Source organism: Ferrovibrio sp. GW821-FHT12F09 (assembly GCF_058806775.1).
Genome location: NZ_JBXAPZ010000001.1, coordinates 284,838 through 339,773, shown reverse-complemented (window position 1 = coordinate 339,773; position 54,936 = coordinate 284,838). Strand labels below are relative to the sequence as shown.

Below are 54,936 nucleotides of genomic sequence, written 5' to 3'. Positions count from 1 at the left end.
GCGCCACCTTCCGCGGGGCGCAGCTGGTCGGCGTGGAGATTTTCAACGCGCTGAACCAGCGCACCGGCAAGACCATCTTCCCGCGCTTCGACAATGCCGATCTCACCGGCGCCGACCTGCGTGGCGCGGTGGTCGAGGGCGTGGACTTTGCCAGCACCGTTTTTGAAAAGGTTAATATTTCAGGGACTGATCTGCGTCAGTGCACGGGTATGCGACCCGGGAAACGGGCATAAACTTTATCGATAAGTCTTGGAAAACCGCTAAAAACTGTAAAGACGAATAGTAAGAATTCGTCACAATTACAGTTAGTGGTTGCGGCTCAAATCTCTGCACGTTAGCGTTTAGTAACTATCCCGTTCGGGGATAGCCATAGATGCTGAGATTATGACCGAACGCATTATTCCATCGCACGACGTGCAGGTCGTCCTGTCCCGCCATGCCGCCTTCCTGGCCGGCCGGCAGGGTGGCACGCGCCTGCAGCAGAGCGGTGCCCATTACGAAAACCTGCGGCTGGATGGTGCCAAGCTCGACGATGCGATCCTGTCGCGCGCCGGCTTTGGGAATTCCTCGCTGGCCGGCGCCGAATTCCGCCGTGCCGATCTTTTCTGCGCTGATTTCCAGAATGCCGATCTGACCCGCGGCGTGCTGGATCGCGCCGATCTGCGCGGCGCCAATATGGGCCGCGCCATCCTGCGCAATGCTTCGCTCAGCCAGGTCGATCTGCGGCCGGGCCAGATCATGGTGGCCGAGACCAACGAGAGCAAACAGGTCAATGCCAATCTGGACGGCGCCAAGCTCGACGGTGCCGATTTCAAGAATTCGCAGCTCGACCAGGCCAGCATGGCCGTGGCCTCGGCGGCCGGCGCCAATTTCGCCAATGCCAGCCTGTTTGCGGTCAATCTGGCCGGTGCCGATCTGACCGGCGCCAATCTGGCTGGATCCAAGCTGAAGGACGCCAATCTGATCGGCGCCAATCTGGCCGGCGCCAAGCTGAAGGGTGTGGATCTGCGCGGCGCCAACCTGCGCAACATCGATCTTAGCAGCGTCAATCTCGATGGCGTGTCGCTGCAGGGTGCGATCTATCGCAAGGGCGACCAGCTGCCCGATGATATCGAAGCGGCGCTGAAGGCGCACAGCCTGTGGATCGCCACCAACGGCGCCGAGGGCGAACGCGCCGTGCTCAGCGGCCGCAACATGGATGGCTGCAATTTCTCGGGCTGCGACCTGCGCGGCGCAGAGCTGCACAATGCCTCGCTCGAAGGCGCCGATTTCTCGAACGCCCAGATGATGTTCGCCAGCTTCGCCGATGCCAACCTGGCCAAGGCCACCTTCGACATGGCCGATCTGAGCGGCACCAACTTCCTGCGCGCCACCTTGGGCGGCAGCCGCTGGCGCGGCGCCCGCGTTGTCGGCGTCGATATTTTCAATGCCCGCAACCAGCGCACCGGCAAGGTCGTCTATCCGCGCTTCGAGCAGGCCGATCTGTCCAATGCCGATCTGCGCGGCGCCACTTTCGAGGGCATCGACTTCACCGGCGCTTCGATGACCGGCGCCAATATGCAGGGTACTGATCTTCGCCAGTGTGTCGGCATCAACAGCCGCCGCTGATCGGGCCGATTGCGACCATGCTGCCCTGGGCCGCAGCAGGCGGTGCCAGTGAATACGCTTGCAGGGCGAAACAAGGCCTGCGTTAATCTACTGACCTAACAGGCGCCTGCCGCACGAGACCCTGTAACATGGCCGAGCTCAGATTTCCCCCGCAGCAAATTACCAACGCCCTGTCCCGTCATGCCGCCTGGGCCGGCGGGCGCAGTGAAGGTGAACGCCTGCAGCGCCGGGGCGAGGATTTTTCCTTTCTGCGGCTCGACAATGCCAAGCTGAACGATGCGGTGCTGTCGCGCTGCATGTTCACCGGCGGCTCGATGGTGAAGTCCGAATTGCGGCGCGCCGATCTGTTCGCTGCCGATTTCATGCGCGCCGATCTCTCGGGTGCCATCCTCGACCGCAGCGACCTGCGCGGCGCCAACATGATGAAGACGGTGCTGCGCGGCGCATCGCTGAACCAGGCCGATCTGCGGCCGGGCCAGATCGTGCTGGATGGCGGCGAGTCGAAAACCCAGAAGGCCAATCTTTCGGAAGCCAAGCTGGATGGCGCCGACCTGCGTTCGGCCCAGCTTGATGAAGCCAATCTCTCGGTCTCGTCGGCCACCGGCGCCAATTTCGCCAATGCCAGCATGTTCGCCGTCAATCTGGCCGGCGCCGATCTGTCCGGTGCCAATCTCACCTCCGCGCGCCTGCGCGATGTCAACCTGATCGGCGCGAAAATGGAAGGCGCCCTGCTGCAGGGGGCCGATCTGCGCGGCGCCAACCTGCGCAATGTCGATCTCAGCAAGGTCAATCTCAAAGGCGTCGACCTTTCCAATTCGGTCTATCGCAAGACGGCCAGCCTGCCCACCGAGATCGAGGTGATCCTGCATGCGCATAGCCGCTGGATCGCCACCGGCGGCGCCGAGGGCGCACGGGCGATTTTCAACGGCAAGAAACTGGCGGGCTCCGATTTCTCCAGCTGCGATCTGCGCGGCGCCGAGATGCATGGCTGCGATCTCAAGGGCGCCGATTTCAGTTCTGCGCAGCTGCTGTTCGCCAGCTTCCTCGGAGCCGAACTCAACAAGGCGAATTTCGATCAGGCCGATCTCGGCGGGGTCAATTTCACCAGCGCGCAACTGGCCGAAGCGACCTTCCGCGGCGCCAAGCTGGTCGGCGCGCCGCTGTTCAGCGCCAGCCAGCAGGCCACCGGCCGCACGCTCTATCCCATCCTGATCGATGCCGATCTGACCGGCGCCGATCTGCGCGGCGCGGTGCTGGATCATGTGGATCTCAGCCGGTCCAAGCTCGGACGCGCCAATTTCACCGGCGCCGACCTGCGTCACTGCATCGGCCTGAGCGGCGCGGCCTGAAGACGCCTTGCATCACCCGTTATTAAAAAGCCGGCGCAGTCTCCTGCGCCGGCTTTTCTGTCGCTGCGAAGCCGAGGGGCTTTACTCCGCGGCGGCCTTGTCGTCCTGCAGGCCCAGACGCTGGGCCACGCCGGCGCCATAGCCCGGGTCGGCCTTGGCGAAATGCGCGATCTGACGGCGCTGGATGAACTCCGGCACCGGCTTCATCGCGCCGGCGATGGCATCCATCAGGCGGGCCTGCGCGGCCGTATCCATCAGGCGGAACAGCTGGCCCGCCTGGCCGTAATCGTCATTGCCATCACGATGGCTGTAGCGATCCGCATCGCCGCTGATCTTCAGCGGCGGTTCGGCGGCGTAGGAAGACTGCACCGGCCCGCTGAAGCTGTTCGGTTCATAATTCGGACGCGAACCGCCATTGCCATCTACCCGCATCTGCCCGTCGCGCTGATAGTTGTGATACGGGCATTTCGGCTGGTTCACCGGAATCTGGCCGTGGTTGGCGCCCAGGCGATAGCGTTGCGCATCGGCATAGGCGAACAGCCGCGCCTGCAGCATCTTGTCGGGCGAGGCGCCGATGCCCGGCACCAGGTTGCCCGGCGCAAACGCCGCCTGCTCGATTTCGGCGAAGTAGTTGTCCGGATTCCGGTTCAGCTCCACCACGCCCACTTCGATCAGCGGATAGTCGCTATGCGGCCACACCTTGGTCAGGTCGAAGGGGTTATACGGCGTCTTGTCCGCATCCAGCTCCGGCATGATCTGCACCGACATGGTCCATTTCGGGTGCTCTCCACGCTCGATCGCATCGTAGAGATCGGCCTGGGCGCTCTCGCGGTCGACGCCGATAATCTTCTCGGCTTCCGCGCCGCTGATGCTTTTCACGCCCTGATGGCTGTGGAAGTGGAACTTCACCCAGAAGCGCTCATTGGCATCGTTGATGAAGCTCAGCGTATGGCTGCCATAGCCGTTCACATGGCGATAGCTCAGCGGCAGGCCGCGATCGCCGAACAGATAGGTCACCTGGTGCAGGCTTTCGGGGCTCAAGGACCAGAAGTCCCACATGGCGGTGGGGTTGCGCAGGTTGGTGCGCGGATCGCGCTTCTGCGTATGGATGAAGTCGGGGAATTTCAGCGGGTCGCGCACGAAGAAGACCGGTGTGTTGTTGCCGACCAGGTCGAAGTTCCCTTCCGAGGTATAGAACTTCAAGGCAAAACCGCGCACGTCGCGTTCGGCATCGGCCGCACCGCGTTCGCCGGCCACGGTGGAAAAGCGCAGCAGCAGATCGGTCTTGCTGCCCGGCTTGAACAGCGCCGCTTTCGTGTATCGGGTGATGTCCCTGGTCACGGTGAGCGTGCCATAGGCGCCCGAGCCTTTCGCATGCACCACGCGCTCGGGGATGCGCTCGCGGTTGAAGGCGGCCAGCTTCTCGATCAGGTGCACGTCCTGCAGCAACAGCGGTCCGCGCGCGCCGGCGCTCAGCGAATTCTGGTTGTCGGCGACTGGCGCGCCCGCGCTGGTCGTCAGGGTGGCAGCAGTCGTCGGGGTCGGGGTGGACTTGGTCATGGCTGGCTCCTCATACCGGTCGTAATGGCCGTGACAGAAGGGTAGCCAATCGCATAAAATCGGGGAAATTGATTGTTTTTGATACTATGATCGATTGAGACGATTAAAATGACGGTAACTGGCCTTGCAGCCCCCGGGTGAGAGATTAAGGTGCTGTATCCGTTGTGGTTGGAGACCCCATGCGTTTTGCCGACAAAATCGAGGATGAGGATCTGCGTCGGCTGTATTTCTACTGGCTGGCCAAGAAAACGGGGCGTTTTCCGCCGCCGCGCCAGGCCATCGACCCCGCCGAGATCCGCAGCCTGCTACCGATGATTTTCGTCATCGAGGTCGATCATGACGAAGAGCGTTTCCGCTATCGCCTGGCTGGCGCCGATGTCGAGCAGCTGGTGCAGGCCAAGCTGCATGGCCGCTGGCTCGACGAGGCGCTACGCTCGCCGCTGCGCGAATTTTTCGATGAAGCCTTCTGCGCCGCCACCTTCGGGCGCAAGGTGCAGTATCGCAAGAACACCCTGCATCTGACCGGACGGCCCTATATCCGCTACGCCCGGCTGCTGCTGCCGCTGTCGGGCAACGGCGAGCGGATCGATCATTTGCTGGGTTGTATCAAGGTGGATGATGCGCTGAAGCTGCGCCACGCCAGTGCCGTCGAAGAGCACGAAATCACGGTCACCGATGTCGAAAGTTATGAGCTCGACGCCTATGAGCTGTCGCCCGACGGCCCCTTGCAGTAGCGATGATGCACGGGCCGGAGCCCGGGCGTCACATCTCCACCTGGCCCCAGGGAATGCTGTGCAGCGGGATGTCTTTCAGCTTCTCGATATAGGGCTTGGCGCCGATATAGGTGGGGGCGAGGCTCACGCCCTTGGCGACCAGCACGATGTCGTCTTTTTTCAGCCGCGCCTTGAAAGCCGACATGGATTTCTGCGCGACTTCCGGGGTCGAGACGCCCGCTTCCGACACCATGATCAGGGTCACAACCTTGCCGTCGATCTGGTAATTCACGAACGGATATCGCTGGCCCATTTGTCTTCTCCCCCGCCGCCGATATGCACCATCAGCGATGCATTAAGGTTAAGATATATTAGAAAGAATGCCTAACGGATTATGATCAAAGGATAATTACTAAGGGCGCTTGTATTGAGCGGTGTGATGATCGCTGCAAAGTGGCGTATTCCCGAAGACGCCAGCTTGGCATACGGCGGAACAGCACCATTTTCGACCAGGCGCCGCCAATCGCGTTGCAGTGCAGAAAAATGTCCGGCGGCAAGGAGCCTCCCCATGCAGTCCTCTATCCGCACCATGATCGTCGCGTCCGCCTTGATGATCGCCGCATCTTCCGCCTTCGCCGGCAGCATCGACGTTGCGCCTGGCGTCACCGCCCAGATCGATGTTGGCAGCCGCGACAGCTACACCTCGATTGTCGTCAGCAACCGCGACGGCAATGCCGGCCGGCTTGAGATTGCCGGCACCGCCGTTGCGGTACCGGCCAATGGCCAGGTCGAGCTGTACGATCGCTACGGCCGCAACACGCGCGGTCCCAGTTATGTGACCGTGACGAACAGTGGCACGGTGCCGTTGCGCCTGCTGAGTCGCTACCAGCTCAGCAATCCGACGCCGAGCCCTTGATCGCGGCGTAACGGGGCGGCCTGTTACTCGGCGTCGCGCAGCGGCGTGAAGCTGTCACGCTGCAGCGCCAGGAAAAATCCGTCCTTGAATCCGCCACTGCGGCTGAGTTCCGTGATTGAGCGCGGCTGGATCGGCATGGCGCTGGGCCAGACCTGCACGCTGAACACCATCGCCGCCGCATCTTCGGTGCCGAGGCTGAGCGGCAGCATCAGCCGGCGCGTCATGGCAAAGCCCTGCGCATCCCAGCGGAACACGCTCTCGGAATAAACCGGCGCCGCATCGCGCAGCGTCGTGTTGTAAATCCGCTCCATGTAGTCGCGATAGCTGCCCTGCATCACTTCGGCCGTGGTCTTGCCGGTGAAGTCGAAGGTGTAGCGCTCGACATGGGCCGAACCGACGAGGCGATAGCGCCAGGCCGTGCTGTCAGACACCGGCTCCGACAGCAGCAGGTTGGGCCAGACGGCGGGCGAGAGATGCAGCGGATCGATATCAGCCCGGTCGGGCATCAGCCGGCCGCGGCGCTGCCGGGTCCAGTAGGACGCTACTTCATCCAGCAGCGGATCGTCGGCGAAAAGCGGCGGAGCGACAGCCATGGCGTCAGTTTAGGACAGAATGACGCGAAAATGGCAGGACAACATGCAGCCGGGGATGGGTGTCAGGCGCTGTCCCGGGCCGTCATGGCGGCTGGGGATGGTGCTGCTGGACAGGATTGAACTGTCGACCTCCTCATTACCAATGAGGTGCTCTACCACTGAGCTACAGCAGCCCGGAATCCGGCGGGCCGAAAACAACAAGCCGGCGCTTGGGCCCTTGCGGACCCGGCCGGCGTCGGGCGCGGAAACTGCCACAGCCTGCGGGCGGGCGCAAGCCGGACATGCGGGCTTTTGCAAAGGCCGGAAATCGCGGGTTTTTCCATTCCCCCCAACGGGCTTATGCGGCCGCGCTTGACGGCGGCAGGGCCGGTTGGCTATCGCTGGGGCCCCCAGGCCCGGAGTCACCCATGATCGGCGCAGATGCCCCCACGATGGGAACCGAGATCGAGCGCAAATTCCTGCTGCGCCAGCCCGACCGCGGGCCTGCCCTGGTCGCCGGACTGACCGGCACGCCGCTCCTGCAGGGCTATTTCCGCGATATCGACGGCTGGTCGGTGCGCCTGCGCCTCGCGCCGGGCAAGGCCTGGCTGACCCTGAAAAGCCGGGATGCCGCCGCCACGCGCTGGGAGATCGAAAGCCCGGTTCCGGTCGATCTCGCCGCCCGCCTGCTGGCGGCTTTGCCGCCGGACCAGCGCATCGGCAAGACGCGCTATCGTCTCGCGGTGGAAGGCGAACCCGGCCTGGCCTGGGAGATCGACCGTTTTGAGGGCCGTCATGAAGGCCTGTGGCTCGCCGAGATTGAGCTGCCAGGTGCCGATCATCCGCTCGACTTGCCGCCATGGCTGGGCGAGGAGGTGACGGCCGATCCGCGCTATCGCAATGCCGCGCTGGCGACGGTGCCGGGCGGTGAGAGCCAGAGTCTGCCGGCCGAGCTGGATGCCATGGCGCGCCGCCTGCTGCAGACGGCACCGGACACCGGGCCTGCGGCAAAAACCACCGTGCTGCCGGTGCCGTCGCCGCTGCGGGATCGTTCGGCCGGCCGCCGCGCCGAACGTGCCCTGCGCAAGATCCGGCTGGAGCGCGAGCTGCGTGCCAATCTGGGTCGTCGCAAGCAGCAGGGCCGCGGCCGCGACGAGGCGGCGTCCGAGCCGGCACCGGGTCTTGACCGCGAAGACCCGTCTAGTTAAGCCCGACAGCAGGCATTTCCGAAGGGGCCATCCAATGAGCGTCATGTCCGATATCTGGATTCGCGAACAGGCGAAGGCCAAAGGCATGATCGAGCCCTTCGTCGAGGCGCAGAAGCGCGAAGGCACGATTTCCTACGGCCTGTCCTCCTATGGCTACGACGCCCGCGTGGCGCGCGAGTTCAAGATCTTCACCAACGTGAACAGCGCCGTCGTCGATCCCAAGCAGTTCTCGCCGGAGTCCTTCGTCGACCGCGACACCGATGTCTGCATCATCCCGCCGAATTCCTTCGCGCTGGCGCGCACGGTGGAATATTTCCGCATCCCGCGCGACGTGCTGGTGATCTGCTTGGGGAAAAGCACCTATGCCCGCTGCGGCATCATCGTGAATGTCACGCCGCTGGAACCCGAATGGGAAGGCCATGTGACGCTGGAATTTTCCAACACCACGCCGCTGCCCGCCAAGATTTATGCGAACGAGGGCGCCTGCCAGTTCCTCTTCCTGCAGGGCGACCAGCCCTGCGAGGTGAGCTATGCGGATCGCGCCGGCAAATACATGGGCCAGCGCGGCGTCACGCTGCCGAAACTGTAACCGCGCTCAAGGCCGGCGCCGCGATATAGCGGCGGCGCAGGGCGATCCACCATCCGATGAAATAGCCCGCGCTGGCGCCGGACACGGCAATGTCGGCCTGCAGCAATGCGGCGGCCCATGCGCCCAGGATGGCGGCGGCCACCTGCAGCGCATAATGCGAAAAGAAGACGATGAGGTTGCGCGCCAGCGGCCAGATGCTGCCCGGCAACTGCAGCCGGCCGGTGGCGTGATCGGCTGCCGTGACGCGCGGCCCCGTCGCCAGCCCGAGCAGCAGTCCGGCCGCGAAGCCGCCCAGCCACAGGACCGCAAGGCTGGTGGCCGGGAAGGGCTTTCCCAGCAGGCCGCTCAGGCCCCAGACCAGGAAGACCAAGGGTATCACCGCCATGCGGTTCAGCCCGACCAGCCGGTTTTTCAGCCCCTGGCTGCCGAGCCAGACCAGCAGGGCCAGCAGGCCCCAGACCCAGAGCGGCGTCCCGCTCAGAATTCCCATCGCCATCCGGTCCGTCATGATCGAAAGTCCCCGCCGCTGCCCTGCCTGTCGCAGTGTCCCGACGCCCAGGCCGGCCGCAAGCGCCATCCGCCCGGACTGTGATCGCCATCGGGTCGCGATCCGCCCGCCTGACGCCCCTTAAATCCGCCACACTGGCGATTTACTGCACATTGCGTTAGACAATCGGGACCCTATCTCATGCCTGCCGGCCATTTTTCCCGGTAGTCTTTTGGAATCAATGCGTTATGGATCGAATTCGATTGCGCGGCGGCAAGCCGCTGGACGGCAGCATCGCGATCGGCGGTGCCAAGAATGCGGCCCTGCCGCTGATGGCGGCCAGCCTGCTGACCGCGGATACGCTGTCGCTGGCCAATGTGCCGCATCTGGCCGATATCGCCACCATGGCGCATCTGCTGCAGCAGCATGGCGTCGATGTCTCGATGGATGGCGGCAACGGCACGCCCGAGGGCCGCACCATTCATCTGAATGCCGGCAAGATCACGTCCACGCTCGCGCCCTACGATCTGGTGCGCAAGATGCGCGCCAGCGTCCTCGTGCTCGGGCCTTTGCTCGCGCGTTTCGGTGAAGCCGAAGTGTCGCTGCCCGGCGGCTGCGCCATCGGCACGCGCCCGGTCGATCTGCACATCATGGGTCTGAAGGCGCTGGGCGCCGAGATCAATGTCGAGAACGGCTATATCAAGGCGACGGCCAAGAAGGGCCTGAAGGGCGGCACCGTGCGCTTCCCGCAGGTGAGCGTCGGCGCCACCGAGAATCTGCTGATGGCGGCGACGCTGGCCGAGGGCACCACCGTGCTTGAGAATGCCGCGCGCGAGCCCGAGATCAGCGATCTCGCCTATTGTCTGGTGGCGATGGGCGCGATGATCGATGGCATCGGCACCGAGCATCTCACCATCCATGGCAAGACCGCGCTGCATGGCGGCACCCACAAGATCGTGCCCGACCGTATTGAAATTGGCACGTATCTCGCCGCAGTGGCGATCTGCGGCGGCAAGGTCGAGCTGACCGGCGCGCGCATGGACCTGATCGATGCGGTGGCCGAGAAGCTGCGCGAGGCCGGCTGCGTCATCGAGGAAACCACGCGCGGCCTGTCGATCGCGCGCAACGGTTCGCGTCTGAAGGGTGTGGATTTCCAGACCCAGCCCTATCCCGGTTTCCCGACCGACATGCAGGCCCAGGTGATGTCGATCATGTCGGTCGCTGAAGGCGCCGCCATGATTACCGAGACGATCTTCGAGAACCGCTTCATGCATGTGCCGGAACTGGCGCGCATGGGCGCCAATATCACCGTGCATGGCTCGTCGGCGCTGGTGCGCGGCGTGCCCAAGCTGACCGGCGCGCCGGTGATGGCCACCGATCTGCGTGCATCCGTGTCGCTGGTGCTGGCCGGTCTGGCGGCCGAAGGCGAAACCATCGTCAACCGCGTCTATCATCTGGACCGCGGCTACGAACGGCTGGAAGAAAAGCTCGCCGCCTGCGGCGCCGTGATCGAAAGGCTGAAGGACTGAAGCATGGCCGACCGCCGCTTCCAGCCGTTGCGTCTGCGCGCCGAGGATGTCGAGGACATCACGGTGCTGGCGGCCTGCCTGCAGGATGCGACGCTGCGGATCGGCGACATGGTCTGGCAGCCCAGGCAGCGGCGGTTCGTGCTGGTGCTGAACCGTTTCCGCTGGGAAGATGAGCGGCTCGCCGATGCGCGGCGTCCGCTGATCCGCGCCACGCCCCATGCGCGCGTGCAGGCCGGCCTGCATTTCGACGGCGTGTTGAATGTGCAGTCGACCGGCATCGACCGCAGCGACGCCAAGGCGGCGCTGGAACTGCTCTCCATTCTGGCCGATGGCGGTGCGGAGGGCACGGCGACGCTGACGCTGGTTTTTGCCGGCGGCGGCGCGGTGCGGCTGGATGTCGAATGCGTGGACGCGCAGATGCAGGATATCGGCCAGCCCTGGCCGGTGCGGCGCGCCCCGCAACACAAGGATCTGTCATGAGTCCCGCTATTGATAACGCGAAACTGGTGATGGCGCTGCCCAAGGGCCGCATCCTCAAGGAAGTGCTGCCGCTGCTGAAAGCGGCCGGCATCGAGCCCGAGCCGGAATTCTCCGACGAGAACAGCCGCAAGCTGCGCTTTGCCACCAGCCAGCCCGATATCGAACTGATCCGCGTGCGCAGTTTCGATGTCGCCACCTTCGTGGCCTTCGGCGCGGCCCAGCTCGGCGTCGCCGGCAATGACGTGCTGATGGAATTCGATTTCCCGGAAATCTACGCGCCGCTCGATCTCGATATCGGCCATTGCCGTCTCTCGGTGGCCGAGCCGGTCGAGCTGTCGGCGTCCGATGATCCCAAGCGCTGGAGCCATGTCCGCGTCGCCACCAAATACCCGCATGTGACGCAGAAGTATTTCGCCGCCCGCGGCGTGCAGGCCGAATGCATCAAGCTGAACGGCGCCATGGAACTGGCGCCGACGTTGGGCCTGTGCCGCCGCATCGTTGACCTGGTGTCCACCGGCGCGACCTTGAAGGCCAACGGGCTCGTCGAGGTCGAAGTGATCGCCCAGGTCACCTCGCGGCTGGTGGTCAACCGCGCGGCGCTGAAGACGCGGCCGATCCAGGTCGGCGGCTGGCTGGAGAAATTCACCGCCGCCGTGAATGCCGCCGCACAGAAGACCAAGAAAGTCGCCGTCTGATGCCCGTTTCGCTCAATGCATCCGACAAGGATTTCACCGCCCGCTTCCAGGCGATGGTGAAGGCCAAACGCGATGCCGAAGGCGATGTCTCGGCGCAGGTGGCGCAGATCATCGCCGATGTGCGCAAGCGCGGCGATGCGGTGCTGCATGAACTGAACCTGAAATTCGATAAGGTCGATTCCGCGAAACTCGGCCTGCGTATTTCCCAGGCCGAGATCGATACCGCAGCCGCCCAGGTGGACAAGGCGACGATGGCGGCGCTCGAAACCGCCGCCGAGCGCATCCGCCTGTTCCATGCGCGCCAGAAGCCGTCCGACGATTTCTATACTGACGCCCAGGGCGTGAAGCTCGGCCATCGCTGGACCGCGCTGGACGCGGTCGGCCTGTATGTGCCGGGCGGCAAGGCGGCCTATCCCTCTTCGGTTCTGATGAACGCCATCCCGGCCGTGGTGGCCGGCGTGCGCCGCGTCGTCGTCGTTGTGCCGACACCGGGCGGCGAACTGAACCCGCTGGTGATGGCGGCGCTGAAGCTTGCCGGCGTCACCGAGGCCTATCGCACCGGCGGCGCCCAGGCGGTGGCGGCTCTGGCCTATGGCACCGAAAGCATCGCAGCGGTCGACAAGATCACCGGCCCGGGCAACAGCTTCGTGGTCACGGCGAAACGCATGGTCTTCGGCCAGGTCGGGATCGACAATCCGGCCGGTCCTTCGGAAATCCTCGTCGTCGCGGATAACAGGAACGATCCGGCCTGGATCGCCGCCGATCTGCTCAGCCAGGCTGAGCATGACGAGGTGGCGCAGTCGGTGCTGATCACCGACGATGCCGGCTTTGCCGAACAGGTCAATGCCGCCGTGCGCCAGCAGCTCTCCACCATGCCGCGCAGCGCGATCGCCACGCCCAGCTGGGAGAAATTCGGCGCCCTGATTACCGTGGCGGATCTCAACGACGCCGTGCCGCTCATCGATGCCATCGCGCCCGAGCATCTGGAACTCGCCATCGACGATCCGCAAGCCCTGGCCGCCAAGGTCCGCCATGCCGGCGCGATCTTCCTCGGCCGCCACACGCCGGAAGCCGTTGGCGATTATGTCGCCGGCCCCAACCATGTGCTGCCCACGGCGGGTGCTGCGCGTTTTGCCTCGGGGCTGAATCTCCTCGATTTCATGAAGCGCACCACGCTGGTGCAATGCGACGCGGCCTCGCTGGCCAGGATCGGCCCGGCCGCCGTCACGCTGGCTGAGGCCGAAGGCCTGCAGGGCCATGCTTTATCCGTGTCTATCCGGTTGAACAGGAGCTAGCCGGGGCATGACCGAGAAGGCGCCGCCGGCCAATCACCGACTCATCGGGATCGATCTCGACGAGCGCAGCGTGGTGCGCCGCAACGCCGATATCGAGCATGAGCAGCGCGTCGCCATTTTCGATCTGCTGGAACAGAACGTCTTTTCCCCGGTCGGCTGCCATAACGACCAGGGCCCGTTCCATCTGGTGCTGGCCATCGAAGATAACCGCCTGGTCTTCGATATCCGCGACGAGGGCGTGGCGCCGTTCGGCAAGATCATCTTGGCGCTGTCGCCGTTCCGACGCATCGTCAAAGACTATTTCGAAATCTGCGACAGCTATTTCCAGGCGATCAAACGCTCCTCGCCGGCGCAGATCGAAACCATCGACATGGCCCGGCGCGGCATCCACAACGAGGGCTCGGAACTGCTGCGCGAACGCCTCAAGGGCAAGATCGACTGCGATTTCGACACCGCCCGCCGGCTTTTCACCCTCATCTGCGTCCTGCATATCCGGTAGGCCGCATGAACGAGCGGCTCCCCGGCAGCGTGCTGTTCTGTTGCACCATGAACAGCGTGCGATCCCCGATGGCCGAGGGCATCCTCAAGGCGCTGTATCCCAAACAGGTCTTCGTCGACTCGGCCGGCGTGCGCAAGGACAAGGTCGATCCACTCGCCGTCGAGGTGATGGACGAGATCGGCCTGGATATCAGCAAGCATCGCTCGAAAAGCTTCGACGACCTGGAAGACAGCTCGTTCGACCTGATTATCTCGCTGTCGCCTGAGGCCCAGCACACCGCCGTCGACATGACCCGCACCATGGCCTGCGAGGTGGAGTTCTGGAACACCTTCGATCCCACCATCGTCGAGGGCACGCGCGAACAGCGGCTGGCCGCCTATCGCGAGGTGCGCGACACCCTGCAGAAGCGCATCCGCGAACGGTTCGTCGCGCGTTGATGTGGCCTTGCCGCAAATCTGCCACGGTTGGGCCTTAAGGCTGGCCGCAACCAGAAACCACCGGAGTCCGCCGCCATGATCCGCCGCCTCGCTTCCGCACTTGCCGTCACCGCCCTGCTGATCGGCCTTGCCGCCTGCGACAATGCCAAGGCACAGACCGTGCAGCGTACGCTGCCCGACGACGCCACCGTGGTGAACCTGAATGAAAGCGCCGAGCGCGAAGTGACGCCCGATACCATGCGGTCGCGGCTGATGGCGCAGGCCAGTTCTGAATCGGCGGCCACCGCCCAGGCCAGCGTCAATGCGGCGATGGCCAAGGCGCTGGCGCGCGCCAGGTCGCTCGGCCTCGATGCCGAGACCGGCGGCTACAACACCTTTCAGGAAGCGCAGCCGCGCCCGGCCAGCCTGCCGCCCGGCGCCAAGCCGCCGGCGCCGCTGTGGCGCGCGCAGCAGAGCCTGATCCTGACCGCGAAGGACGATGCCAAGCTCCTCGAAGCCGTCGGCGCCTTGCAGAATGAGGGCCTGCTGCTGCAGGAACTCGGCTACACCGTGTCGCGGGCGCAGGAACGCGCCCTGCAGGACGAACTCTTTGCCGAGGCGCTGCAGCGCCTCACCGCCCGCGCCGAGAAGGCCGCCGCCGCGCTCGGCATGCGCTTCGAGGGCTGGGCCCGCGTCGGTCTCAACGGCGGCACGGTGCAGCGCCCGGTGATGATGAAAGCCATGGGCATGGCCACGCGCCAGGATGCCGCGCCGCCGGTGGCGGCCGCCGGCGAGCAGACGCTCAGCGTCAGCGTCGATGGCGAGGCCATTCTCCGGCGCCGTTGAGCTTTTTGGGCTAAGTCAGTTCCTTCAGGCCGCCCGGCGTCCGGATCAGCGCGCGATAGCGCAGGCGCTCGCCCTGTTTCACTTCGGGCGGCGCATCGATGCCCAGCGTTCCATACAGCGCCCTGACCTGTGCGGGATCGGGATGCTCGATGATGAAAGACTGCAGGCGGGCGCCAAGATCGGCCATCCGGGCCACCGGAGGGGGGCGGTTGCCGCGGTCGATCACCGATGGTGCGACGCCGCCCGATGGCAATGCGCCATCCTCGGGGATGGCGAAATGGAAGGCGATGTCGCCGGACATCATCCGCACCTTCTTGCCCAGCATGGCTTCATGCTGCGACAGCACGCCATCGATGTCATCGGTGCGCGTCACCCAGCCGCGCAGACGCAGGCCGCTGTCCCAGGCCGCGCGCACCGCCCTCTGGTCGTCGAGGCCGAACCAGCGCGGCCGGGCCGGGCGCGGGGCTTCGGGATTGACGGCGATGATCTCCAGATAGACGGCCTCGCCCGGTTTATCGCGATTCAGGCGCAGCAGGTGATTGTGGGTATCCATATCCTCATGGCGCCGGCCGAAGGGCACATCGAGATCGAGGCAGGCCCGCACATGCGCCACGCCCTCGGCCAGCGAGGGCGCGATGACGGTGATGTGGTCGAGCTGCAGCATGCGGCTTTCATCCCTTGAGCGTCTGTCGTGCCGTCCTGTCATAAGGGCCAACCGGCGGACGGGTCCAGACTCTGGCGGCGGCCACCGGTCATTCCGGTTGCAGGGTTTGTCAGCATGGGTTGCAGAAGTCGGGCGGCAAATCGCCGCAGCAATCGCGCTGATGGCAAATTAAGCATAATTCATGGTCACTTGCATGCCGTCACAGTGACGAAACGGGGCTTGCTCCGAGGGCGCAATCGCCCTTAATACAGGGCGTGTTTCACGAGACCTCCCGCGTGCTGACTGCACCTCTGCCCCCCGACGAAGCCGAGCGCCTGGCCGACCTGCGCAGCTTTGCCATTCTGGATACGCCCTACGATCCGCGCTTCGATCGTCTGGTGCAGATGACCGCGCGCGTCTTTTCCACCGGCGGCGCCATGGTCACGCTGCTGGATTCCGATCGGCTGTGGTTCAAGGCGCATATCGGCATCGGCGTGCGCGAAGTGCCGCGCGAGCATGGCCTCTGCGCCTGGGCGATCCTGGATGACGAGGTCTGCGTCATCGAGGATGCGTTGCAGGATCCGCGCTTCGCCGACAATCCTTTCGTCACCGGCGAGGGCGGCCTGCGCTTCTATGCCGCTGCGCCGCTGGTCAGTCGCGACGGCCATCGCATCGGCACGCTGGCGGTGTTCGATTCCTCGCCGCGTCATTTCGATGCCGCACAGCAGCACCAGCTGCAGGATTTCGCCGCCCTGGTCATCGATGCGCTCGAGCTGCATCGCGCGCTGACGCAGACCGCCGCCGCCCATGAGGAAGCCCAGCTCGCCTCCCGCGCCAAGGGCGAGTTCCTGGCCTTCATGAGCCACGAGCTGCGCACGCCGCTCAATGCGGTGATCGGCTTTGCCGAGATGATGGAATCCGAAGCCTTCGGCCCGCTCGGCGACAGCCATTACAAGGATTACGCCGGCCTGATCCGCCAGGCGGGTTCGCATCTGCTGGAAGTCATCACCAGCATTCTCGATCTCAGCCGCATCGAAGCCGGCAAGATGACGCTGACGCTGGATGCGCTGACCGTGGTGGATGAGGCCGATGCGATCATCTCGCTGCTGATCGGCCAGGCGCGCCAGAAGGACCAGGCGCTGGTGATGGACGCCTCGCTGCATGGTCTGCCGGTGTTGCAGGCCGATCGCAGCGCCTTCCGCCAGGTGCTGCTCAACCTGATCTCGAATGCCATCAAGTTCACGCCGGCCGAGGGCCGCATCGTGGTTACCGGCGCCGCCGATGCCGACAGCATCCGCATCAGCGTGCGCGATGACGGGCCCGGCATCGGGCCGGCCGATCTGCAGCGCCTGGGCGAGGCCTTCTACCAGGCTGGCCCGAAGAACCAGCGCCAGCAGGGCACCGGCCTTGGCCTCACCATCAGCCACCGCCTGATGGCGCTGCATGGCGGCCGCATCAGCATCGCCAGCGCGCTGGGCGAGGGCACCATGGCCACCATGATCTTCCCGGTGCGCCGGGACTGATCCGCGCCTGACGGCGTATGCACGCGCCGGCGCGACCCTAAAATCCCTGGACAGATCGACAGGCCGGCGCGTAACCAGAACGGAGCGTTTTGCTTCGGGAGGAAAACGATGCTGCGTTCCCTGCTGGCCGCGCTCTGCGGCCTCTGCCTCGCGCTCTCTGTCCAGGCCGCCGAACTGGCGAAACCGGCCGGGCCGGTGGTGCTCACCGTGCATGGCAAGATCGCCAATACCAACCGCGGCGCGCTCAACGAGTTCGACGATGCCTTTTTCAAATTCGGCAATGTCGGCTTCGACCGGGCGGCGCAGTTCGATATCGCCATGCTGGAAAAGCTCGGCCAGAAGAAGCTGACGGTGAAATACGACACCTGGCCGAAGGCCTATGCCTTCCAGGGTCCGCTGCTGCGCGATGTGCTCAAGGCCGTCGGCGCCACCGGCAGCCGCATCACCGTCTATGCCATCGACGGCTACGGCGCCGAGATCCCGGTCGCCGAGACCCAGGCCTTCGATGTGCTGCTGGCGCTCAGGGCCGATGGCAAATATCTGGGGCTGGGCGGTCGCGGCCCCACCTGGGTGGTCTATCCGCGTAACGACAAGCATCCGGCGCTCAAAAGCCATGACGACGCCAAATGGGTCTGGTCGGCGATCCGCATCGAGGTCGAATAACCTTTTAAGTGTATAAGTATTTTCACTAAACCCGTTTAACTAGAAACGAAGCTGAACGAAGCAAAATGAAGGCGGATTGCCGGTCCCGGGCGGCGGTTGCCCGGGCCCGGGTATCCCCCTGCTTGATTTTCCATGGGCGGGCGCGCATGTTCTCGCCGCGCCGCACGGACGGCGCCATGACTCGCGCCGCTGCGGCGCGGAAGACCGTAAAACAGAGGCGGAATGGCGAAGGAAGAATTGCTCGAATTCCCCGGCGTGGTTGAGGAGTTGCTCCCCAACGCGAATTTCCGGGTCAAGCTGGATAACGGCCACGAAGTGCTGGCACATACCTCGGGCAAGATGCGCAAGAACCGCATCCGCGTTCTGGCGGGAGACAAGGTCATGGTCGAAATGACCCCCTACGACCTGACCAAGGGCCGCGTCACCTTCCGCTTCAAGTAAGCAGTCACCGCCGATGGCCCCGCTCGTCCTGGCCTCGGCTTCGCCGCGTCGCCGCGATCTGCTGCGGCAGATCGGCATCGAACCGGCGGCCATCCTGGCCGCCGATCTCGACGAAACCCCGCAAAAAGCCGAATTGCCCCGGGCGCTGGCCGGCCGCCTCAGTGCGGCCAAGGCCGCCCTGGTCGCAAAACAGCGGCCCGAGGCCCTGGTGCTGGCTGCCGATACGGTGGTCGGTCTGGGCCGCCGCATCCTGCCCAAGGCCGAAACCCCCGACGAGGTGCGCGACTGCCTGGCCCTGCTGTCGGGCCGGCGCCACCGGGTCACCACCGGGCTCTGCCTGATCCACCCCGATGGCCGTCGCGCCGTGCGGCTAGTGGAAACCATCGTGCGGTTCCGCCGCCTGACCGATGCCGAGATCGCTGCCTATGTCGCCACCGGCGAGGGACAGGGCAAGGCCGGCGGCTATGCCATCCAGGGCCGCGCCGAAGCCTTTGTCACCTGGCTGGGCGGGCCCTATTCGAATGTCGTGGGCCTCCCGCTGGCGGAAACCGCCAAGCTGCTGCACGGCTTCGGCTATCCGCTTTGGCCCGAAACTTAGTATAGTCGATTCGATGGCCAACGAGCTTCTGATCGATGTCGGACTGACCGAGACGCGCGTCGCGCTGGTTGAGGACGACCGCTTGGTTCACCTGGATCTGGAACGGCCCGAGCGCGACTCCGCGCTGGGCGCGATTTTTCTCGGCCGCATCCGCCGCATCGAAAAGGGCCTGCAGGCCGCCTATGTCGATATCGGCCTCAGCCGCGATGGATTCCTGGGCCGCGACGATCTGAAAGATCCCGGCGACAAGCCGATCGAACAATGCGTGCATGAAGGCGAGACCATCCTGGTGCAGGTGATCCGCGATCCGGTCGGCGAGAAGGGCGTGAAGCTCACCTGCCTGGTCGCGCTGCCCGGCCGCTTCCTGTCGCTGACGCCCTTTGATGCCGCCGTGCGTGTGACCAAGCGCATCGGCCAGGATGCCGAACGCATGCGGCTCGCCGCCGTGATGCAGAGCCTGATGGCGCTGGCCGATCAGACGCCGCTGGAAGTCACCGCCCGCCTGCGCCGCGCCGGCGACCGCCGCAGCACCGCGAAATCCGTGGCCGAAGACCGCCGCGAGGGCGACCGTCGCAAGGCCATGGGCTGCATCCTCAATGCCAATGCCGATGGCGTGTCGAAGGAAGAACTGCTGGCCGATCTGGAACGCCTGCGCGCGCGCTGGATCGCCATCGAGGAACGCGGCGCCAAGGCGGCCGAGGCGTCCAGCGTACCGGCCGAACTGTGGCGCGAGATGGGCCCGGTCGGCCGCGCGCTCCGCGATTATGTCGGCGCCCGGCTCGATGCGATCCGCGTCAATGCCGCAGCAGGATTTGCGGAAGCGCGCGCCTGGCTGTTCGAGCATGCGCCGAACTACGTCGCCCGGCTCGAACGCTTCAACGATCCCACCGCGCTGTTCGAACTGTTCGATATCGAACATGACATCGCCGCCGCGCTCAGCCGGCATGTCGATCTGCCGTCGGGCGGCGCCATCGTGTTCGGCGAGACCGAAGCGCTCACCGCCATCGATGTCGATTCCGGCCGGGCCTCGTCGCGCGGCCATGCCTTCGAGGAACAGGCGCTCAAGATCAATGTCGAGGCCGCCGCCGAGATCGCGCGCCAGCTGCGCCTGCGTGGCATCGGCGGCATCGTGGTGATCGATTTCCTGCATATGGAAAATGCCGCTTACCGTGCCCGTACGGTGAATGCGCTGCGCGAGGCGCTGCGGCGCGATCCGGCCCCCACCAAGGTGCTGGGCATGTCGGCGCTGGGCCTGGTGGAAATGACCCGCAAGCGGGTGGGCGAGCCGCTGGCCGCCCGCCTGTTCGAGAACTGCGCCACCTGCGACGGCGACGGCCGGCTGCCCTCGCTGCCCGCCGTGCTGGCCGAGTTGCTGCGCCGGACCTGGCGCGAGGCCGCCAGCAATCCGGGCGGCAAGCTGGAAATCGCCTGCGCGCCTGACGTGGCCGCCCTGTTCGATCCCGAACTGCGCACCAAGCTGGAGCGCCAGATCGGGGCGGTGGTGCATGTGAAGCCCGAATCGGGCCGCCGCCGCGAATCGTTCTCAGTCGGACGCATGGGCTGACCCGCCATGGCGGCCAAACCCTGCCCGATCTGCGGCAAGCCGGCCGTGGAAAAGACCGCCCCCTTCTGCTCGCCGCGCTGCGCCGATGTCGACCTCAACCGCTGGCTGAAGGGCGCCTATGCGATTCCGGCGGTCGAGACCGACGACCCGGATGACGACGAGGATGGCCAGGGTGGCGGGGGCCTGCATTAGCCGACTCGGGCCGCCCGCCGGGATGGCGTCTGGGCGGGCGCCCGGGCCAGTGTTGCAGAACTGCATCACTGCCGCCGGAAAATATCGCCGCCCGGCCCGGTTGCGGCGACGGCGGTCACAGGGACCGGGATTCGACTTGCCTCCGCCAGCCGGATACCTGATAAGGTAAGCCTAAGAATTATAACGAGGTCCCAGCATCATGCCTGTTGCCCCGCGCTCCTTTGGCCAGCGCACGTCTCAGTGGAAGACCCTCGCAGCCGTCGCTCTGTTGTCCACCGGCATCCTCGCCGGTTGCGCAACCCCGCCCGCCGATCCGCAAGGCCGTGCCGATTTCGACGCCGTGAACGATCCGCTTGAGCCGATCAACCGCGCGATGTTCGAATTCCACCAGGCGATCGACAACCTGGTGCTCAAGCCGGTGGCCTTCGCCTACTCGATGCTGGTGCCGCCGCCGATCCAGACCGGTCTGCGCAGCGCGCTGGTCAATCTGAAATCCCCGATCATCCTGGCCAACGACCTGCTGCAGGGTGAGACCGGCCGCGCCGGCGACACCGTGTCGCGCTTCGCCATCAATTCCACCATCGGCGTGCTGGGTGTGTACGACGCTGCCGACAAGTGGTTCGGCATCCCGCCGCATACCGAAGACTTCGGCCAGACACTGGCCGTCTGGGGCACCGGCGAAGGCCCGTATCTCTTCGTGCCGGTTCTCGGCCCGTCGAATCCGCGCGACCTGACCGGCTTCGTGGTCGACTCGGTTGCCGATCCGCTGAACTGGTATCTGCGCAACACCGATCGCGACGAGTGGATCATCGCGCGCGCTGCCGCCACCGGCATCGACGCCCGCGCCCAGCTGCTCGAGACGCTCGACAATCTGGAAAAGAGCTCGCTCGACTATTACGTCACCCTGCGCACGGTCTATCGCCAGCGCCGCCTCGACGAGATCGCCAACCGCGCGTCGAAGCAGCCCAACGTGTCGCCCACCTCGCTCACCCGCGCCGCCGATGCCGGCAGCGAGATCGAGACCAAGCCGGCCCAGTAAGCCGGGCCGCTTTCTCCGAATACCGGAACGGCGCGTCGCAAGACGCGCCGTTTTCGTTTGTGGCGTGGCAGGGATTATTTCGCCGCGTCAGCGATGATGCTGGCCGGCGGGAAATGCAGGGTGACGCGCGTGCCCTGCTGCAGCACCGACGATACGGTGACATAGCCCAGATGCAGTTCGATCAGCTTGCGGCAGATGCTTAAGCCCAGGCCGCTGCCTTCGCTGCGGCGGACGCCGGCATCGGCCTGCCAGAAGGGTTCGAAGACACGTTCCAGGTTTTCTTCGGCGATGCCGATGCCGGTATCGGCCACCGTCAGCGCAAAACTGCCATCGGGTTCCAGCTCGCCTTCCACCGCAACGGTGCCGCCGGCCGGCGTGAACTTCACGGCGTTGCCCAGCAGGTTGATCAGCATCTGCTTCACCGCGCGCGCATCCACATGCAGCGGCGGCAGGTCGGCGGGCAGGCGGTTGGCCAGCTGCAGGCCGGCCTCGCGGGCGCGGCCCCGCATCAGGCGCAGGCTGTCTTCCACCAAGTCCTGCGGATCGTGATGGCCGCGTTCCAGCACGAAGCGCCCGCTCTCGATCTTGGATACGTCGAGGATGTCGTTGATGACGCCCAGCAGATGATGCGCGCTGCCGCTGATATCCGCGGCATATTCGAAATACTTGTCCGACTGCGGTCCCAGAAGCCGGCCGGCGATCATATCGGCAAAGCCGATGATGGCATTCAGCGGCGTGCGCAGCTCGTGGCTCATATGCGCAAGGAATTCGCTCTTGGCGCGATTGGCGGTCTCCGCCACCTCGCGTTGCCGTGCGTAATTCTCGGCCAGCTTGGCGCGGGCATCCGACTCCTCGCGCAGGGCGGCTTCCAGCTGCTTGCGGTCGGTGATGTCGGTGGCAATGCTGCCCACCGCCAGCAATTTGTTGTTCTCGTCATAGATGGGGAAACGCACCAGGATATAGTCGTGCAGCACGTTGTCGCGTGTCATACTCTGGGTATCGAAGACCAGCGCCTTGCCCGCCTGCACGGTTTCGCGGATCTGCTGCTGCAGCTGCTCTGCGATTTCCGGCGGAAAGAACTCGTCGGCCGACCGGCCGATCAGTTTGACCGGATCGCGCCGGATCTGTTCGGCATAATGGCGATTGATCATCAGGTAGCGGCCCTGCGGGTCCTGCAGCGCCATGATCAGCGGCGGGTTGTCCATCATGCCGCGCAGCAGCGCTTCAGTGGCGGCGCGCCGGCGCAGCTGTCGCCAGGTCCCCCACAGGGCGGCGATCGCGCCCAGCATCAGCAGGCCGAGCAGCAGGCCATAGGCAATGCCGGTGCGCTGCCAGCCGGCATCGACAGCCGCCTGCTCCACGCGCAGCAGCACGTTGATCGGAAAGCCGCTGAGCCGCGACCAGTACAGGATGCTGCCATCGATCACGACATAGCCGCGCTCGCCCTCGATGAAGCCGGTCAGGCCGGCCAGTTCCGCAGCGGTGTCCTTCGGCCAGCCGATAATCAGGCGGCCCTGTTCATGCACCAGTGCGGCGGTCGAAATCGGCACGCCGAGATAATTCGGATCCAGCAGGTCGTCGGCCACGATATCGAGCGCGGCCACCACCACGCCGGCAAAGGCGCCGCTACGATCGGTCAGGCGCCGGCTGAGCCACAGGCTGCTCATGCTGTCGGTCCAGCCCGCGGTGATCTGCATGTCCTGGCCGGCGCGGTGGCGCTCGAAGCCCGGATGCCAGCTGAGGTCGCGCGGCATGGCGGTGTCGCCGATGGCAAAGCGGAACACGCCGTTGGCATCGTAGACATTGAGGCCGCTGAGCTGCTCCAGCGCGTCGACCGGCCGCGCCAGCGCATCAATCAGGCGGCCGTTGCGGCTGGCATTGGCCGCGTCGTCGACGATGATCTCGGCCACCACGATCTGCAGCAGCAGGTCGGCCACGTCGATCTGGCGCTGTGCCGCATCGGCCAATGTGCGGCTCAGGCCCACGGCCTGCAGGTTCAGGCGTTCGTATTCGCTGTTGCGCAGGTTGAGCAGCAGCAGCCAGGACAGGCCGGCGGTCACGCTCAGCAGCAGCAGCACGGCGATGCCCAGGGCAATGAATCCGCGGGGCAGGGCGCGCATGCGCCGGCCGGGACTCAGGGTGTTCGCATGCTTGCCGTCCGTCATTGCCGGGTCATACCTCCGGCGCCAAGTCTCTCACAATCGGGCGCTGTGCCACAAAAGTTTTTATCCGCGCGGCGCGTTCATCGGATTGGCGGGGAACCATGAGGCGGTGGCCTCTTCGCCCAGGCGGGCGAGAGCCGGCTGCGTCATGCGGTAGGGCAGCCACTCGGTCTTATGGTGAATCCCCAGACGATGGTAGAAGTCGCGCGTCGGATTCCAGTCCAGCACATTGAGGTCGAGGCGCTGGCAGCCGCGCGCATGGGCGATGGCGGCTAGCGCCGTAATCAGCTGGCGGCCCAGGCCATGGCCACGGGCGCGCTCCAGTACGAACAGGTCTTCCACGAACAGTCCGGCGCGACCTTCCCAGGTGGAGTAGTTGTGGAAGTACAGCGCGAAGCCGACCGGTTCGCCATCCAGCGCGGCGATCAGCGCCTCGAAGCGCGGCGTGGCGCCGAAGCCGTCGCGACGCACGTCGTCGGCGGTGATCTTCACGCTGCTCAGCGGCTCTTTCTCGTAAATCGCCAGAGCCTGCACCAGGGCGACGATCGTATCGGCATCGTCGGCGGTGGCCGGACGGATCAGGGTCTTCGACATCGCTCTCAGGCTTTCTTCGTGGGGGAGGGTTTGCCGGCCGGCGCATCCGGCTGGCGCAGGGCGGCGATCAGGGCTTCGCCGAACAGGGTGAATTCCGGTGCGCGCTGGGTGCCGCGCCGCCAGGCGAGGCCGATATGGCGCGCCGTCGACTCGCCATTGAGGGGACGCGCCACCACATCGGTGCCGCGCAGGATGCCGGCATCGAGCGCCAGCTGCGGCAGCAGCGTGACGCCAAGCCCGCTGTCGACCATCTGCACCAGCGTGTGCAAAGAGGTGGCGGCAAAGCCGTCTCTACGAGGAGAGGGAGGGAGTCTACAAGCCGCCAGCGCATGGTCGCGCAGGCAGTGGCCGTCTTCCAGCAGCAGCAGCGGCGCATCGGCCAGGTCGTCCAGCTTCACGCTGCTGCGTTTGGCCAGCGGATGGTCGCTGCGGCTGGCGACCAGGAAGTGATCGTCGAACAGCGTCATGGTATCCAGCGCGCCGCCTTCATAGGGCAGCGCCAGCAGCAGCAGGTCCAGCTTGCCGGCCTGCAGCTGATCCACCAGCCGCGCGGTCAGGTCCTCGCGCAGGAACAGCCGCAGATCGGGGAAGCGTTTGCGCAAGCTCGGCAGCACGCGCGGCAGCAGGAAGGGCGAGATGGTGGGGATGACGCCCAGCCTTAAGGGGCCGCTCAAGGGCGCCGCTGCGGCACGCGCCACCAGCACCATATCCTCAGCCGTGCTCAGCAATTCGCGCGCCCGGCCGGCCAGATCCTCGCCCAAGGGCGTCAGCACCACCTTGCGCTTGGTGCGGTCGACCAGAGCGGCGCCAAGCTGGGTTTCCAGCTCCTGAATCCCGGCCGAAAGCGTCGACTGGGTGACGGAACAGGCATCGGCAGCCCGGCCGAAATGGCGGGTTTCCGCCAAAGTCACCAGGTATCGCCACTGCCGCAAGGTGGGGAGATTGAGCATCGGTCCATATAATCGACTGAAACGATTATTTTCAACGGAATTATCTGTTTGAACAATTACTAGAATGTATCTAATTATCACTTCCAGCGGGAACGGACAGTACCGGCCGGTATTGTCGGACGAGACCAGCCCGCGGCCCCAGACCCGAAAACACATGTGTAAGAGAGGAAGATTTCATGCTGACCATTGGTGACAAGTTCCCCGCCTTCAACCTGAAGGCCGTTGTCTCGAACGACCCGAAGAAGGGCTTTGCCGACATCTCCAACGCGTCCGACAAGGGCAAGTGGAAAGTCGTGTTCTTCTGGCCGAAGGATTTCACCTTCGTCTGCCCGACCGAGATCGCCGCCTTCGGCAAGATCAACGGTGACTTCAACGACCGTGACACCGTCGTCTACGGCGTGTCGACCGACTCCGAGTTCGTCCATCTGGCCTGGCGTAACAACCATGCGGATCTGAAGGATCTGCCGTTCGCCATGCTCGCCGACATCAAGCGCGAGCTGAGCCAGGAACTCGGCATCCTCGACAAGAACGAGGGCGTCTGCCTGCGCGCCACCTTCATCGTCGATCCGGAAGGCATCATCCGCTTCGTGTCGGTGAACGACCTCAGCGTCGGCCGCAACCCGGCTGAAGTGCTGCGCGTTCTCGACGCCCTGCAGACCGATGAACTCTGCCCCTGCAACTGGCAGAAGGGCGAAGAGGTCCTGAAGCCGGCTGCCTAAGCCAGACAGTCTCCGCCGTGCCCCGCAAGGGCACGGCGGACGGCTCGCCACCGAATAAAAAAAGGAGTCCCCCGATGAGCCTCGAAAGCCTGAAGTCCCGCCTTCCCGATTACGCCCGCGACCTGAAGCTCAACCTGGGCTCGCTCGCCACCGAGCCGGGCCTCACCGAGCAGCAGCGCGCCGGCACCTTCATCGCCTCGGCACTGGCCTCCCGCGATGCCAGCGTGATCCAGGCGATTGTCGCCGAATTCGCGCCGAAACTTTCGCCCGAAGCGCTGGAAGCCGCCAAGGCCGCTGCCGCCATCATGGGCATGAACAATATCTATTACCGCTTCGTCCATCTGATGGGCGAGGGCAATGCCGACAACCAGTACAAGACGCTGCCGGCGAAACTGCGCATGAACGTCATCGGCAAGCCCGGCGTCGACAAGGTCGATTTCGAATTGTGGTCGCTGGCCGTCTCGGCCGTGAATGGCTGCGGCATGTGCCTCACCGCCCATGAACACGAACTGCGCAAGGGCGGTCTCTCGGCCGAACAGGTGCAGCAGGCGATCCGCATCGCCGCCGTGGTGCATGCGGTGGCCGCCACGCTGGATGGCGAAGCGGCCCTCGGCGGCGGCCTTGCGGCGGCGGCTGAGTAAGTACTCCTACGTAATTCCGCCGGGCTCCCGCCCCTCCGCCCGACGGATATCCACGGGCGCCATCGCAAGGTGGCGCCCGTTTTTATGTCATGGAACGATGACAATTCGTCAGATTCTGCTGACGTTGTGCATGCTGCACATGGCTTCCATGCATAGAGTGCAAACGCGACAAACAGTCGCGTGACGGCGCGCACAGAGTCGGAAAAACCGCTTGTGCCCTGCCGGCCGGACTGCAATACGTCCGCCGGCGCCGCGTGTCATGCGGCCGCAAACAATCACTGAAAGAACCAGTCCGCCCCCAGGGCGGCTTAAGCGCGCGGAACCTGTCTCTGCGCGTCGGCATTGTTTTCCGTTCCGGCCCTGGCGCCGGAGCAGCAAAGGGATCGGTCATGCGTATTCGCAGCAGCTTCCTGCTTTTCGTCGCCGTCATCGGCGTCATCGTGCTGGGCCTGGCCGGTTCGCTGATCCGTACAGCCTGGATGGATCACAGCAATGCCGTCGCCGCGCGCGCGCTGGTGCTCACCCAGGGCGACCTGTTGCGTCTGGTCGAACTGATCGCCATCGAGCGCAGCGCCTATAATGCCGCGCTGCGCGACGACAAGGCCGGCGATCCGAACGGCGACTTTATCGCCAAGCCGCGCAAGGCCACCGACGATGCGCTCGCCTCGGCCATTCGCAACGGCCAGACCGCCCGGCATCCGGCCGTCGACCTGGTCAAGCTGGATGCGCTGCGCAGTTCGCTGCAGGACTGGCGCCAGCGCGCCAATGCGGCCCTGCCGCGCCCGCTGGCGGAACGGCCGAAGGATCTGGTCGAAGGCTTCTTCCCGGCGCTGGTGGCGCTGGGCGCCGGCCTGACGCCGCAGCTCAACCGCATCGACAGCGTGCTCGACCTGGCCGATGACCGCGTGTCGCAGCCGATGTCCGCAGCCCGTTTTGCCGCCGACATGCGTAACGAGGCCAGCACGCGCGGCACCACCATGGTCAATGTGGTGGTCTCGGGCAAGCCGATCACCCAGGCCTCGCTGCTGCGCTATTACGAACTGACCGGTCATGTCGACCGTCTCTGGGCCGGCATCGTCACCATTGTCGGCAACCGCGATATCTCGCCGGCCTTCGCCAGCGTTGTCGCCAGGGCGAAGCAGGCCTATTACACCGACCTGCTCAAGCTCTATGACGATATCCGCAACGCCAGCGAGAAGAACGAGCCCTATCCTTTCACGGTGGCGCAGTTCCGTGACCGCCACAGTCCGCTGCTGTTCACCATGGGCGATGTGCGCGATGCCGCGGTCGCCGAGGCCCTGGGCGCCGCCGACACCGTGCTGGCCGAGCGCGTGCAGGAGCTGACCGTCTGGGGCAGCAGTGTTGCCGTGGCCGTGCTGCTGCTGGTGTTTGGTGCCATCTTCTTCTTGCGCCGCGTGGTCAGCCCGCTGGGCGCCATGACCGGGACGATGACCCGCATCGCCGAGGGCCACAGTGCCGCCATCGGATATGCCGACCGCGGTGACGAGGTGGGCGACATGGCGCGTGCCCTCGGTGTGTTTCAGCGCAATGCCGAGGAAAAGACCCGCATGGAAGCGGAAGAGCGCAGCCGCGCCGAGGCGGAAAGCACCCGCCTGGCCGAGCAGCGCGAGACAGAGGCGGCGATCAGCCGCGAGATCGCGCAGTTCTGCGCCGCCGTCGGTGCGGGCGATTTCTCCCGCCGCATCGACCTGGCCGGCAAGGACGGCGTCTTTGCTGAACTGTCGCAGCAGATGAACGGCCTGGCCGACACCATGCAGAATGTGCTGCAGGATCTGGGCCGCGTGTTGCAGGGCCTGAGCAGCGGCGACCTGACCCGCGACACCGCCGGCCGCTACAGCGGCGCCTTTGCCACCCTGGCCGATGGCGCCCGCGACACGGTCGCGCGGCTGCGCGATGTTGCCACCCGCCTGGCCGACAGCGCCGAGACCGTGCGCACCGCCTCGGCCGAAATCTCCACCGGCAGCCAGGATCTGGCCAGTCGCACGGAAAGCCAGGCCGCCAGCATCGAAGAGACGGCGGCGTCCATGCATGAGATCACCGCCACGGTGCGCCAGAATGCCGATAACGCCCAGGCCGCCAGCCAGCTGGCAGTGGTGGCGCGCGATACGGCCGAGAAGGGCGGTGCGGTGGTTGCCAGCGCGGTGACGGCCGTCAGTCAGATCGAAACCAGCGCCCGCAGGATTTCCGACATCATCGGCCTGATCGACGAGATCGCCTTCCAGACCAACCTGCTGGCGCTCAATGCCTCGGTGGAAGCCGCGCGTGCCGGCGATGCCGGCAAGGGTTTTGCCGTGGTGGCGCAGGAAGTACGCGCGCTGGCGCAGCGCTCGGCCGCCGCCTCCAAGGACATCAAGGGCCTGATCACGGAATCGAATGCGCAGGTGAAAACCGGCGCCACCCTGGTGAACCAGACCGGCAGCTCGCTCAACGAGATCGTCGCCGCCATCAAGAAGGTGTCGGATATCGTGGCCGAGATCGCCGCCGCCTCGAAGGAACAGGCCACCGGCCTCGACCAGATCAACACGGCCGTGGGCAGCATGGACGAGATGACCCAGCGCAACGGCGCCCTGGTCGAACAGACTTCGGCTTCGGCCCAGGCGCTGGCCGAGCAGGGACGGCAGCTGTCGGACCTGGTCGGCTTCTTCCGCCTGACGCATTAGCGGTTCGCTGTCTGCGGGCAGAAGACGCCGGCGGGTCCTGCCGGGAGTATTAATTTCTCGTAACTGTCTGAAAACGCAGGTAGGCCGGCCGCAGGACTTCCGCTAAATTCCCCCCTTAATACAGGGTCCGCTCCCGGCGGGCCTGATCAGGGGGGAGTGACCCATGCGTATCCGCGCCAGTTTCCTGCTGTTTGTCGGCATCATCGGCATCATCGTTCTCGGCCTTGCCTGGCAGGTGCTCAGCGACGTCTACAGCGATCGCCGCAATGCGGTCGACGCCCGCGGTCTCGCCGCCACCCAGGGCGAGCTGTTGCGCATCGTCGAACTGCTCGGCATCGAGCGCGGCGCCTATAACGCCGCCCTGCGCGATGCCAAGACGATGAATGCCAACGATGAGTTCCTGGCCAAGCCGCGCCAGGTCACCGACGATACCGTTGCCGCCGCCATCGCCAATGGCCGCGCCTCCGGCCATCCGGCCATCGACCTGCGCCGCATCGAAGCGATGAAGACCGCCTTGGCCGACTGGCGCAAGAAGGCCGATGCTGCCGTGGCCCGGCCGATGGCCGAGCGCCCCGCCGATGTGATGAACGGCTATGTGCCGGCGATGACCGAGCTGGTCAACGGCATCACGCCGATGCTGAATTCGATCAATGCCGCAATCAGCCGCGCCGATGACGATGTCTCCGGTCCGATGGAGCTGGCGCGCCTCGCCGCCGACATGCGGGCCGAGGCCAGCGTGCGCGGCACCGCGACCGTGAACGTGATCGCCTCGGGCAAGCCGATCCCGCCGGCCACCCAGATCATGCTGTCGGAACAGGGCGGCAAGGTCGACGCCATCTGGGCCCGTATCGGCATGACCATGGGCACCATCGATCCGTCGCAGAACCTGCTGGCCAAGGTGGAAGAGACCCGCAAGGCCTTCTATGTCGACCTGGCTGCGATGTACACCTCCATCCGCACCGCCAGCGAGAAGGGGGAGGCCTATCCCTTCGCCATGGCCGATTTCCGCGCCAAGCAGAATCCGCTGCTCTATACCGCGGGTTATCTGCGCGATGCCGCCATCGCCGATGGCCTGGCGGTGGCCGATCGCCTGATCGCCGAGCGCACGCGCATCCTGCTGATCGAGGCGATCGTGACCGGCGTCAGTGCGCTGCTGCTGATCGCCGGCACCGTGTTCTTCCTGCGCCGGGTGGTGTCGCCGCTGGGCGGCATGACCCTGACCATGACCCGCATCGCCGAAGGCCAGAGCGCCGAGATCGGCCATGCCGAGCGCAAGGACGAAGTCGGCGACATGGCGCGTGCGCTGGCCGTCTTTCAGCGCAATGCCGAAGAGAAGACCCGCATGGAAGCCGAGGAGCGCGGCCGCGCCGAGGCCGAACGCACCCGCATGGCCGAGCAGCGCAGTGTGGAAGAAGCGGTCAGCCGCGAGATCGCGCAGTTCTGCTCGGCGGTCGGCGCTGGCGATTTCTCGCGCCGCATCGACCTGGGCAACAAGGACGGCGTCTTCCGCGACCTGTCGCAGCAGATGAACGGCCTGGCCGACACCATGCAGGGCGTGCTGGACGATCTCGGCCGCGTGCTGCGTGGCCTGAGCCAGGGCGATCTCACCATCAGCACATCGGGCCAGTATCAGGGCGCGTTCGGCAGCCTGGCCGATGCTGCCCGCGAAACCGTCACCCGCCTGCGCGACTTCGCCGCCCGTCTGGCCGAAAGCGCCAGCACGGTGCGCGATGCCTCCAGCGAGATTTCCACCGGCAGCCAGGATCTGGCCAGCCGCACGGAAAGCCAGGCCGCTTCGATCGAGGAAACCGCCGCTTCGATGCACGAGATCACCGCCACGGTGCGCCAGAATGCCGATAACGCCCAGGCCGCCAGCCAGCTGGCGACCGTGGCGCGCGACACGGCGGAAAAGGGCGGCAGCGTGGTGGCCAATGCGGTCACCGCCGTGACGCAGATCGAGGGCAGCGCCCAGAAGATCAGCGACATCGTCGGCCTGATTGACGAGATCGCCTTCCAGACCAATCTGCTGGCGCTCAATGCCTCGGTCGAAGCCGCGCGTGCGGGTGAAGCCGGCAAGGGCTTTGCCGTGGTGGCGCAGGAAGTACGCGCGCTGGCGCAGCGGTCCGCCAATGCCAGCAAGGACATCAAGGCGCTGATCACGGAATCGAATGCCCAGGTGAAAACCGGCGCCACGCTGGTGAACCAGACCGGGGCTTCGCTGACCGAGATCGTCGGTGCCATCAAGAAGGTGTCGGATATCGTGGCCGAGATCGCCGCCGCCTCGCGCGAGCAGGCCACCGGTCTCGACCAGATCAACACGGCTGTTGGCAGCATGGACGAGATGACCCAGCGCAACGGCGCCCTGGTCGAACAGACTTCGGCCTCGGCCCAGGCACTGGCCAACCAGGGCCGCGAGATCGCCGAACTGGTCGGCTTCTTCAAGACCGGCGGCGGCAGTGCGAATACCGGCGCACCGCGGCCCGCGGCTGCAGCGCCGCCGGCCGCTGTTGTCAGGCCGGCGTCTGCACCGGCGCCGAAGCCGGTGGCAGCAGTGGCCCGTCCGGTCGCGGCAAAGCCGGTTGCCGCAAAGCCCGCGCCCGCACCGGCCCCGAAAGCCGTATCCGCGCCGAAACCCGCTCCCGCGGCAAAGCCCGCGGATGATGACGACTGGCAGGAATTCTGAGCCTCTTGCCTTTCGGACTGCCGTTTGCCATATGAGAAAAAGCCGGGACGACCCGGCTTTTTCTTTGTCCGTTGGATGGAGGCGGGGACGACCCTGCCAGCAGAGCGCCCGCATGGCGGAATGCCGGCCGCGCTTGCAGAGCGAAGGAGCAATTCGCCATGGCATGGATCATTCTGTTTCTCGCCGGCCTCACCGAAATCGGCTGGGCCATTGGCCTCAAATATACGGAAGGTTTTACCCGGCTCTGGCCCACCGTCGGCACCGTGGCCTGCATGGTGGTCAGCCTGCTGCTGCTCGGCCTCGCGCTGAAGGACCTGCCGATCGGTACGGCCTATGCGGTCTGGACCGGCATCGGCACCATCGGCACGGCGGTTCTCGGCATCGTGCTGTTCGGTGAAAGCGCCGCGGTGCTGCGGCTGGTCTGCATTGGGCTGATCGTTGCCGGCATCGTCGGGCTCAAGCTGGTCAGCACCACCTGACAGCGCTCAGCGGCGCGCGCGCGGCCCCGGATCGGTCAGCAGTACGTCGCGCAGCAGCTCCAGCCGGCGCGCCATATACACGGCGCTGACATGCTCCACCACCTGCAGGCCGGCGATCATGGTGTCGAACCGTGTCCGCGCCTGGTCGAACCGTCCGATGTCGAAGGCTTCCAGCGCCGCCAGCAGATTGGGCAGGCCCAGGCCTTTCTGCTCCACGGCGCGATAAGTCGGCAGCGGCATGAAGGCGTAGTAGACCGGGATGCATTGCCGCACCAGCCGCATGGCGCTGGGTCCCAGCAGCGGACGTTCGGGCTCCGCCTGCCGCGCGCGTTCCAGGAACAGCAGCAGGGCATCGGTGCGCACATGCACCTGTTCCCAGGTCTCGCGGTCGTTCTGCGGCTGCAGCGCGACATAATAGGCCTGGCAGAGTCCGGCAGCGCCCGCGTAGTCCATCGCTTCTGCGGTCTTCATGTTCTCCATCATCTTGGTCTGCCAGATGATGGTGTCGCGCAGCAGCGCGGCATCCTTGAGGTCGTAGGCGACCGCCAGGCGGATGCGCAGGATGTCGAGGCTGATCATCTCGACTTCGGAAAGCTCGGCGGTGATCGGGAAGACCATCTCCTTGCCGGTCGTCATCCGCGCGATCAGGGCGAGCGCCTCGTCGGGCTTGCCATCGGACCGCAGCAGTTCGGCGCGCGCGATGTTGCTGCGCTGCCGCTCGAAGGACATGTCCGGTTCCTGCAGCCCGGCATAGCGGCGGTCGAATTCCGCCAGCGCCTTGCGGCTCTCCTCTTCGAAGCCCTCGTCCACCAGGATCAGCGCCATGCTGGCCAGCATGTTGCCGAGCACAGTGGCGTGCGCGCTGCCCTGGCCCTGGCGCAGGGCGAGGTTGCAGGTATCGAGCGCGGATTTGTCGACGCTGATGGTCAGCGAGAGGATGCAGAATCTGGCGATCACGCTGGGCACCAGCTCGTCGGGAATGCCGCGCTGCAGAGCGGTCGAGTAACTGATCATGGCGAGTCGCAGATCGCCGATTTTCTCGGCGGCCTGGGCGGTCTGCAGGGCGCGGAAGCCCTCGTCATCGGCGCGCACGGCGGTGCCGCTGCCGAGCATCAGCAGAAGCAGGGCGAGGGCGACAAGACGGCCGCGCATCAGGCTTTCCGCTGCACCGTCAGCACCACGCCGTCGCTGCCGGTGATCGTCACTTCCGTGCCGGCGGGCAGATCGGGACCGCTGACCGGCCAGACGCTGTCGCCCAGCGCGATCTCGCCCCGTCCGGCATGCAGCGCCGTGGTCAGCACCGCCGTGCGGCCGATGAAGCGCGCGGCGCCGATATTCACGCCGGGCACGGCCGTGTCCTTGCGCCGGCGCAGCAGCAGGCCGCCGCCCAGCGCCAGGATCGCCAGCACGCCATAGAGGCCGAGCTGGGCCGCGAGCGACAGATCGGGCAGCGCCAGCAGGATCGCGCCGAGCACCAGCGCCGGCAGGCCGAGCCAGACCAGCACATTGCCCGAGACCAGCACTTCCAGCACCACCAGCACCAGTCCGATGACCAGCCAGTGCCAGGCGAGCAGCGCGAACGGCATGATCGGGTCCCTCAGGCCTTGGGCTCGCCCCAGGGCTTGGGCGAGGCAGGAGTGGTGGCGCGGACCTGGGCGGCTTCCTTGGCCAGTTCGGCAATGCCGGCCAGGCTGGCGACGATGCCGGTGGCTTCCATCGGCATCATGATCATCTTCTGGTTCGGGCTTTCGGCCAGCTTGGCAAAGGCCTCGATGTATTTCTGCGCCACGAAGTAATTGATCGCGGCGATGTTGCCGCCGGAAATCGCGTCGCTCACCGACTTGGTGGCTTTGGCCTCGGCTTCCGCCAGGCGTTCGCGCGCCTCGGCATCGCGCTGGGCAGCGTCGCGGCGGCCTTCGGCTTCCAGCACCGCGGCCTGCTTCTGGCCTTCGGCGCGCAGGATCGCCGCCTGCTTCTCGCCCTCGGCGGCCAGGATTTCGGCGCGCTTGCTGCGTTCCGCCGTCATCTGCTTGCCCATGGCGTCCAGCAGGTTCTGCGGCGGCTGGATGTTGCGCAGTTCGATGCGCGTGACCTTGACGCCCCAGGGCGAGGTGGCCTGATCGATCACCGACAGCAGGCGGCGGTTGATCTGGTCGCGCTGCGACAGCGCCTCGTCCAGGTCCATGGCGCCGATCACGGCGCGCACATTGGTCATCGCCAGGGTGCTGAGCGCGATGGTCAGGTTCTGCACTTCATAGGCGGCCTTCACCACATCGAGGATCTGGTAGAACACGATGCCGTCGGCCTTGACGGTGGCGTTGTCCTTGGTGATGACCTCCTGCTCGGGGATTTCGAGCACGATTTCCATCACCGAGATGCGATGCCCGATCTGTTCGATATAGGGCAGGATCAGGTTGATGCCGGGGCTGAGCGTGCGGGTGTAGCGGCCGAAGCGCTCCACCGTCCACTGCTGGCCCTGCGATACGGTTTTCACGCCGGCCAGGATGGTGACCACCACCAGGATGGCGAGGACGATCAGCACGACCGTCGCGGGTGAAATGTCCATGAATGCCTGCCTTCGCTGCAAAATCCCCGGCGCCCAGTCTTATGCACGCGGAGGCAGTGACGCAAGCGCGTTCTGCGACTTTTGGATTACACTTCCAGCCATTCCTTGCGGATGGCTGCATTGTCCATCAGCTGTTTGGCCGTGCCCTCGAACACCATATGGCCATGGCCCATGACATAGAGCCGCTGGCAGATTTTCAGGGCGATGGTCAGCTTCTGCTCGACCAGCAGGATGGAGACGCCGCGCGCGGCGATGCGCTCCAGCAGCGTGCCCACCTTTTCCACCATCATGGGCGACAGGCCTTCGGTGGGTTCGTCCACCATCACCAGGTCGGGGTCGCCCATCAGGGTGCGGCACATGGTCAGCATCTGTTGCTCGCCGCCCGACAGCACGCCGGCCGGGGTATCGGCGCGTTCGGCCAGGCGCGGGAAAATCTCGAACATGTCGTCCATGCTCCAGCGACCGGCGGTCTTGGCGCTCTTCTGGCCGAGATAGAGATTCTCGCGCACCGTCAGTGCCGGAAAGATGTCGCGGTTCTCAGGGACATAGCCCAGGCCGCGGCGCGCGATCTCGTGCGGCTTGAATCCGGCGATCTCTTCGCCCTTGAAGACGATCGAGCCCTGCGGCGGCACATCGCCCATGATCGCCTTGATGGTGGTGGAACGGCCGACGCCGTTGCGGCCCAGCAGCGAGACGATCTCGCCGGCCTTCACGTCGAAACTCACGCCATGCAGGATATGGCTCTTGCCATAGTAGGCATGCAGGTCGCGCACTTGCAGCATCACGTCGCTCATCAGTGTTCCGCCTCCAGGGCCTGGCCCAGATAGGCCTCCTGCACGGCCTTGTTGCTGCGGATATTGGCCGGTGTGTCGCTGGCGATGATCTGGCCATAGACCAGCACGGAGATGCGGTCGGCCAGGTCGAAGACCACGCCCATGTCATGTTCCACCATGATCAGCGTGCGCCCCTCGGTCACCTTGCGGATCAGCGCCACGAAATGCGCGGTCTCGGACCGGCTCATGCCCGCGGTCGGCTCGTCCAGCATCACCACGCCGGCGCCGCCAGCGATGGTGATGCCGATCTCCAGCGCGCGCTGCTCGGCGTAAGTAAGCATGCCGGCAGGGAAGTCGCGGCGGTCGATCAGGCCGATCTGCTGCAGGATGGCATCGGCGCGCTCGTTGGCATCGGTGAGCTTGCGGGCGTTGTGCCAGAAGGAATAGCGGTAGCCCAGATGCCACAGCACGGCGCAGCGCACATTCTCGAAGACGCTTAGTTTTGGGAAGATGTTTGTGACCTGGAAGCTGCGCGACAGGCCGCGGCGGTTGATCTCATAGGGCTTCAGCCCGGTGATGTCCTCGCCGTTCAGTTCGATGCGGCCCTCGCTGAGGCCGAAGCGACCGGAGATCAGGTGGAACAGCGTCGACTTGCCAGCGCCGTTCGGGCCGATGATGGCATGGCGTTCGCCTTTGCCCACCTGCAGCGACACGCCGCGGATGATCGGCGTGATTCCAAAGCTCTTGTGCAGGTCGTGGAGCGCAAGCGCGGTCATTTGCGCACCTCCCGCTGTGTCGCAGTGGGGGCATGAGCCGCATTGCCGAAGGCCTCGGCAAACTGTGGCCCCCAACGCCGGCCGAGCAGCAGGGCGGCGGCGATCAGCGCCAGCGCCAGGATCCAGGGCAGCAGGCCGTTGGAATTGTAGGCGATGCCGAACAGCTTCATCGCCGGCCCGTCGGATGCGGTTTTCACCATCTGGTGATGCGCGGTCTCGATCAGCAGCACCAGCCCGGCGATCCCCATCGCCGCCGGCACCGCCATCAGGCTGTACCAGGGCAGGATGCTGAGCAATGTGCCGCGGCGGACCAGCGGAATATGCAGGGCGATCAGCCCGGCCATGCCGCCCGGCGCGAACACCACCATGCCGACGAACAGCAGGCCGAAATACAGCATCCAGGCGCCGGTGATGTCGCTCAGGAACACCTGCAGCAGCACGACCAGGATGGCGCCCAGGATCGGACCGACGAAGCTGCCGACACCGCCGATGAAGGTCATCAGCAGCACCACGCCCGACTGTCCGCCCGAGATGTTCACCGCGTTCATCAGTTCGAAATTAATCGCTGCCAGGCCGCCGGCGATGCCGGCGAAGAAGCCGGAAATGCAGAAGGTGATGAACCGCACGGTCTGGGTCGAATAACCGATGAACTCGGCGCGCTCCGGGTTCTCGCGCACCGCGTTGCACAGGCGGCCGAGCGGCGTGCGGGTAAAGGCATACATCAGGATCATGCAGGCAAAGCACCAGGTGGCGATCAGGTAATAGACCTCGATCTGCGGGCCGAAGCGCACGCCCCACAGCGTCAGCATCTTGGTGCGGTTGGCGGTGATGCCTTCCTCGCCGCCGAAAAAGCCGCGCAGGATCAGCGACAGCGAGGCGATCAGTTCGCCCAGCCCCAGCGAGATCATGGCGAAGGCGGTGCCGGCGCGCCGCGTCGAGACGGCGCCGAAAATAAAACCGAACAAAAGCCCCATCAGGCCGCCGAACAGCGGCAGCACCGGCAACGGAATCGGCAGTTTGCCAGCGGCAATCGTGTTCATCGCATGGACGGCGAGGAAGCCGCCCAGCCCGTAATAGACCGCATGGCCGAAGCTGAGCATGCCGGTCTGGCCCAGCAGCATGTTATAGCTGAGCGAGAACACGATCATGATGCCCATCAGGCACATGGTGGTGAGCGCGGCACCCGAGGTGAAGATCTTCGGCAGCACCAGCATGATGGCGGCGGCCACCAGCCAGATGCCGTAGCGGCGGACAAGATCGAGCGCCGTGAGCGGGCGGGCGGGATGGAGCGCGGTGGTGGTCATCGCTCAGGTCTCCCGCGTGCCCATGAGGCCCGTGGGCCGGAAGATCAGGATCAGCACCAGCATCAGATACGGCACCACCGGGCCGACCTGCGCCACCGTCACCTGCCACAGGTCGCTCAACAGCCCCTGCATCGGACGGGCGACGCCGATGGCGGTCAGCGCATCGCCGAAGGAATAGTTGATGGCGATGGCGAAGGTCTGGATCAGGCCGATCAGCAAGGAGGCAATGAAGGCGCCGGGCAGCGAGCCCAGGCCGCCGAACACGACCACCACGAAAAGAATGGGGCCCAGCACATGGGCCATGCTCGGCTGGGTCACCAGGGCGGGGCCAGCGATCACGCCGGCGAGCGCCGCCAGGCCGCAGCCGAAACCGAAGACCATCATGAACACCTTCGGCACATTATGGCCCAGCATCGCCACCATGTTCGGATGGGTGAGCGCCGCCTGGATGATTAGGCCGGTGCGCGAGCGCGTCAGCACCAGCAGCAGCACCAGGAAGATCGCCACCGAGATCAGCAGCATGAACATGCGGAAGGCGGGATAGGTGGTGCCGAAGAGTTCGAAGGCGGGGAAGTCCAGCAGCGGCGGCACGCGGTAATCCACCGGCAGCTTGCCCCAGATCATCTGCACCAGTTCTTCGATCACGAAGGCGAGGCCGAAGGTGAACAGCAGCTCGGCCACATGGCCCCATTTATGGACGGTGCGCAGGCCCCAGCGTTCGACGCCGGCGCCGATCAGCCCGACCAGAACCGGTGCCACCACCAGCGCGGTCCAGAAGCCGGCCCACTGGCTGATCTGGAATCCGAAATAGGCGCCCAGCATGTAGAAGCTGGCATGGGCGAAATTCAGTACGCCCATCATCGAGAAGATCAAGGTCAGGCCGCTGGCCAGCAGGAACAGCAACATGCCGTAAAGGACGCCGTTCAGCGTCGAGAAAATCACCAGTTCGAGCAATGACGCCCCCGTCTATCCTGTTACGCAGCGCAAAGCAGAGACGAAACGGCCCCGGTATGACCCGGGGCCGTTGTCATTGCAAGGCCGTCAGCTCGGCTTGGCCATCTTGCAGGTGGTGGCCACGTCGGTCTCGCCCATCGGCACGCTCGCGGCCAGTTTCCAGCCCCAGCCGGTATTCTCCTCGTCGAACTTCATGTCGCCCGACAGCGGGGTGAGCGCGGAGATGTAGATGTTCTGGAAGAACTGGTGGTCTTCCGCCCGCATGTAGGTGTCCTTGCCGTAGATGTCCTTGAACTTCATGCCGCGCAGCTTCTCGGCGAACACCTTCGGATCGTTCGACTTGGCCTCGTTCATGGCCATGGCCAGCATTTCCATTTCGTTGCGCACGCGCGGATACCACCAGCCCTGGCCCGCCGACTTCTTGCGGAATTCATCCTCCCAGGCGTAGTTCTCCTTGGTATTGATGTTGGCGAAGCCTTCGGTGATCTGGAAGACCTTGTCTTTCAGGCCGGTCTGCTTCACCGCCGTCGGGCCGCCGGCGCCGCCGGCATAGTAGGTGTAGTAATCCACCTGCAGGCCGGCATCGGCCGAAGCCTTCAGCAGCAGGGCGATGTCGCTGCCCCAGTTTCCGGTGATGACGCTGTCGGCGCCGCTCGCCTTGATTTTCGCGATATAGGGCGCGAAGTCGGTGATCTTGGCCAGCGGATGCAGTTCGTCGCCGACGATCTGGATGTCGGGCCGCTTGGCCTTCAGCATCTCGTTGGCCGATTTGCGCACCGCATGGCCGAAGGAATAGTCCTGATTGATCAGGTAGACCTTCTTGATGTTCGGCTTGCCCTTCATGTAGCTGGTGAGCGCCTGCATCTTGATGTCGCTATGGGCATCCCAGCGGAAATGCCAGTAGCTGCATTTGTCGTTGGTGAAGGCCGGATCGACCGCGGCGTAGTTGAGATACACCACTTCCTTGCCGGGGTTGCGCTCGTTGTGCTTGTTGACGAAATCGATCATCGCCGCCGCGGCGCCCGAGCCGTTGCCCAGCGTGAGGATGCGCGCACCGGCATCGATGGCCTTCTGCGCCGCGATCACGGTTTCCTGCGGGCTGAGCTTGTTGTCGTAGGTGACCAGTTCCATTTTCTGGCCATTCACGCCGCCCTTGGCGTTGATGCGGTCGATCATGTACTGGAAATGCTTCACGCCATGCTCGCCGATCGGGGCCATGGCGCCCGACAGCGGATCGATGAATGCAATCTTCACCTGCGCCATGACGGGCGCCGTCATGCAAAGGCCGACCGCGAGTGCAGCCGTGGCCATACCTGTCCCGTAACGAGTCGGCATCGTTTCCTCCATCCAGTTATGTCGCAGCGGCTTCCGGTCCGCTGATCCGCCTTTTAGCGGCGAATTCTTTTATCGCACAAAACCGTGCCGATACGACGGCAGAGAGTCAAGACAACAAGCGTGTGATCGCTCTCCCGTCGTAACGCACACAGTCTGCACACAGAGTTGGACTCATGCGGGCGGTCACTTCACCAGCGCGGCATAGACCATGTCGCGCATCAGCGCGCGATAGGTCAGGCGCTGCTTCGGCGACTGCATCATGAAGACCACGAACAGTTTCTCTTTGGGATCGACCCAGAAATAGGTGCCACCGGCGCCGCCCCAGTAATAGTCGCCGGCCGAACCCGGATCGGGCGATACGCCGGCGGCGGTGCGCACACCGAAGCCGAGGCCAAAGCCGTAACCCGGACCCGGCAGGTAATAGGGGCCGGGCACCGCGCTGCCCATGTGGTCCGAGGTCATATAGGCGAGGATTTTCGGGCTCAGGTAGCGTTTGCCGTTCTGCGCGCCGCCATCCAGCAGCATCTGCAGGAATTTCGCGTAATCCATCGCCGTGCCATTCAGGCCGCCGCCGCCGGATTCATACTTGCCGGCCTTGCGCGGATCGAAGAACTCCACGCCGCCGCCCAGGCTGCGGTCGTCGGGGAAGGGTTCGGCCACGCGCGACTGCTTGGCCGCATCGGTGACGAAGAATGATGTATCGGTCATGCCGAGCGGGCCGAGCAGGCGATCTTTCAGTGCGGCGCTCAGGGGTTTCTTGTCCACCACCTCGACCACGCGGCCGAGAATGTCGGTGGAATGGCTGTAATCCCAGGTGCTGCCGGGCTGATAGGCCAGCGGCAGCTTGGCGATGCGCTCGGCGAATTCGGCATTGTCGAAATCGCCGGCGAAGATGTCGCCATACAGGGCCTTCACCGCGCCCACGCCGAAGAAGCCGTAGGTGATGCCGGATGTGTGGCGCATCAGGTCCTGCACCGACATGGCGCGGCGCGGCGGTACCAGTTCAAGCGTCGGCTTGCCGCCGGCCTCGGCAGCGGGTTTTTCCACGCCCACCTGCACCTTGGCGTAAGACGGGATGAATTTCGCCACCGGATCGCTGACGTGATAGCGGCCTTCCTCCACCTGCATCATCGCCGCCACCGTCACGATCGGCTTGGTCATCGAATAGATGCGGAAGATGCTGTCGCGCGTCATCGGCGCCTTGGTCTGCGGATCGCGTGTGCCGAAGGCCTCGAAATAGGCCACCTTGCCCTGGCGGGCGATCAGCAGCACGGCGCCGGGAATGGCCTGGGCCTCGCTGTCGGCCTTCAGCCGGGCGCTGATGCGGGCCAGGCGGTCGGGCGCGAAGCCCAGCGCTGCGGGCTCGCCGCGCGGCAGCAACTCTGCTGCCAGGCTGAGCGGTGTGTAGAGCGCAAGGACGGTAAAACCGGCTAGCAGAGCCAGCCTGGATCGGTACGCTTTCATCGGGGCCTCCCGGGCCAGTTTATTTTTCTTTTGCTTGGCCACCATGATTGTCGGACAATCCGACCAGAGTCAAACACGCAGTTCTGTCGCCGTGGCTGGACCCGGGCGATGGAAATGCCGATCATCCAAGTTGCGGTTGAAACGGCACCATGATTCGTCCGGCACCGTATCGAGGGGTAAATGTCCGAAGCGGCAGAGAAATTTACGCGGCTGACGCCGGTGCCGGCCTATCAGATGGTGGCCGAGGCGATCGAACGCGAAATCCTGTCCGGGCGTTTGCGCCCGGGCGATCCCATCGGCACGGAAGCCGACCTCGTGCGCCAATTCGGTGTGAACCGCTCCACCGTGCGCGAAGGCATCCGCCTGCTCGAGCATGGCGGCCTGGTCCATCGCGATTCCAGCCGGCGCCTGGCGGTCGGCCTGCCGCATTACGACCGGCTCGCCACCCGCGCCAGCCGTGCCTTGATGCTGCATCAGGTCACCTTCCGCGAATTGTGGGAAGCGACCATGGCGCTCAGCCTCGCCTCCATCGAGCTGGCGGTCGAGCGTGCAACGGCGGACGAGATCGCCACGCTGGAAGAGAATATCGCCGCCACCGAGCGCGACCAGCATGATGCCGCCGCCGTGGCGGCGCTGGATCTGGAATTTCATCTGCTGCTGGAAAAGACCGGGCGCAACCGCGTGCTGGAACTGGCCCGCGAGCCGTCCAACATGCTGATCTATCCCACCACCCATGTGGCGGTGCAGGGCACCGAGTATGGCGCGCGGCGCCTGATCGAGGCGCACAGGATGCTGGTGCAGTCTCTGAAGCTGCGCGACAAGGACCTGGCGCGGCTGTGGGTGCGTCGCCATCTCAACGACTGGCGCAAGGGCTTCGAGAAGGCCGGCATGGATCTCGACCAGCCGGTCGATCTGGTCACTTCGGCGGGCTAGGCTTTCCGCTACCGAAATCCGTCATGCCACGCTTGCGTGGCATCCACGTCTTTGCTGCCGTACGAAAGTCGTGGATGCCACCGCTGCGCGTTGGCATGACGACGAGAAGGTGTTGCCTCAGAACGCCGCCATCTTGCACGTCGTCGGCAGCGCGGTATCGGCGGCATTCACCTTGCCGGCCGTCTTCCAGCCCCAGCCGGTTTTCTCTTCGTCATATTTCATGTCGCCTTCCAGCGGTCCGAAGGAGGCGACATAGAGGTCCTGTAGCACCTGGTGATCGGCGCCGCGCATGGTCGCCGTGCCGCCATACATGGTGCTGCGCGTGGCGCTGGTCAGGGCGGCGGCGATGGCTTTCGGTTCGGCGCTCTTCGCCTTCAGCACGGCATCGTGCAGCATTTCCATCAGCAGGCGCGCGCGCGGCACGTTGAAGCTGCCGCCAAAGCGGGCGCGGTAATCCGCATCGAGGTTATCACTCCCACCTGTCGTATTGAACTGGGGCATGTTGGAATGGCCCTCGATCACGCCATAGACGCGATGGCTGAGGCCGGTCTGGCGGATGGCCGTCGGGCTGCCGATGCCGCTGGCGTAATAGGTATACCAGCCGGCCTGCAGGGTGGCATCGGCCGCCGACTTCAGCAGCAGCGCCAGGTCGTTGCCCCAGTTGCCGGTGATGACGCTGTCGGCGCCGCTCGCCCTGATCTTGGCCACATAGGGCGCGAAGTCGGTGATCTTGGCCAGCGGATGCAGTTCGTCGCCGACGATTTCCACATCGGGCCGCACGCGCGCCAGCATGGCCAGCGCAGCGGCGCGCACCGCCTGGCCGAAGGAGTAATCCTGGTTGATGAGATAGATTTTCCGGATCTGCGGCTGGGTGGCGATGAATTTCACCAGCGCCATCATCTTCATGTCGGCATGGGCATCGAAACGGAAATGGGCCGGCGAGCATTTGTCGTTGGTCAGTGCCGGATCGATGGCCGAGATGTTGAGGAACAGCGCCGCCTTTTCCGGATTGCGCTCGTTATGCTTCATGATGAATTCGTTCAGCGCGCCGGCGGCAGCCGAACTGTTGCCGGCCACGATGATGCGGATGCCGGCATCGATGGCCTTCTGCGCCTGGATGATGCTTTCCTGCGCGTTCAGCTTGTTGTCGTAGCCGGTGATCTCATAGCTCGTCTGTTTGTCCGACAGGCGCTCGGCCATGAAGCGCAGATGGTTCAGGGCATTCTCGGTGACGGCGGCGGCCGGGCCCGACAGCGGATCGATGAAGGCGATGCGCAGGGTTTCGGCGCGCGCCGCGGTCGCGAGAAAAAGCACAGCAAGAACGGCGAGAATACGCATGACAGAACTCCGCAGATGAGACAGCGCGGAGCCTATGAAAAAGCCGCCGCGTTACAAGTCACGGCGGCCCAAATAAAACGAATGTGTGCTGACGGTTTCGCGCGAAGAGAGTCAGCGTTTCACCACGGCCGGTAGAACATGCTGGTTGAGAATGGCTGGACCGACCGGGCCCTGCAGGTTTCTCGCGTACAGGCCGAAATTCAGCACCATCACGATATCCATCTCGGGGATGACATAGACACGCTGGCCGCCCTCGCCGAAGCCGGCGATCCAGTCGACCTGCCTGCCGTCCAGCAGCGAGCGTCCGAGCCACCATTGGTAGCCGTAGAAGAACGGGCTCTGGCCATTGATCTGCGGGGCGGTGCTGTCCGCGATCCAGCGTTCCGAAACGATCTGCTTGCCCTGCCAGCGGCCCTTGTCGAGCACCATTTGGCCGATCCTGGCGAGGTCGCGCGCGCGCAGGCGCAGTCCCGAGGCGACGACCGCCCGGCCATTCCAAGTTGCCCATTCGAATTCGGTGATGCCGAGTGGCGCGAACAGCAATGTCTTTGTCAGCGCGTCGATATCCATGCCGCCCGATACCTTTTGCAGGATCGCCGCCAGCACCGCTGCCGATCCGCCGCTGTAGAGATAGCCGGCACCCGGCTCGCTCCACATCGGCTGTTCCAGCACATAGCGTGCCGCATCGGGCGCCAGGTTCATCGCCGTCTCGCTGTTGCGCCGGTCGGCATAGGGCAGGCTTTCGTCCCAGGCCAGCCCGGCCGACATGGTCAGCAGGTGGCGGATGGTGATGCGGTCCTTCTGTGCGCTGCGCAGGTCGGCATACTCGGGGAAGAACGCGAAGACCGATTGATCGACCGACAGCCAGCCACGGTCGACGGCGATACCGGTCAGCAGCGACACCACACTCTTGCTGATCGAGCGCACATCATGCTGCCGGCCGGCATTGTGTTGCACGATGCCCAGCGGATTTCCCCAGTGCTGGTCCTCCCCGGAGAAATACTTTTCGTAGACCAGCCTGCCGTGGCGCAGCACCAGCACCGCATGGGCATTGGCTTCTTTCCAGGCCTCGAAGCGCGGGCCGATGGCGCAGAGCAGGGCCGCATCGAGGCCCTGGCTCGCGGGCGCTGCCACCGTCCAGCCGTCCTTCAGGTCCGGCGGCGGTGCGCAGTCCTGCGCATGGACAGCCGGCGCCAGCAGGCAGAGCAAGGCTGCTGTCAGGATGCGCCGGATGAGTGCCATGGTCTGCCCCGTTTTTGTGATGTCGAGACTGGGGCCAAAAGCGGATAAAAGTCTTGTAGAATGCGGGCTGCGACTGGAACTGTCAGGGACCCATCGATGAATGAAGGCAGGCAAGCCGGTGTGGCATTTCAGGCCATCCGGGCCATCGACTATACGGTCATTTTCGTTCGCGATCTCGCGGCCATGCGCCGCTTCTATGAAGGGGTGCTGGGCTTTGCCCTGACGCGCGAACTGTCGCCGCGCTGGTTCGAATACCAGGTCGGCGGCAATACACTGGCGCTGGCCATCCCGGGCCTGACGGCGGCGGATGCGCCGGTGCCGGCCGGCACTGCGGCGCTGCAGCTTGCCTTCAAGGTATCGGTTGCCGATGTCGATCGCTGCGCCGATGAACTTACGCGACAGGGCATCGCCCTGGTCCGCCCGCCGACCGATCAGGCCTTCGGCCACCGCACGCTGTTCTTCCGCGATCCCGACGGCAACCTGCTGGAAGTGTTTGCGGATATCTGACGCAAAAAGAAACAGGCCCGGAGTCGCCTCCGGGCCTGTTCTGCGATCATAAGGCTGGATCAGCCCGCGTTAGCGAGCGTTGTAAGCAGCCAAGGCGGCGAGGTTGACGATGTCGCTGACGCTCGCGCCCATCTGCGCGATCTGCACCGGCTTTTCCAGGCCGATCAGCAGCGGCCCGATCACGGTGCCGCCGCCCAGATCCTGCATCAGCTGCGTGGAGAGCAGCGCCGAATGCAGACCCGGCATGATCAGCACATTGGCCGGACCGGACAGGCGGCAGAAGGGGTAGAGCTTCATCAGGTCGGGGTTGAGCGCGACGCGGGCATTCAGCTCGCCGTCATATTCGAAATCGACCTTGTGGCCGCCGGCATCCAGCGAGTCCAGTTCCATCACCGCCTTGCGCACCACTTCCACCACGCCGCCGGGCGCATTGCCGAAGTTGGAATGCGACAGCAGCGCCACGCGCGGCTCCTGGCCGAGCTGGCGTGCGGCGGCGGCGGCCTGGATGGCGATCTGGCAGAGATCGCTGGCCGAGGGCGTTTCCGTCACCGTGGTGTCGGCGACAAACACCGTGCGGCCCTTGGCCACGATGATGCTGAGGCCCATGACGCGCTGGCCGCGCTGGGCGTCCACCGCCATGCGGATACCGTCATAGCTGACCGAATAGGTGCGGGTGACGCCGGTGATCATCGCATCGGCATGACCATTGGCCACCATGCAGGCGCCGAAGACATTGCGGTCGAGATTGACGAAACGCTGGGCGTCGCGATGCAGCAGGCCGCGGCGCTGATGCCGCTTGTAGAGGAAGTCGGCATATTCGGCGTTATGCTCGCTGATGCGGGCATTGTGGATTTCGCAGCCTTCCAGGTTCTTCAGGCCGATGGCCTTCATGGTGGCTTCGATGCGTTCGCTGCGGCCGATCAGGATCGGCGTGCCGTAGCCGGCAGCGCGGAATTCCAGGGCGGCGCGGATCACCGTCTCTTCCTCGCCCTCGGCGAAGACCACCTTCTTCGGGTTGGCCACCACCTGGTCGAAGAAAATCTGCAGTGAGCCGACCGTGGGATTGAGGCGGGCGCGCAGCTTGGAGGCATAGGCGGCCCAGTCGGTGATCGGCTTGCGCGCCACGCCCGATTTCACGGCGGCCTTGGCGACGGCCAGCGGAATCTCGACGATCAGGCGCGGATCGAAGGGCGAGGGGATGATATAGCCCGGCCCGTATTTCGGCCGTTCGCCCTTGTAGGCGGCGGCGACTTCATCGGGCACATCCTCGCGCGCCAGCATGGCGATGGCCTCGGCGGCGGCGATCTTCATCTCGTCGTTGATGGTGCTGGCGCGCACGTCGAGCGCACCGCGGAAGATATAGGGGAAGCCCAGCACGTTGTTGACCTGGTTCGGATAGTCCGAACGGCCGGTCGCCATGATGACATCGCCGCGCGTGGCCAGCGCCTCTTCCGGGGTGATTTCCGGATCGGGGTTGGCCATGGCGAAGACGATGGGATTGGGACCCATGGCGCGCAGCATGTCAGGCGTCAGCGCGCCCTTGACGCTGAGGCCGAAGAAGATGTCGGCGCCCTTCAGCGCTTCTTCCAGCGTGCGCGCATCGGTCTTCACCGCATGGGCGGATTTCCACTGGTTCATGCCTTCGGTGCGGCCCTGGTAGACCACGCCCTTGGTGTCGCAGAGGATGACATTTTCGTTCTTCATCCCCATCGCCTTGACCAGCTCGGTGCAGGCGATGCCGGCGGCGCCGGCGCCGTTGACCACCATCTTGGCGTTCTTGAAGTCGCGGCCGGTCAGATGCAGTGCGTTGATCATGCCGGCGGCGGCGATGATCGCCGTGCCATGCTGGTCGTCATGGAAGATCGGAATGTCCATCAGTTCGCGCAGGCGCTGCTCGATCACGAAGCATTCCGGCGCCTTGATGTCTTCCAGGTTGATGCCGCCGAACGACGGCCCCAGATAGCGCACCGCGTTGATGAATTCTTCCACCTCTTCGGTGTCGACTTCCAGGTCGATGGAATCGACATCGGCAAAGCGCTTGAACAGCACCGCCTTGCCTTCCATCACCGGCTTGCCGGCGAGCGCGCCGAGATTGCCCAGGCCCAGAACCGCCGTGCCGTTCGAGATCACGGCGACCATGTTGCCGCGCGAGGTGTAGTCGTAGGCGGTGTCCGGGTCCTTGGCGATGGCCAGGCAGGGGGCGGCGACGCCGGGGCTGTAGGCCAGGCTCAGGTCGCGAGTCGTGGCCATCGGCTTGGTCGGCACGACCTCCAGCTTGCCGGGCTGGCCCATCTTGTGAAATTCGAGGGCGTCGTCGTAAAGAGACGGGCTTTTCGAGTCGCTCATTTTTCTCTGCGGTTTCCGGATTTACATACAGGCGTCTTGGCGCGGGTTTTCGCTCCCGTCCGGCATCATAAGGCCAAGCCCTAAGGGGTTAAAAGCCCCGTGGCCTGTGGTATGTCTGCGTCGACCCGATAATTTTCCGCCATGAACACCGCAGCACCGAACCTCCCTCCCGGCACCTCCCCGCTGATGGCCCAATATTTGACCATCAAGGCGGCCTATCCCGACTGTCTTCTGTTCTATCGGATGGGGGATTTTTACGAACTGTTCTTCGACGATTCGGTGCAGGCGGCCCGTGCGCTCGATATCGCGCTGACCAAGCGCGGCGAACATGACGGCCAGCCGATCCCGATGTGCGGCGTGCCGGTGCATGCCGCCGAGGCCTATCTCTCCCGTCTGATCCGCCAGGGCTTCAAGGTCGCGGTCTGCGAACAGGTCGAAGATCCCGCAGAAGCGAAGAAGCGTGGCTCGAAATCGGTGGTGAAACGCGACGTCGTGCGCGTGGTGACGCCCGGCACCATCACCGAAGACAGCCTGCTCGACGCGCGACGCAACAATTATCTTGCTGCACTTGCTCAGTCCGGCGGTTCAGATGGCGCGCTGGCCCTGGCCTGGCTCGATCTCTCCACCGGTGAATTCGGCCTGACCGAAACAACGCAGGCGGGCCCAGGGAACGGAACATTGGCCGCCGATCTGGCCCGCGTCAGTCCGCGCGAACTGGTGCTGCCCGAGGGGCTGCTCGGCCGCCCGGAGCTGCGTGCGATACTCGAACAGCTCGATACCGCCCTCTCGCCGCTGCCCTCGGCGCGGTTCGACAGCCAGGCCGGCGAACGCCGGCTCAAGGCGGCGCTCAATGTGGCGGCGCTCGATGCTTTCGGCGATTTCAGCCGGGCGGAATTCTGTGCCGCCGGCGCGCTGCTCGATTATGTCGAGATCACCCAGTGCGGCAAGATTCCGCGCCTCGACCCGCCGGTGAAGCAGACGCCGCTCAGCGTCATGGCCATCGATCCGGCCACGCGCCGCAATCTCGAACTGGTGGAAACCACCTCTGGAAATAGAGATGGCGCGCTGCTCAGCACCATCGATGCCACGCTCACCGGCGCCGGCGCGCGGCTGCTGGCGCAGCGGCTGCAGGTGCCGCTCACCGATGTGACTGCGATTGCCGCGCGCCATGACAGCGTGGCCGCGCTCACCGCCGGCAACCGCCTGCGCGACGACATCCGGTCTGCGCTCGGCAAGGTGCCGGATCTGGCGCGCGCGCTGTCGCGTATTTCGCTCGGTCGCGGCGGTCCGCGCGATCTCAGTGCCATGCGCGATGGCCTCAGTCAGGCCGGCGACCTGCGCCAGCGTCTGGCGGCCGAGACTGTGCTGCCGCCGGAACTGGCCAGCCTGCGCGACGCACTCGGCGATCACGCCGTGCTGGTGCAGGCGCTGTCGAATGCGCTGGCCGAGGAATTGCCGCTGTTGCAGCGCGACGGCGGGTTTGTGCGGCCCGGCTACGACGCGGCGCTGGACGAGCTGCGGGTCCTGCGCGACGAAAGCCGCCGCCATATCGCACAGCTTCAGGATAAATACGCACAGGATACCGGCATCAGCGGCTTGAAAATCCGCCACAACAACGTGCTCGGCTATTACATCGAGATCACGCCCACGCATATGGCGAAGATGGGCACGCAGTATATCCATCGCCAGACCATGGCCAATGCCGTGCGCTATGCCACGCCGGAGCTGGGCGAGCTGGAAGCCAAGATCAGCCAGGCCGGCGATCGCGCGCTCGCCATTGAACTGCAGATTTTCGACCGCCTGTGCTCGGCGGTGCTGGCCGAGGCGAAAGCCGTGACGTTGGCCGCCCAGGCTCTGGCCGCGCTGGATGTGGCGGCGGCGCTGGCGCAGCTTGGCATCCAGCGCCAGTGGGTGCGGCCGCAGATCGATCTTAGCCTGGATTTTTGCATCACCGGCGGCCGCCATCCGGTGGTCGAGGCGGCGCTGGAGCGCAACGGCCAGGGCGAGCGCTTTGTCGCCAACGACTGCGACCTTTCCGATGGCCAGCGCCTGTGGTTGCTCACCGGCCCGAACATGGCCGGTAAATCCACCTTCCTGCGCCAGAATGCGCTGATCGCCATCCTGGCGCAGATGGGCAGCTTCGTGCCGGCGACGGCGGCAAAGCTCGGCATGGTGGATCGCCTGTTCAGCCGCGTCGGCGCCGCCGATGATCTGGCGCGCGGGCGCAGCACGTTTATGGTCGAGATGGTGGAGACGGCGGCGATCCTGCATCAGTCGGGCAGCCGCGCCCTGGTAATCCTCGACGAGATCGGCCGCGGCACCGCCACCTTCGACGGCCTCTCGATTGCCTGGGCGGTGGTGGAGTACCTGCACGAGAAGAACCGCTGCCGCGGGCTGTTCGCGACCCATTATCACGAACTGACCGCGCTGGCCGAAAAGCTGCCGCAGCTCAGCAACCACACTTTGAAGGTGAAGGAGTGGGAGGGCGACCTCGTCTTCCTGCATGAGGTCGGCGCCGGCTCGGCGGATCGCAGCTACGGCGTGCAGGTGGCCAAGCTCGCCGGCCTGCCCGATGCGGTGCTCACCCGCGCTTTTGAGGTGTTGCACACGCTGGAAAAATCCGGCCAGACCGGCGCCTCGGCCAAGCTGGTCGACGATCTGCCCCTGTTCAGCATGGCGCAGCCGCCGAAAGCGACGCTCGTGCAGGCGCCGTCAGAGGTCGAGGGCGCATTGCGCAAGGCCGATATCGATGCGCTGTCGCCGAAACAGGCGCTCGACCTGCTGTATCAGCTCAAGGCGCTGCTGAAATAGGTATGACCTCGTCATTCCCGCGCATGCGGGAATCCAGGCGACGGTAGGACTGGGTACCCGCCTTCGCGGGTACGACGACGGAAAGCATTAGTTGCCGCCCAGATGCTTGCCGAAGAATGCCAGCATCTGTTTCGGTGCGTCTTTCGCCGCCGTTTCGCTGTAGCCCATCGAATAGCCGGCGCTGTCCTTGATGCAGCTCTGGATTTCCGCGCCGGTGAGCGGCCGCACGCTGCCATCGAGATCGATGAAGCGCACCCGGCTGCCGAAATCCATCACCGGGCAGTTCCGCGTGTTCACATGATGCGGATAGAAGCGCGGCACCATCGCCGGGCTTTCCCAGGCGTGATAGGCGGTCTCATACCAGATCGCCTCGCGGCTGGCGGTCGGTTCGGCCGCACGTACCAGTGCATCGACGCGGTCGCATTTCGCCTTCACCGTGGTCTCGTCCTTGCCGCCATAGAGCCGCAGCATCGGCTTGCCATCGGTCAGCGGCCCGCCGTCGTTGGAAAAGAAATTGCCGCAGGGTGCGTAGAAGGGCATATGGGCGGCGAAGCTGAGCGTGCTGTCGCCCAGCACCTTGCGGCGCACGAATTCATAGGATGACTGCTCGGCGGTGATGCCGCCCATGGATAGTCCCATGATGCCGATGCGCGCCGGATCGAGGCGCGGATGCGTGGCGGCCAGTTTCAGGGCCAGCAGGGCATCCGAAACCGGCGTGATCGGGCTGATGGCGCCCGGCACATCGGCGGCGCGTTTGATGCCGCGCGGGCCGAAATGATCCAGGCCCAGCACGGCGAAGCCCGCATCCAGCAGCGGCTTCACATAGACGCCCTCGGCGCTGTCTTTCCAGCCGCCGATGGAATGGCCGATCATCACCGCCGGCAGGCGGCCGTTGCGCTCCAGGGTCGTCGTGGCCGGCAGCCAGATGGTGACCGAGGCCTTGCCGGGGCTGCTCTGGCCGTTGCGGAAGGTGCCGTAATTCTCGTAGGTCGGGGCGTCGAAGACGACGGGGCCGGTGCTGCCGGCGGTCAGCGGCTGCGCGGATGCCGCAGCGGAGAGCAGTCCGCAGGCCGCGATCAGAATCAGGTGATACGGGATCAGGTGATACAGGCGCATGATGTCCCCCTTATGGGTGCGATCCTAGCGCAAGGACCGCCACGGCGGGATGCGGAATTTGCAGCCGCCGTCACGGCAGCGTGTTGGTTCGCCCGGCGGCGACTCCATTTCATTGCCGTCGGTGCGGTTGTATCCTGCCGCGATGATCGTCTGGCGCCGCCTTGCCGTTGTCCTTCTGCTGCTTTGCGCGGCCCTGCCGGCGCGCGCCGATATTGCGCGGGTGCTGATCAACGACGCGCCGCCCTACCGCATCGTCGGCTCGGCCAATGGCGGGCCGACTTACACCGGCATCTATATCGACATTCTGCGCCTGGTCGCCGAACAGACCGGCCTGACCCTGGATTTCGTCGAGCTGCCGTTCGCCCGCGCTTTCCGTGTCATGCAGGAGGGCGGCGCCGATATCATGCTGGGGCCGAACCGCTCGCCCGAACGCGAGGCCTATCTGCTCTATCTCGATCCGCCGCTGCCGCGCGAACCCAAGGTCTTCGTGCAGTCGCGCAAGGCGCCGCCGATCCGCAGCTATGACGACCTCGCCGGCAAGCGCATCGCGGTGCTGCGCGGCGCCACCTATTTCGACCGCTTCGATGCCGATGCCCAGCTGGTCAAACAGCCCTTCGACGATTATACGGCAGCGCTTCGCCTGGTGGTGGTCGGCCGTGTGGATGCCGCGGCGATGCCGGAATTGCAGGCGCTGTGGCTGCTGCGCCTGACCGGCTTCGATCTGGTCACTTCGCCCTACCGCGTGGCGGGCCGCGACTCCCATATCGTGCTGGCGCGGCAATCGCCGCTGGTGGCGCAGGCGCCCGCGATGGCGGCGGCGCTCCGCCGGATCGCCCAGGAAGGCCGCATCACCCGCATTCTGCAGCGTTACGAATAGCCGGATCGGCCTCGGCGGACAGCCATGTCACGGGAATCGTTGCCGATCATCGGCCTTGTGTTCGCCGCATTTAGGACCTAGGGTCCGCCCATCGACATTTTTGGCCGGACCTTCTGGCTGTCCGTCTCGGCTTTGCCGGGCGTATTTTCTGACTCTCTCTCCAAAAAAATCGAAAACCGGGTGCCGGTTGCAGCTTCGCTGTGGCCTGTCCCCATTCATCCATCGAACAAAGGGTATTCCCATGCAGACCGGCATCGTTAAATTCTACAACGCCACCAAGGGCTTCGGTTTCATTCAGCCGGAAGACGGCACCAAGGACGTCTTCGTCCACGCCTCCGCGCTCGAGCGTGCTGGCATGAACGGCCTGAACGAAGGCCAGAAGGTCTCCTTCGACACCGAACAGGACAGCCGCTCGGGCAAGACGGCCGTGCGCGCCATCCAGGCCGCTTGATCTGACGCCTGTCTGGTCGAGCCCACCGCTTGATCGAACAGACGACTGAAGACCAGGGCGCGGCAGCCTTCGATTGCCAGAGTTGCGGGGCCTGCTGCGCGTATTCGCGTGACTGGCCCCGCTTCTCGCTCGAAGACGACGCTGCGCTCGCGCGCATCCCGGCCCGCTTTGTCGATGACGCGGCGGGCCGGATGCGCTGCGAGGGCGAGCGCTGCTCTGCCTTGCAGGGCAAACTCGGCGAACGGGTCGCCTGCGGCGTTTACGACGTTCGCCCCATCGTCTGCCGCGACTGCCAGCCCGGCGACGAGGAATGCCTGATCGCCCGCGCGCATCACGGGCTTTAGGGCCGGGCCACCATCACCACACAACGACCCCACTGCGTTTCGCGCGGCGTCGCCTCATGGCGCCGGAAGCCGGCTTTTTCATAGGCGCGAATGGCGCGGGCGTTCTCCGGATCGGGATCGGTCACCACGCAGGGCGCACCTTCGCTGAACAGGCGCTGCACATGCTGGCGCACAAAAGCGCTGCCATGGCCGCGGCCGATCAGGGCGGGAATGCCAATCGTCTGGTCGATGCCGCGTGTGCCCACCGGCAGGTCGCGGAAGGGGTGATCCGGCCAGGCCTGCGGATCGTAATCCTGCATGAAAGCGAACGGCTGCGCCTCCAGGCTGACAATCCACAGCCGCATGCCGGGCTCATGCAGGTCGCCGGCCACCGAGACCATCTCGGCATCCACATCGCCCCACCAGGCACGCGCATCCGGCGTTTCCAGCCAGCATCGCATCAGCGGCAGGTCGGCTTCCGTCATGCGGCGGAAGCTGTAAGGCGTCGTCATCGTTGCAGCTACGCGCTTTTGCCGTCGTATTGCATCGGTTCCAGGCTTTCCAGATCGAAGCCTTCCAGGCAACGCACATTGATCGCCACCATCTTCATGCCATTCGGCGCCGTGCCGGTGGCAAAGGATTCCACGCCACAGGTTTTGCAGAACAGGTGATGGATGTTCATCGTGTTGAACTGGTAGTCGCTCACCGCATCCTTGCCGGCCATCAGCTTGAAATCGTCGGCCGGCACGAAGCTCAGCAGCGAACCCTTCTTGGAACAGATCGAGCAGTTGCAGGAAATCACCGGCGGATTGTGCCCGGTGACGACGCTGTAGCGCACCGCGCCGCAATGGCAGCCGCCGTTATAGGTATTCTTCTGCTCGCTCATGAATCCTCAAAGTGTCTTCGGGTCGCAGGACAAGCCAGTATCTAGCATCGCCGGCATGGCGCGGCCAGATCGCGACGGCTTATGCCGATATCGACAGCGCGGCCGCCGCGCGTGGCCCCGGCCACAGGCGCTGCAGGTCGGCGGCAGCAAATGACAATCCGCGCCAAGCCACCTTGCGGCCCTGCAGATGGCGGGCTTCCGAGGGCGCCACCGGCACCAGCCCCGGCCAGTCGGCGGCCGGCACGGCGATGGCGGCGGCGCCGGCTTCCGCCGCCGGCAGGCCGCGCGTCACCAGCCGGCCATCCATCAGGGCGTCGAGCAGGGCGCGGCGATGATCCTCCGCGATCACCGCGGCGCCATCGCGGTTGAGCACCGATTCGGCAAGGCCCAGATGGGTCTCGGCGGCAAAGGCGGCGACCTTTGCCAGATCGCGCCAGCGGATCCAGGCCCAGGCCTGTGTCAGGTTCCAGCTTTCGGGGCTGCTGCTCATGGTGGCCATGATGGTGCCGGGGTGCGGCCGGCCGCAACCGCGGGCCGGGCCTCTTGTCGCCCGCCAATCGTACCCTATATGTTCTTTCTTACACTTTGCCCGGGTGAATG

Annotated in this window: 56 protein-coding genes and 1 tRNA gene (1 of these 57 cut by a window edge); 32 read left to right on the top strand and 25 right to left on the bottom strand. The window is 65.2% G+C overall.

The window, feature by feature from the left end; genetic code table 11:
* From AC1ROB_RS01790 to AC1ROB_RS01780, 3 genes are all read left to right on the top strand, one after another.
* Window positions 1–233, top strand: the 3' portion of a protein-coding gene (locus AC1ROB_RS01790) for a pentapeptide repeat-containing protein (protein WP_492972472.1). 973 nt of this gene lie to the left of the window's left edge; 233 of the gene's 1,206 nt are visible here — the last part of the coding sequence; its start codon lies off the left edge, out of view; the stop codon is at window positions 231–233.
* Between the two features lie 151 nt (window positions 234–384).
* A complete protein-coding gene (locus tag AC1ROB_RS01785) occupies window positions 385–1,608 on the top strand; it encodes a pentapeptide repeat-containing protein (protein WP_492972473.1) in 1,224 nt (407 codons plus the stop codon).
* Between the two features lie 128 nt (window positions 1,609–1,736).
* The gene (locus AC1ROB_RS01780) at window positions 1,737–2,957 is read left to right on the top strand and encodes a pentapeptide repeat-containing protein (protein ID WP_492972474.1); all 1,221 of its coding nucleotides are present in this window, start codon (window positions 1,737–1,739) and stop codon (window positions 2,955–2,957) included.
* A gap of 81 nt (window positions 2,958–3,038) precedes the next feature.
* Here the strand turns inward: AC1ROB_RS01780 and AC1ROB_RS01775 are convergent, their stop codons facing one another.
* Entirely contained in the window at window positions 3,039–4,517 is a 1,479-nt protein-coding gene (locus tag AC1ROB_RS01775) for a catalase (protein ID WP_492972475.1), read from the bottom strand.
* 179 nt (window positions 4,518–4,696) lie between these two features.
* Here AC1ROB_RS01775 and AC1ROB_RS01770 point away from each other — a divergent pair, with 179 nt between their 5' ends.
* Entirely contained in the window at window positions 4,697–5,251 is a 555-nt protein-coding gene (locus AC1ROB_RS01770; protein WP_492972476.1) for a PAS domain-containing protein, read from the top strand.
* Window positions 5,252–5,279: 28 nt separating this feature from the next.
* On the opposite strand, the gene AC1ROB_RS01765 is transcribed toward AC1ROB_RS01770, so the two are convergent.
* Window positions 5,280–5,543, bottom strand: a complete 264-nt coding sequence (locus AC1ROB_RS01765; RefSeq protein ID WP_492972477.1) for a hypothetical protein — start codon at window positions 5,541–5,543, stop codon at window positions 5,280–5,282.
* Window positions 5,544–5,798: 255 nt separating this feature from the next.
* Here AC1ROB_RS01765 and AC1ROB_RS01760 point away from each other — a divergent pair, with 255 nt between their 5' ends.
* Window positions 5,799–6,146, top strand: coding sequence for a hypothetical protein (locus AC1ROB_RS01760; protein ID WP_492972478.1), 348 nt, complete (start codon window positions 5,799–5,801; stop codon window positions 6,144–6,146).
* A 23-nt stretch (window positions 6,147–6,169) separates the two neighbouring features.
* Here the strand turns inward: AC1ROB_RS01760 and AC1ROB_RS01755 are convergent, their stop codons facing one another.
* On the bottom strand, window positions 6,170–6,739 hold the full coding sequence (locus AC1ROB_RS01755; protein ID WP_492972479.1) for a PAS domain-containing protein: 570 nt from the start codon (window positions 6,737–6,739) through the stop codon (window positions 6,170–6,172).
* Window positions 6,740–6,837: 98 nt separating this feature from the next.
* Window positions 6,838–6,912: transfer RNA gene (locus AC1ROB_RS01750), tRNA-Thr, on the bottom strand.
* A 234-nt stretch (window positions 6,913–7,146) separates the two neighbouring features.
* Here AC1ROB_RS01750 and AC1ROB_RS01745 point away from each other — a divergent pair.
* Entirely contained in the window at window positions 7,147–7,926 is a 780-nt protein-coding gene (locus tag AC1ROB_RS01745) for a CYTH domain-containing protein (RefSeq protein WP_492972480.1), read from the top strand.
* Between the two features lie 34 nt (window positions 7,927–7,960).
* Window positions 7,961–8,515 carry a dCTP deaminase gene (gene dcd, locus AC1ROB_RS01740; RefSeq protein ID WP_492972481.1) on the top strand — a complete coding sequence of 185 codons (555 nt, stop codon included), beginning with the start codon at window positions 7,961–7,963 and terminating at the stop codon, window positions 8,513–8,515.
* Here dcd and AC1ROB_RS01735 read toward each other — a convergent pair.
* Window positions 8,496–9,023, bottom strand: a complete 528-nt coding sequence (locus AC1ROB_RS01735) for a DUF6622 family protein (RefSeq protein ID WP_492972482.1) — start codon at window positions 9,021–9,023, stop codon at window positions 8,496–8,498. The genes dcd and AC1ROB_RS01735 overlap by 20 nt on opposite strands.
* A 227-nt stretch (window positions 9,024–9,250) precedes the next feature.
* Between AC1ROB_RS01735 and murA the strand changes: the two genes are divergently transcribed.
* From murA to AC1ROB_RS01700, 7 genes are all read left to right on the top strand, one after another.
* Entirely contained in the window at window positions 9,251–10,531 is a 1,281-nt protein-coding gene (gene murA / locus AC1ROB_RS01730; protein ID WP_492972483.1) for a UDP-N-acetylglucosamine 1-carboxyvinyltransferase, read from the top strand.
* Between the two features lie 3 nt (window positions 10,532–10,534).
* The gene (locus tag AC1ROB_RS01725; protein ID WP_492972484.1) at window positions 10,535–11,011 is read left to right on the top strand and encodes a DUF2948 family protein; all 477 of its coding nucleotides are present in this window, start codon (window positions 10,535–10,537) and stop codon (window positions 11,009–11,011) included.
* Window positions 11,008–11,706, top strand: a complete 699-nt coding sequence (gene hisG / locus AC1ROB_RS01720) for an ATP phosphoribosyltransferase (protein ID WP_492972485.1) — start codon at window positions 11,008–11,010, stop codon at window positions 11,704–11,706. Before AC1ROB_RS01725 ends, hisG begins: the two co-directional genes overlap by 4 nt.
* Window positions 11,706–13,001 (top strand): histidinol dehydrogenase, encoded by a 1,296-nt coding sequence (gene hisD, locus AC1ROB_RS01715; RefSeq protein WP_492972486.1) that lies wholly within the window; start codon window positions 11,706–11,708, stop codon window positions 12,999–13,001. Before hisG ends, hisD begins: the two co-directional genes overlap by 1 nt.
* Window positions 13,002–13,008: 7 nt before the next feature.
* The gene (locus AC1ROB_RS01710; protein ID WP_492972487.1) at window positions 13,009–13,500 is read left to right on the top strand and encodes a UPF0262 family protein; all 492 of its coding nucleotides are present in this window, start codon (window positions 13,009–13,011) and stop codon (window positions 13,498–13,500) included.
* A 5-nt stretch (window positions 13,501–13,505) separates the two neighbouring features.
* A complete protein-coding gene (locus tag AC1ROB_RS01705; RefSeq protein ID WP_492972488.1) occupies window positions 13,506–13,937 on the top strand; it encodes an arsenate reductase ArsC in 432 nt (143 codons plus the stop codon).
* 75 nt (window positions 13,938–14,012) lie between these two features.
* On the top strand, window positions 14,013–14,762 hold the full coding sequence (locus AC1ROB_RS01700; protein ID WP_492972489.1) for an SIMPL domain-containing protein: 750 nt from the start codon (window positions 14,013–14,015) through the stop codon (window positions 14,760–14,762).
* A 10-nt stretch (window positions 14,763–14,772) separates the two neighbouring features.
* Here AC1ROB_RS01700 and AC1ROB_RS01695 read toward each other — a convergent pair whose 3' ends face one another.
* Window positions 14,773–15,426 carry a VOC family protein gene (locus tag AC1ROB_RS01695; RefSeq protein ID WP_492972490.1) on the bottom strand — a complete coding sequence of 218 codons (654 nt, stop codon included), beginning with the start codon at window positions 15,424–15,426 and terminating at the stop codon, window positions 14,773–14,775.
* Between the two features lie 275 nt (window positions 15,427–15,701).
* Here AC1ROB_RS01695 and AC1ROB_RS01690 point away from each other — a divergent pair, with 275 nt between their 5' ends.
* The 7 genes from AC1ROB_RS01690 (at window position 15,702) to AC1ROB_RS01660 (ending at window position 21,425) form a co-directional block, all read left to right on the top strand.
* Window positions 15,702–16,928, top strand: coding sequence for a GAF domain-containing sensor histidine kinase (locus AC1ROB_RS01690; protein WP_492972491.1), 1,227 nt, complete (start codon window positions 15,702–15,704; stop codon window positions 16,926–16,928).
* A gap of 108 nt (window positions 16,929–17,036) precedes the next feature.
* Window positions 17,037–17,591 carry a putative pterin-binding protein gene (locus AC1ROB_RS01685; protein WP_492972492.1) on the top strand — a complete coding sequence of 185 codons (555 nt, stop codon included), beginning with the start codon at window positions 17,037–17,039 and terminating at the stop codon, window positions 17,589–17,591.
* A 222-nt stretch (window positions 17,592–17,813) separates the two neighbouring features.
* On the top strand, window positions 17,814–18,032 hold the full coding sequence (infA, locus tag AC1ROB_RS01680; RefSeq protein ID WP_492972493.1) for a translation initiation factor IF-1: 219 nt from the start codon (window positions 17,814–17,816) through the stop codon (window positions 18,030–18,032).
* A 13-nt stretch (window positions 18,033–18,045) separates the two neighbouring features.
* Window positions 18,046–18,630 carry a Maf family protein gene (locus AC1ROB_RS01675; protein ID WP_492972494.1) on the top strand — a complete coding sequence of 195 codons (585 nt, stop codon included), beginning with the start codon at window positions 18,046–18,048 and terminating at the stop codon, window positions 18,628–18,630.
* Between the two features lie 13 nt (window positions 18,631–18,643).
* Window positions 18,644–20,194 (top strand): ribonuclease E/G, encoded by a 1,551-nt coding sequence (locus AC1ROB_RS01670; protein ID WP_492972495.1) that lies wholly within the window; start codon window positions 18,644–18,646, stop codon window positions 20,192–20,194.
* A gap of 6 nt (window positions 20,195–20,200) precedes the next feature.
* Entirely contained in the window at window positions 20,201–20,386 is a 186-nt protein-coding gene (yacG, locus tag AC1ROB_RS01665) for a DNA gyrase inhibitor YacG (RefSeq protein WP_492972496.1), read from the top strand.
* A 199-nt stretch (window positions 20,387–20,585) separates the two neighbouring features.
* Window positions 20,586–21,425, top strand: a complete 840-nt coding sequence (locus AC1ROB_RS01660) for an MlaA family lipoprotein (protein WP_492972497.1) — start codon at window positions 20,586–20,588, stop codon at window positions 21,423–21,425.
* 74 nt (window positions 21,426–21,499) lie between these two features.
* Here the strand turns inward: AC1ROB_RS01660 and AC1ROB_RS01655 are convergent, their stop codons facing one another.
* Genes AC1ROB_RS01655 through AC1ROB_RS01645 form a run of 3 tightly spaced genes read right to left on the bottom strand, consistent with a single transcriptional unit; the run spans window position 21,500 to window position 25,131 of the window.
* Window positions 21,500–23,590 (bottom strand): ATP-binding protein, encoded by a 2,091-nt coding sequence (locus AC1ROB_RS01655; protein WP_492972498.1) that lies wholly within the window; start codon window positions 23,588–23,590, stop codon window positions 21,500–21,502.
* A 60-nt stretch (window positions 23,591–23,650) separates the two neighbouring features.
* Complete coding sequence (locus tag AC1ROB_RS01650) at window positions 23,651–24,181, bottom strand: GNAT family N-acetyltransferase (protein WP_492972499.1); 531 nt, start codon at window positions 24,179–24,181, stop codon at window positions 23,651–23,653.
* Between the two features lie 5 nt (window positions 24,182–24,186).
* Window positions 24,187–25,131 carry a hydrogen peroxide-inducible genes activator gene (locus AC1ROB_RS01645; protein WP_492972501.1) on the bottom strand — a complete coding sequence of 315 codons (945 nt, stop codon included), beginning with the start codon at window positions 25,129–25,131 and terminating at the stop codon, window positions 24,187–24,189.
* Window positions 25,132–25,307: 176 nt separating this feature from the next.
* Here AC1ROB_RS01645 and AC1ROB_RS01640 point away from each other — a divergent pair, with 176 nt between their 5' ends.
* The 5 genes from AC1ROB_RS01640 to sugE all read left to right on the top strand — a co-directional run bounded on the left by AC1ROB_RS01640 (window position 25,308) and on the right by sugE (window position 32,334).
* The gene (locus AC1ROB_RS01640; protein WP_492972502.1) at window positions 25,308–25,850 is read left to right on the top strand and encodes a peroxiredoxin; all 543 of its coding nucleotides are present in this window, start codon (window positions 25,308–25,310) and stop codon (window positions 25,848–25,850) included.
* A 74-nt stretch (window positions 25,851–25,924) separates the two neighbouring features.
* Window positions 25,925–26,491, top strand: coding sequence for an alkylhydroperoxidase, AhpD family (gene ahpD / locus AC1ROB_RS01635; RefSeq protein WP_492972503.1), 567 nt, complete (start codon window positions 25,925–25,927; stop codon window positions 26,489–26,491).
* Window positions 26,492–26,880: 389 nt separating this feature from the next.
* The gene (locus AC1ROB_RS01630; RefSeq protein WP_492972504.1) at window positions 26,881–29,172 is read left to right on the top strand and encodes a methyl-accepting chemotaxis protein; all 2,292 of its coding nucleotides are present in this window, start codon (window positions 26,881–26,883) and stop codon (window positions 29,170–29,172) included.
* Window positions 29,173–29,335: 163 nt separating this feature from the next.
* Window positions 29,336–31,855 (top strand): methyl-accepting chemotaxis protein, encoded by a 2,520-nt coding sequence (locus AC1ROB_RS01625; RefSeq protein WP_492972505.1) that lies wholly within the window; start codon window positions 29,336–29,338, stop codon window positions 31,853–31,855.
* Window positions 31,856–32,013: 158 nt separating this feature from the next.
* Window positions 32,014–32,334, top strand: a complete 321-nt coding sequence (sugE, locus tag AC1ROB_RS01620) for a quaternary ammonium compound efflux SMR transporter SugE (protein WP_492972506.1) — start codon at window positions 32,014–32,016, stop codon at window positions 32,332–32,334.
* Between the two features lie 6 nt (window positions 32,335–32,340).
* On the opposite strand, the gene AC1ROB_RS01615 is transcribed toward sugE, so the two are convergent.
* The 9 genes from AC1ROB_RS01615 to AC1ROB_RS01575 all read right to left on the bottom strand — a co-directional run bounded on the left by AC1ROB_RS01615 (window position 32,341) and on the right by AC1ROB_RS01575 (window position 41,506).
* Window positions 32,341–33,486 (bottom strand): hypothetical protein, encoded by a 1,146-nt coding sequence (locus tag AC1ROB_RS01615; RefSeq protein WP_492972507.1) that lies wholly within the window; start codon window positions 33,484–33,486, stop codon window positions 32,341–32,343.
* Window positions 33,486–33,920, bottom strand: coding sequence for an NfeD family protein (locus AC1ROB_RS01610; protein WP_492972508.1), 435 nt, complete (start codon window positions 33,918–33,920; stop codon window positions 33,486–33,488). The genes AC1ROB_RS01615 and AC1ROB_RS01610 overlap by 1 nt, the downstream gene beginning before the upstream one ends.
* A gap of 11 nt (window positions 33,921–33,931) precedes the next feature.
* The gene (locus AC1ROB_RS01605) at window positions 33,932–34,900 is read right to left on the bottom strand and encodes an SPFH domain-containing protein (RefSeq protein ID WP_492972509.1); all 969 of its coding nucleotides are present in this window, start codon (window positions 34,898–34,900) and stop codon (window positions 33,932–33,934) included.
* Between the two features lie 86 nt (window positions 34,901–34,986).
* On the bottom strand, window positions 34,987–35,694 hold the full coding sequence (locus AC1ROB_RS01600; protein WP_492972510.1) for an ABC transporter ATP-binding protein: 708 nt from the start codon (window positions 35,692–35,694) through the stop codon (window positions 34,987–34,989).
* A complete protein-coding gene (locus tag AC1ROB_RS01595; protein WP_492972511.1) occupies window positions 35,694–36,449 on the bottom strand; it encodes an ABC transporter ATP-binding protein in 756 nt (251 codons plus the stop codon). Before AC1ROB_RS01595 ends, AC1ROB_RS01600 begins: the two co-directional genes overlap by 1 nt.
* Window positions 36,446–37,753, bottom strand: a complete 1,308-nt coding sequence (locus tag AC1ROB_RS01590) for a branched-chain amino acid ABC transporter permease (protein ID WP_492972512.1) — start codon at window positions 37,751–37,753, stop codon at window positions 36,446–36,448. The genes AC1ROB_RS01595 and AC1ROB_RS01590 overlap by 4 nt, the downstream gene beginning before the upstream one ends.
* A gap of 3 nt (window positions 37,754–37,756) precedes the next feature.
* Window positions 37,757–38,707: a branched-chain amino acid ABC transporter permease gene (locus tag AC1ROB_RS01585; RefSeq protein WP_492972513.1), complete on the bottom strand. Its 951-nt coding sequence runs from the start codon at window positions 38,705–38,707 to the stop codon at window positions 37,757–37,759.
* Window positions 38,708–38,794: 87 nt separating this feature from the next.
* Window positions 38,795–40,042 (bottom strand): branched-chain amino acid ABC transporter substrate-binding protein, encoded by a 1,248-nt coding sequence (locus tag AC1ROB_RS01580; RefSeq protein ID WP_492972514.1) that lies wholly within the window; start codon window positions 40,040–40,042, stop codon window positions 38,795–38,797.
* Between the two features lie 183 nt (window positions 40,043–40,225).
* A complete protein-coding gene (locus AC1ROB_RS01575) occupies window positions 40,226–41,506 on the bottom strand; it encodes a serine hydrolase domain-containing protein (RefSeq protein ID WP_492972515.1) in 1,281 nt (426 codons plus the stop codon).
* A gap of 180 nt (window positions 41,507–41,686) precedes the next feature.
* Here AC1ROB_RS01575 and AC1ROB_RS01570 point away from each other — a divergent pair, with 180 nt between their 5' ends.
* A complete protein-coding gene (locus AC1ROB_RS01570; RefSeq protein WP_492972516.1) occupies window positions 41,687–42,439 on the top strand; it encodes a FadR/GntR family transcriptional regulator in 753 nt (250 codons plus the stop codon).
* Window positions 42,440–42,556: 117 nt separating this feature from the next.
* Here the strand turns inward: AC1ROB_RS01570 and AC1ROB_RS01565 are convergent, their stop codons facing one another.
* A complete protein-coding gene (locus AC1ROB_RS01565) occupies window positions 42,557–43,777 on the bottom strand; it encodes a branched-chain amino acid ABC transporter substrate-binding protein (RefSeq protein ID WP_492972517.1) in 1,221 nt (406 codons plus the stop codon).
* 111 nt (window positions 43,778–43,888) lie between these two features.
* Window positions 43,889–45,019 carry a serine hydrolase domain-containing protein gene (locus AC1ROB_RS01560; RefSeq protein WP_492972518.1) on the bottom strand — a complete coding sequence of 377 codons (1,131 nt, stop codon included), beginning with the start codon at window positions 45,017–45,019 and terminating at the stop codon, window positions 43,889–43,891.
* 120 nt (window positions 45,020–45,139) lie between these two features.
* Here AC1ROB_RS01560 and AC1ROB_RS01555 point away from each other — a divergent pair, with 120 nt between their 5' ends.
* The gene (locus tag AC1ROB_RS01555; protein ID WP_492972519.1) at window positions 45,140–45,526 is read left to right on the top strand and encodes a VOC family protein; all 387 of its coding nucleotides are present in this window, start codon (window positions 45,140–45,142) and stop codon (window positions 45,524–45,526) included.
* A 69-nt stretch (window positions 45,527–45,595) separates the two neighbouring features.
* Here the strand turns inward: AC1ROB_RS01555 and AC1ROB_RS01550 are convergent, their stop codons facing one another.
* On the bottom strand, window positions 45,596–47,872 hold the full coding sequence (locus tag AC1ROB_RS01550) for an NADP-dependent malic enzyme (protein ID WP_492972520.1): 2,277 nt from the start codon (window positions 47,870–47,872) through the stop codon (window positions 45,596–45,598).
* A gap of 186 nt (window positions 47,873–48,058) precedes the next feature.
* On the opposite strand from AC1ROB_RS01550, the gene mutS reads away from it, so the two are divergent.
* Entirely contained in the window at window positions 48,059–50,683 is a 2,625-nt protein-coding gene (gene mutS / locus AC1ROB_RS01545) for a DNA mismatch repair protein MutS (RefSeq protein WP_492972521.1), read from the top strand.
* A gap of 87 nt (window positions 50,684–50,770) precedes the next feature.
* Here mutS and AC1ROB_RS01540 read toward each other — a convergent pair whose 3' ends face one another.
* Entirely contained in the window at window positions 50,771–51,799 is a 1,029-nt protein-coding gene (locus AC1ROB_RS01540; protein ID WP_492972522.1) for a dienelactone hydrolase family protein, read from the bottom strand.
* Between the two features lie 121 nt (window positions 51,800–51,920).
* Here AC1ROB_RS01540 and AC1ROB_RS01535 point away from each other — a divergent pair, with 121 nt between their 5' ends.
* The 3 genes from AC1ROB_RS01535 (at window position 51,921) to AC1ROB_RS01525 (ending at window position 53,471) form a co-directional block, all read left to right on the top strand.
* A complete protein-coding gene (locus tag AC1ROB_RS01535; RefSeq protein WP_492972523.1) occupies window positions 51,921–52,676 on the top strand; it encodes a substrate-binding periplasmic protein in 756 nt (251 codons plus the stop codon).
* Between the two features lie 241 nt (window positions 52,677–52,917).
* Window positions 52,918–53,127: a cold-shock protein gene (locus AC1ROB_RS01530; protein ID WP_492972524.1), complete on the top strand. Its 210-nt coding sequence runs from the start codon at window positions 52,918–52,920 to the stop codon at window positions 53,125–53,127.
* 29 nt (window positions 53,128–53,156) lie between these two features.
* Window positions 53,157–53,471 carry a YkgJ family cysteine cluster protein gene (locus AC1ROB_RS01525; protein ID WP_492972525.1) on the top strand — a complete coding sequence of 105 codons (315 nt, stop codon included), beginning with the start codon at window positions 53,157–53,159 and terminating at the stop codon, window positions 53,469–53,471.
* Here the strand turns inward: AC1ROB_RS01525 and AC1ROB_RS01520 are convergent.
* From AC1ROB_RS01520 to AC1ROB_RS01510, 3 genes are all read right to left on the bottom strand, one after another.
* Window positions 53,468–53,962, bottom strand: coding sequence for a GNAT family N-acetyltransferase (locus AC1ROB_RS01520; protein WP_492972526.1), 495 nt, complete (start codon window positions 53,960–53,962; stop codon window positions 53,468–53,470). The two genes, AC1ROB_RS01525 and AC1ROB_RS01520, sit on opposite strands and share 4 nt — an antisense overlap.
* Before the next feature lie 8 nt (window positions 53,963–53,970).
* Entirely contained in the window at window positions 53,971–54,336 is a 366-nt protein-coding gene (locus AC1ROB_RS01515; protein WP_492972527.1) for a GFA family protein, read from the bottom strand.
* A gap of 79 nt (window positions 54,337–54,415) precedes the next feature.
* Window positions 54,416–54,826, bottom strand: a complete 411-nt coding sequence (locus tag AC1ROB_RS01510) for a hypothetical protein (RefSeq protein WP_492972528.1) — start codon at window positions 54,824–54,826, stop codon at window positions 54,416–54,418.
* Window positions 54,827–54,936 lie beyond the last annotated feature (110 nt).

Bases quoted from the DNA above. Each gene is read 5' to 3' on its own strand.
- AC1ROB_RS01785 (WP_492972473.1), top strand. From the start codon at position 385: ATGACCGAACGCATTATTCCATCGCACGACGTGCAGGTCGTCCTGTCC.
- AC1ROB_RS01780 (WP_492972474.1), top strand. From the start codon at position 1,737: ATGGCCGAGCTCAGATTTCCCCCGCAGCAAATTACCAACGCCCTGTCC.
- AC1ROB_RS01775 (WP_492972475.1), bottom strand. From the start codon at position 4,517: ATGACCAAGTCCACCCCGACCCCGACGACTGCTGCCACCCTGACGACC.
- AC1ROB_RS01770 (WP_492972476.1), top strand. From the start codon at position 4,697: ATGCGTTTTGCCGACAAAATCGAGGATGAGGATCTGCGTCGGCTGTAT.
- AC1ROB_RS01765 (WP_492972477.1), bottom strand. From the start codon at position 5,543: ATGGGCCAGCGATATCCGTTCGTGAATTACCAGATCGACGGCAAGGTT.
- AC1ROB_RS01760 (WP_492972478.1), top strand. From the start codon at position 5,799: ATGCAGTCCTCTATCCGCACCATGATCGTCGCGTCCGCCTTGATGATC.
- AC1ROB_RS01755 (WP_492972479.1), bottom strand. From the start codon at position 6,739: ATGGCTGTCGCTCCGCCGCTTTTCGCCGACGATCCGCTGCTGGATGAA.
- AC1ROB_RS01745 (WP_492972480.1), top strand. From the start codon at position 7,147: ATGATCGGCGCAGATGCCCCCACGATGGGAACCGAGATCGAGCGCAAA.
- dcd (WP_492972481.1), top strand. From the start codon at position 7,961: ATGAGCGTCATGTCCGATATCTGGATTCGCGAACAGGCGAAGGCCAAA.
- AC1ROB_RS01735 (WP_492972482.1), bottom strand. From the start codon at position 9,023: ATGACGGACCGGATGGCGATGGGAATTCTGAGCGGGACGCCGCTCTGG.
- murA (WP_492972483.1), top strand. From the start codon at position 9,251: ATGGATCGAATTCGATTGCGCGGCGGCAAGCCGCTGGACGGCAGCATC.
- AC1ROB_RS01725 (WP_492972484.1), top strand. From the start codon at position 10,535: ATGGCCGACCGCCGCTTCCAGCCGTTGCGTCTGCGCGCCGAGGATGTC.
- hisG (WP_492972485.1), top strand. From the start codon at position 11,008: ATGAGTCCCGCTATTGATAACGCGAAACTGGTGATGGCGCTGCCCAAG.
- hisD (WP_492972486.1), top strand. From the start codon at position 11,706: ATGCCCGTTTCGCTCAATGCATCCGACAAGGATTTCACCGCCCGCTTC.
- AC1ROB_RS01710 (WP_492972487.1), top strand. From the start codon at position 13,009: ATGACCGAGAAGGCGCCGCCGGCCAATCACCGACTCATCGGGATCGAT.
- AC1ROB_RS01705 (WP_492972488.1), top strand. From the start codon at position 13,506: ATGAACGAGCGGCTCCCCGGCAGCGTGCTGTTCTGTTGCACCATGAAC.
- AC1ROB_RS01700 (WP_492972489.1), top strand. From the start codon at position 14,013: ATGATCCGCCGCCTCGCTTCCGCACTTGCCGTCACCGCCCTGCTGATC.
- AC1ROB_RS01695 (WP_492972490.1), bottom strand. From the start codon at position 15,426: ATGCTGCAGCTCGACCACATCACCGTCATCGCGCCCTCGCTGGCCGAG.
- AC1ROB_RS01685 (WP_492972492.1), top strand. From the start codon at position 17,037: ATGCTGCGTTCCCTGCTGGCCGCGCTCTGCGGCCTCTGCCTCGCGCTC.
- infA (WP_492972493.1), top strand. From the start codon at position 17,814: ATGGCGAAGGAAGAATTGCTCGAATTCCCCGGCGTGGTTGAGGAGTTG.
- AC1ROB_RS01675 (WP_492972494.1), top strand. From the start codon at position 18,046: ATGGCCCCGCTCGTCCTGGCCTCGGCTTCGCCGCGTCGCCGCGATCTG.
- AC1ROB_RS01670 (WP_492972495.1), top strand. From the start codon at position 18,644: ATGGCCAACGAGCTTCTGATCGATGTCGGACTGACCGAGACGCGCGTC.
- yacG (WP_492972496.1), top strand. From the start codon at position 20,201: ATGGCGGCCAAACCCTGCCCGATCTGCGGCAAGCCGGCCGTGGAAAAG.
- AC1ROB_RS01660 (WP_492972497.1), top strand. From the start codon at position 20,586: ATGCCTGTTGCCCCGCGCTCCTTTGGCCAGCGCACGTCTCAGTGGAAG.
- AC1ROB_RS01655 (WP_492972498.1), bottom strand. From the start codon at position 23,590: ATGACGGACGGCAAGCATGCGAACACCCTGAGTCCCGGCCGGCGCATG.
- AC1ROB_RS01650 (WP_492972499.1), bottom strand. From the start codon at position 24,181: ATGTCGAAGACCCTGATCCGTCCGGCCACCGCCGACGATGCCGATACG.
- AC1ROB_RS01645 (WP_492972501.1), bottom strand. From the start codon at position 25,131: ATGCTCAATCTCCCCACCTTGCGGCAGTGGCGATACCTGGTGACTTTG.
- AC1ROB_RS01640 (WP_492972502.1), top strand. From the start codon at position 25,308: ATGCTGACCATTGGTGACAAGTTCCCCGCCTTCAACCTGAAGGCCGTT.
- ahpD (WP_492972503.1), top strand. From the start codon at position 25,925: ATGAGCCTCGAAAGCCTGAAGTCCCGCCTTCCCGATTACGCCCGCGAC.
- AC1ROB_RS01630 (WP_492972504.1), top strand. From the start codon at position 26,881: ATGCGTATTCGCAGCAGCTTCCTGCTTTTCGTCGCCGTCATCGGCGTC.
- AC1ROB_RS01625 (WP_492972505.1), top strand. From the start codon at position 29,336: ATGCGTATCCGCGCCAGTTTCCTGCTGTTTGTCGGCATCATCGGCATC.
- sugE (WP_492972506.1), top strand. From the start codon at position 32,014: ATGGCATGGATCATTCTGTTTCTCGCCGGCCTCACCGAAATCGGCTGG.
- AC1ROB_RS01615 (WP_492972507.1), bottom strand. From the start codon at position 33,486: ATGCGCGGCCGTCTTGTCGCCCTCGCCCTGCTTCTGCTGATGCTCGGC.
- AC1ROB_RS01610 (WP_492972508.1), bottom strand. From the start codon at position 33,920: ATGCCGTTCGCGCTGCTCGCCTGGCACTGGCTGGTCATCGGACTGGTG.
- AC1ROB_RS01605 (WP_492972509.1), bottom strand. From the start codon at position 34,900: ATGGACATTTCACCCGCGACGGTCGTGCTGATCGTCCTCGCCATCCTG.
- AC1ROB_RS01600 (WP_492972510.1), bottom strand. From the start codon at position 35,694: ATGAGCGACGTGATGCTGCAAGTGCGCGACCTGCATGCCTACTATGGC.
- AC1ROB_RS01595 (WP_492972511.1), bottom strand. From the start codon at position 36,449: ATGACCGCGCTTGCGCTCCACGACCTGCACAAGAGCTTTGGAATCACG.
- AC1ROB_RS01590 (WP_492972512.1), bottom strand. From the start codon at position 37,753: ATGACCACCACCGCGCTCCATCCCGCCCGCCCGCTCACGGCGCTCGAT.
- AC1ROB_RS01580 (WP_492972514.1), bottom strand. From the start codon at position 40,042: ATGCCGACTCGTTACGGGACAGGTATGGCCACGGCTGCACTCGCGGTC.
- AC1ROB_RS01575 (WP_492972515.1), bottom strand. From the start codon at position 41,506: ATGAAAGCGTACCGATCCAGGCTGGCTCTGCTAGCCGGTTTTACCGTC.
- AC1ROB_RS01570 (WP_492972516.1), top strand. From the start codon at position 41,687: ATGTCCGAAGCGGCAGAGAAATTTACGCGGCTGACGCCGGTGCCGGCC.
- AC1ROB_RS01565 (WP_492972517.1), bottom strand. From the start codon at position 43,777: ATGCGTATTCTCGCCGTTCTTGCTGTGCTTTTTCTCGCGACCGCGGCG.
- AC1ROB_RS01560 (WP_492972518.1), bottom strand. From the start codon at position 45,019: ATGGCACTCATCCGGCGCATCCTGACAGCAGCCTTGCTCTGCCTGCTG.
- AC1ROB_RS01550 (WP_492972520.1), bottom strand. From the start codon at position 47,872: ATGAGCGACTCGAAAAGCCCGTCTCTTTACGACGACGCCCTCGAATTT.
- mutS (WP_492972521.1), top strand. From the start codon at position 48,059: ATGGCCCAATATTTGACCATCAAGGCGGCCTATCCCGACTGTCTTCTG.
- AC1ROB_RS01540 (WP_492972522.1), bottom strand. From the start codon at position 51,799: ATGCGCCTGTATCACCTGATCCCGTATCACCTGATTCTGATCGCGGCC.
- AC1ROB_RS01530 (WP_492972524.1), top strand. From the start codon at position 52,918: ATGCAGACCGGCATCGTTAAATTCTACAACGCCACCAAGGGCTTCGGT.
- AC1ROB_RS01520 (WP_492972526.1), bottom strand. From the start codon at position 53,962: ATGACGACGCCTTACAGCTTCCGCCGCATGACGGAAGCCGACCTGCCG.
- AC1ROB_RS01515 (WP_492972527.1), bottom strand. From the start codon at position 54,336: ATGAGCGAGCAGAAGAATACCTATAACGGCGGCTGCCATTGCGGCGCG.
- AC1ROB_RS01510 (WP_492972528.1), bottom strand. From the start codon at position 54,826: ATGAGCAGCAGCCCCGAAAGCTGGAACCTGACACAGGCCTGGGCCTGG.